The 57,061-nt window shown below is 35.4% G+C and carries 66 protein-coding genes, 3 pseudogenes and 1 other annotated feature (2 of these 70 only partly in view); of the genes and pseudogenes, 20 read left to right on the top strand and 49 right to left on the bottom strand.

Going from position 1 to position 57,061, the window contains the following annotated elements; translation table 11 throughout:
• The 9 genes from leuD to MRBLBA3_RS05500 all read right to left on the bottom strand — a co-directional run.
• Positions 1-214, bottom strand: partial view of a 3-isopropylmalate dehydratase small subunit gene (gene leuD, locus MRBLBA3_RS05540; protein ID WP_000433208.1) — the beginning only. The gene continues 368 nt to the left of window position 1, outside the view; only the first 214 of its 582 coding nucleotides appear in the window; the start codon lies at positions 212-214; the stop codon falls past the left edge of the window.
• A complete protein-coding gene (leuC, locus tag MRBLBA3_RS05535) occupies positions 192-1,586 on the bottom strand; it encodes a 3-isopropylmalate dehydratase large subunit (protein WP_363380109.1) in 1,395 nt (464 codons plus the stop codon). The genes leuD and leuC overlap by 23 nt, the downstream gene beginning before the upstream one ends.
• Positions 1,586-2,650: a 3-isopropylmalate dehydrogenase gene (gene leuB / locus MRBLBA3_RS05530; protein ID WP_328022738.1), complete on the bottom strand. Its 1,065-nt coding sequence runs from the start codon at positions 2,648-2,650 to the stop codon at positions 1,586-1,588. The genes leuC and leuB overlap by 1 nt, the downstream gene beginning before the upstream one ends.
• A 79-nt stretch (positions 2,651-2,729) precedes the next feature.
• A complete protein-coding gene (gene leuA, locus MRBLBA3_RS05525; RefSeq protein ID WP_000809607.1) occupies positions 2,730-4,250 on the bottom strand; it encodes a 2-isopropylmalate synthase in 1,521 nt (506 codons plus the stop codon).
• A gap of 1 nt (position 4,251) precedes the next feature.
• The gene (gene ilvC, locus MRBLBA3_RS05520; protein ID WP_363380104.1) at positions 4,252-5,262 is read right to left on the bottom strand and encodes a ketol-acid reductoisomerase; all 1,011 of its coding nucleotides are present in this window, start codon (positions 5,260-5,262) and stop codon (positions 4,252-4,254) included.
• Between the two features lie 26 nt (positions 5,263-5,288).
• Positions 5,289-5,801, bottom strand: coding sequence for an acetolactate synthase small subunit (gene ilvN / locus MRBLBA3_RS05515; protein WP_000822951.1), 513 nt, complete (start codon positions 5,799-5,801; stop codon positions 5,289-5,291).
• Positions 5,798-7,498 carry an acetolactate synthase large subunit gene (gene ilvB, locus MRBLBA3_RS05510; protein ID WP_363380101.1) on the bottom strand — a complete coding sequence of 567 codons (1,701 nt, stop codon included), beginning with the start codon at positions 7,496-7,498 and terminating at the stop codon, positions 5,798-5,800. Before ilvB ends, ilvN begins: the two co-directional genes overlap by 4 nt.
• Positions 7,499-7,570: 72 nt before the next feature.
• Positions 7,571-7,797 (bottom strand) — a binding site (T-box leader).
• 16 nt (positions 7,798-7,813) lie between these two features.
• Positions 7,814-8,710, bottom strand: coding sequence for a branched-chain-amino-acid transaminase (gene ilvE / locus MRBLBA3_RS05505; protein ID WP_363380098.1), 897 nt, complete (start codon positions 8,708-8,710; stop codon positions 7,814-7,816).
• Between the two features lie 141 nt (positions 8,711-8,851).
• Complete coding sequence (locus MRBLBA3_RS05500; protein WP_044739212.1) at positions 8,852-9,067, bottom strand: hypothetical protein; 216 nt, start codon at positions 9,065-9,067, stop codon at positions 8,852-8,854.
• A 59-nt stretch (positions 9,068-9,126) separates the two neighbouring features.
• Between MRBLBA3_RS05500 and MRBLBA3_RS05495 the strand changes: the two genes are divergently transcribed.
• Both MRBLBA3_RS05495 and MRBLBA3_RS05490 read left to right on the top strand, forming a co-directional pair.
• The gene (locus tag MRBLBA3_RS05495) at positions 9,127-9,366 is read left to right on the top strand and encodes a DUF3911 family protein (protein WP_000752501.1); all 240 of its coding nucleotides are present in this window, start codon (positions 9,127-9,129) and stop codon (positions 9,364-9,366) included.
• A gap of 86 nt (positions 9,367-9,452) precedes the next feature.
• On the top strand, positions 9,453-9,692 hold the full coding sequence (locus MRBLBA3_RS05490) for a YkuS family protein (protein WP_000101008.1): 240 nt from the start codon (positions 9,453-9,455) through the stop codon (positions 9,690-9,692).
• A 423-nt stretch (positions 9,693-10,115) separates the two neighbouring features.
• On the opposite strand, the gene MRBLBA3_RS05485 is transcribed toward MRBLBA3_RS05490, so the two are convergent.
• Together MRBLBA3_RS05485 and ytfJ are read right to left on the bottom strand one after the other, a co-directional pair.
• Positions 10,116-10,205, bottom strand: coding sequence for a hypothetical protein (locus tag MRBLBA3_RS05485; protein WP_000608227.1), 90 nt, complete (start codon positions 10,203-10,205; stop codon positions 10,116-10,118).
• A gap of 108 nt (positions 10,206-10,313) precedes the next feature.
• Positions 10,314-10,781, bottom strand: coding sequence for a GerW family sporulation protein (gene ytfJ / locus MRBLBA3_RS05480; protein ID WP_002096773.1), 468 nt, complete (start codon positions 10,779-10,781; stop codon positions 10,314-10,316).
• A gap of 283 nt (positions 10,782-11,064) precedes the next feature.
• Between ytfJ and MRBLBA3_RS05475 the strand changes: the two genes are divergently transcribed.
• On the top strand, positions 11,065-11,430 hold the full coding sequence (locus MRBLBA3_RS05475) for a hypothetical protein (RefSeq protein ID WP_000136552.1): 366 nt from the start codon (positions 11,065-11,067) through the stop codon (positions 11,428-11,430).
• Between the two features lie 34 nt (positions 11,431-11,464).
• Here the strand turns inward: MRBLBA3_RS05475 and MRBLBA3_RS05470 are convergent, their stop codons facing one another.
• The gene (locus tag MRBLBA3_RS05470) at positions 11,465-12,808 is read right to left on the bottom strand and encodes a TrkH family potassium uptake protein (RefSeq protein WP_000451425.1); all 1,344 of its coding nucleotides are present in this window, start codon (positions 12,806-12,808) and stop codon (positions 11,465-11,467) included.
• 1,219 nt (positions 12,809-14,027) lie between these two features.
• Between MRBLBA3_RS05470 and MRBLBA3_RS05465 the strand changes: the two genes are divergently transcribed.
• Entirely contained in the window at positions 14,028-15,263 is a 1,236-nt protein-coding gene (locus MRBLBA3_RS05465; protein WP_363380092.1) for a dicarboxylate/amino acid:cation symporter, read from the top strand.
• 22 nt (positions 15,264-15,285) lie between these two features.
• On the opposite strand, the gene MRBLBA3_RS05460 is transcribed toward MRBLBA3_RS05465, so the two are convergent.
• Positions 15,286-15,441 (bottom strand): hypothetical protein, encoded by a 156-nt coding sequence (locus MRBLBA3_RS05460; RefSeq protein WP_000184933.1) that lies wholly within the window; start codon positions 15,439-15,441, stop codon positions 15,286-15,288.
• Between the two features lie 136 nt (positions 15,442-15,577).
• Positions 15,578-15,997, bottom strand: a complete 420-nt coding sequence (locus MRBLBA3_RS05455) for a MarR family winged helix-turn-helix transcriptional regulator (protein ID WP_000081442.1) — start codon at positions 15,995-15,997, stop codon at positions 15,578-15,580.
• 162 nt (positions 15,998-16,159) lie between these two features.
• On the opposite strand from MRBLBA3_RS05455, the pseudogene MRBLBA3_RS05450 reads away from it, so the two are divergent.
• Together MRBLBA3_RS05450 and MRBLBA3_RS05445 are read left to right on the top strand one after the other, a co-directional pair.
• Positions 16,160-16,591 (top strand): annotated as a pseudogene (locus MRBLBA3_RS05450) (regulatory YrvL family protein).
• A gap of 33 nt (positions 16,592-16,624) precedes the next feature.
• Positions 16,625-17,212 (top strand): thioredoxin family protein, encoded by a 588-nt coding sequence (locus tag MRBLBA3_RS05445; protein WP_363380170.1) that lies wholly within the window; start codon positions 16,625-16,627, stop codon positions 17,210-17,212.
• A 41-nt stretch (positions 17,213-17,253) separates the two neighbouring features.
• Here the strand turns inward: MRBLBA3_RS05445 and MRBLBA3_RS05440 are convergent, their stop codons facing one another.
• Complete coding sequence (locus tag MRBLBA3_RS05440) at positions 17,254-17,718, bottom strand: SRPBCC family protein (RefSeq protein WP_000006432.1); 465 nt, start codon at positions 17,716-17,718, stop codon at positions 17,254-17,256.
• A 194-nt stretch (positions 17,719-17,912) separates the two neighbouring features.
• Positions 17,913-18,704 carry a bacitracin resistance undecaprenyl-diphosphatase gene (uppP, locus tag MRBLBA3_RS05435; protein WP_000796259.1) on the bottom strand — a complete coding sequence of 264 codons (792 nt, stop codon included), beginning with the start codon at positions 18,702-18,704 and terminating at the stop codon, positions 17,913-17,915.
• A gap of 182 nt (positions 18,705-18,886) precedes the next feature.
• Here uppP and MRBLBA3_RS05430 point away from each other — a divergent pair, with 182 nt between their 5' ends.
• The 3 genes from MRBLBA3_RS05430 (at position 18,887) to MRBLBA3_RS05420 (ending at position 20,663) form a co-directional block, all read left to right on the top strand.
• A complete protein-coding gene (locus MRBLBA3_RS05430; protein WP_000665541.1) occupies positions 18,887-20,245 on the top strand; it encodes an MATE family efflux transporter in 1,359 nt (452 codons plus the stop codon).
• Between the two features lie 76 nt (positions 20,246-20,321).
• Positions 20,322-20,495: a hypothetical protein gene (locus MRBLBA3_RS05425; RefSeq protein WP_000343684.1), complete on the top strand. Its 174-nt coding sequence runs from the start codon at positions 20,322-20,324 to the stop codon at positions 20,493-20,495.
• An 18-nt stretch (positions 20,496-20,513) separates the two neighbouring features.
• The gene (locus tag MRBLBA3_RS05420; protein WP_000743736.1) at positions 20,514-20,663 is read left to right on the top strand and encodes a hypothetical protein; all 150 of its coding nucleotides are present in this window, start codon (positions 20,514-20,516) and stop codon (positions 20,661-20,663) included.
• A gap of 25 nt (positions 20,664-20,688) precedes the next feature.
• Here the strand turns inward: MRBLBA3_RS05420 and MRBLBA3_RS05415 are convergent.
• Positions 20,689-21,159: pseudogene (locus tag MRBLBA3_RS05415) on the bottom strand (biotin transporter BioY).
• Between the two features lie 123 nt (positions 21,160-21,282).
• Between MRBLBA3_RS05415 and MRBLBA3_RS05410 the strand changes: the two are divergent.
• Positions 21,283-22,191 (top strand): aminoglycoside phosphotransferase family protein, encoded by a 909-nt coding sequence (locus MRBLBA3_RS05410; RefSeq protein ID WP_001110363.1) that lies wholly within the window; start codon positions 21,283-21,285, stop codon positions 22,189-22,191.
• Here MRBLBA3_RS05410 and MRBLBA3_RS05405 read toward each other — a convergent pair.
• The 5 genes from MRBLBA3_RS05405 to amaA all read right to left on the bottom strand — a co-directional run bounded on the left by MRBLBA3_RS05405 (position 22,188) and on the right by amaA (position 25,255).
• On the bottom strand, positions 22,188-22,349 hold the full coding sequence (locus MRBLBA3_RS05405; protein ID WP_000651091.1) for a hypothetical protein: 162 nt from the start codon (positions 22,347-22,349) through the stop codon (positions 22,188-22,190). The genes MRBLBA3_RS05410 and MRBLBA3_RS05405 overlap by 4 nt on opposite strands.
• Before the next feature lie 96 nt (positions 22,350-22,445).
• Complete coding sequence (locus tag MRBLBA3_RS05400; protein WP_363380084.1) at positions 22,446-23,219, bottom strand: hypothetical protein; 774 nt, start codon at positions 23,217-23,219, stop codon at positions 22,446-22,448.
• 24 nt (positions 23,220-23,243) lie between these two features.
• Positions 23,244-23,690 carry a flavodoxin gene (locus MRBLBA3_RS05395; protein WP_000041145.1) on the bottom strand — a complete coding sequence of 149 codons (447 nt, stop codon included), beginning with the start codon at positions 23,688-23,690 and terminating at the stop codon, positions 23,244-23,246.
• Positions 23,683-23,859, bottom strand: coding sequence for a hypothetical protein (locus MRBLBA3_RS05390; protein ID WP_002100180.1), 177 nt, complete (start codon positions 23,857-23,859; stop codon positions 23,683-23,685). The genes MRBLBA3_RS05395 and MRBLBA3_RS05390 overlap by 8 nt, the downstream gene beginning before the upstream one ends.
• Positions 23,860-24,085: 226 nt before the next feature.
• A complete protein-coding gene (gene amaA / locus MRBLBA3_RS05385) occupies positions 24,086-25,255 on the bottom strand; it encodes an N-acyl-aliphatic-L-amino acid amidohydrolase (protein ID WP_097811491.1) in 1,170 nt (389 codons plus the stop codon).
• Positions 25,256-25,592: 337 nt separating this feature from the next.
• Between amaA and MRBLBA3_RS05380 the strand changes: the two genes are divergently transcribed.
• From MRBLBA3_RS05380 to dltD, 5 genes are all read left to right on the top strand, one after another.
• Entirely contained in the window at positions 25,593-25,739 is a 147-nt protein-coding gene (locus MRBLBA3_RS05380; RefSeq protein WP_000440293.1) for a teichoic acid D-Ala incorporation-associated protein DltX, read from the top strand.
• A gap of 12 nt (positions 25,740-25,751) precedes the next feature.
• Positions 25,752-27,266 (top strand): D-alanine--poly(phosphoribitol) ligase subunit DltA, encoded by a 1,515-nt coding sequence (gene dltA / locus MRBLBA3_RS05375; RefSeq protein WP_000770511.1) that lies wholly within the window; start codon positions 25,752-25,754, stop codon positions 27,264-27,266.
• Positions 27,263-28,429, top strand: a complete 1,167-nt coding sequence (gene dltB / locus MRBLBA3_RS05370; protein WP_000127920.1) for a D-alanyl-lipoteichoic acid biosynthesis protein DltB — start codon at positions 27,263-27,265, stop codon at positions 28,427-28,429. The genes dltA and dltB overlap by 4 nt, the downstream gene beginning before the upstream one ends.
• Before the next feature lie 67 nt (positions 28,430-28,496).
• Positions 28,497-28,736 (top strand): D-alanine--poly(phosphoribitol) ligase subunit DltC, encoded by a 240-nt coding sequence (gene dltC / locus MRBLBA3_RS05365; RefSeq protein WP_000807310.1) that lies wholly within the window; start codon positions 28,497-28,499, stop codon positions 28,734-28,736.
• Entirely contained in the window at positions 28,733-29,908 is a 1,176-nt protein-coding gene (gene dltD, locus MRBLBA3_RS05360; RefSeq protein ID WP_001030276.1) for a D-alanyl-lipoteichoic acid biosynthesis protein DltD, read from the top strand. Before dltC ends, dltD begins: the two co-directional genes overlap by 4 nt.
• Positions 29,909-29,925: 17 nt before the next feature.
• On the opposite strand, the gene MRBLBA3_RS05355 is transcribed toward dltD, so the two are convergent.
• The gene (locus MRBLBA3_RS05355; RefSeq protein ID WP_363380078.1) at positions 29,926-31,062 is read right to left on the bottom strand and encodes an NAD(P)H-dependent flavin oxidoreductase; all 1,137 of its coding nucleotides are present in this window, start codon (positions 31,060-31,062) and stop codon (positions 29,926-29,928) included.
• 70 nt (positions 31,063-31,132) lie between these two features.
• On the opposite strand from MRBLBA3_RS05355, the gene MRBLBA3_RS05350 reads away from it, so the two are divergent.
• Positions 31,133-32,053 (top strand): S66 peptidase family protein, encoded by a 921-nt coding sequence (locus MRBLBA3_RS05350; RefSeq protein WP_363380076.1) that lies wholly within the window; start codon positions 31,133-31,135, stop codon positions 32,051-32,053.
• 27 nt (positions 32,054-32,080) lie between these two features.
• On the opposite strand, the gene MRBLBA3_RS05345 is transcribed toward MRBLBA3_RS05350, so the two are convergent.
• The 3 genes from MRBLBA3_RS05345 to MRBLBA3_RS05335 all read right to left on the bottom strand — a co-directional run bounded on the left by MRBLBA3_RS05345 (position 32,081) and on the right by MRBLBA3_RS05335 (position 33,608).
• A complete protein-coding gene (locus MRBLBA3_RS05345; protein WP_000723762.1) occupies positions 32,081-32,479 on the bottom strand; it encodes an SseB family protein in 399 nt (132 codons plus the stop codon).
• A gap of 87 nt (positions 32,480-32,566) precedes the next feature.
• Entirely contained in the window at positions 32,567-33,121 is a 555-nt protein-coding gene (locus tag MRBLBA3_RS05340; protein WP_097811492.1) for a cysteine hydrolase family protein, read from the bottom strand.
• Between the two features lie 13 nt (positions 33,122-33,134).
• A complete protein-coding gene (locus tag MRBLBA3_RS05335; protein WP_141528890.1) occupies positions 33,135-33,608 on the bottom strand; it encodes a carboxymuconolactone decarboxylase family protein in 474 nt (157 codons plus the stop codon).
• 63 nt (positions 33,609-33,671) lie between these two features.
• On the opposite strand from MRBLBA3_RS05335, the gene MRBLBA3_RS05330 reads away from it, so the two are divergent.
• Positions 33,672-34,124, top strand: coding sequence for an Lrp/AsnC family transcriptional regulator (locus MRBLBA3_RS05330; protein WP_001175508.1), 453 nt, complete (start codon positions 33,672-33,674; stop codon positions 34,122-34,124).
• A gap of 100 nt (positions 34,125-34,224) precedes the next feature.
• Positions 34,225-34,407 carry a DUF3913 family protein gene (locus tag MRBLBA3_RS05325; RefSeq protein WP_000707108.1) on the top strand — a complete coding sequence of 61 codons (183 nt, stop codon included), beginning with the start codon at positions 34,225-34,227 and terminating at the stop codon, positions 34,405-34,407.
• 29 nt (positions 34,408-34,436) lie between these two features.
• Here MRBLBA3_RS05325 and MRBLBA3_RS05320 read toward each other — a convergent pair whose 3' ends face one another.
• From MRBLBA3_RS05320 to MRBLBA3_RS05230, 19 genes and pseudogenes are all read right to left on the bottom strand, one after another.
• Positions 34,437-35,450 (bottom strand): CPBP family intramembrane glutamic endopeptidase, encoded by a 1,014-nt coding sequence (locus MRBLBA3_RS05320; RefSeq protein ID WP_363380070.1) that lies wholly within the window; start codon positions 35,448-35,450, stop codon positions 34,437-34,439.
• A 346-nt stretch (positions 35,451-35,796) separates the two neighbouring features.
• Positions 35,797-36,573 (bottom strand): ABC transporter permease, encoded by a 777-nt coding sequence (locus MRBLBA3_RS05315; RefSeq protein WP_097811493.1) that lies wholly within the window; start codon positions 36,571-36,573, stop codon positions 35,797-35,799.
• Positions 36,573-37,475 (bottom strand): ABC transporter ATP-binding protein, encoded by a 903-nt coding sequence (locus MRBLBA3_RS05310; protein WP_000528806.1) that lies wholly within the window; start codon positions 37,473-37,475, stop codon positions 36,573-36,575. Before MRBLBA3_RS05310 ends, MRBLBA3_RS05315 begins: the two co-directional genes overlap by 1 nt.
• A 14-nt stretch (positions 37,476-37,489) precedes the next feature.
• Positions 37,490-38,278 (bottom strand): ABC transporter permease, encoded by a 789-nt coding sequence (locus MRBLBA3_RS05305; protein ID WP_097811494.1) that lies wholly within the window; start codon positions 38,276-38,278, stop codon positions 37,490-37,492.
• Positions 38,275-38,973, bottom strand: coding sequence for an ABC transporter ATP-binding protein (locus tag MRBLBA3_RS05300; RefSeq protein ID WP_044741046.1), 699 nt, complete (start codon positions 38,971-38,973; stop codon positions 38,275-38,277). Before MRBLBA3_RS05300 ends, MRBLBA3_RS05305 begins: the two co-directional genes overlap by 4 nt.
• On the bottom strand, positions 38,970-39,350 hold the full coding sequence (locus tag MRBLBA3_RS05295) for a GntR family transcriptional regulator (RefSeq protein ID WP_000687511.1): 381 nt from the start codon (positions 39,348-39,350) through the stop codon (positions 38,970-38,972). Before MRBLBA3_RS05295 ends, MRBLBA3_RS05300 begins: the two co-directional genes overlap by 4 nt.
• 193 nt (positions 39,351-39,543) lie before the next feature.
• Positions 39,544-40,917, bottom strand: coding sequence for a putrescine aminotransferase (locus tag MRBLBA3_RS05290; protein WP_000449698.1), 1,374 nt, complete (start codon positions 40,915-40,917; stop codon positions 39,544-39,546).
• Positions 40,918-42,411: an aldehyde dehydrogenase family protein gene (locus MRBLBA3_RS05285; protein ID WP_000886172.1), complete on the bottom strand. Its 1,494-nt coding sequence runs from the start codon at positions 42,409-42,411 to the stop codon at positions 40,918-40,920.
• A gap of 391 nt (positions 42,412-42,802) precedes the next feature.
• On the bottom strand, positions 42,803-44,932 hold the full coding sequence (locus tag MRBLBA3_RS05280; RefSeq protein WP_000491355.1) for a sigma 54-interacting transcriptional regulator: 2,130 nt from the start codon (positions 44,930-44,932) through the stop codon (positions 42,803-42,805).
• A gap of 144 nt (positions 44,933-45,076) precedes the next feature.
• Positions 45,077-45,325, bottom strand: coding sequence for a hypothetical protein (locus tag MRBLBA3_RS05275; protein WP_000291043.1), 249 nt, complete (start codon positions 45,323-45,325; stop codon positions 45,077-45,079).
• A 27-nt stretch (positions 45,326-45,352) separates the two neighbouring features.
• Entirely contained in the window at positions 45,353-45,643 is a 291-nt protein-coding gene (locus tag MRBLBA3_RS05270) for an SAV0927 family protein (protein WP_000762559.1), read from the bottom strand.
• A gap of 18 nt (positions 45,644-45,661) precedes the next feature.
• Entirely contained in the window at positions 45,662-46,942 is a 1,281-nt protein-coding gene (locus MRBLBA3_RS05265; protein ID WP_363380060.1) for a Glu/Leu/Phe/Val family dehydrogenase, read from the bottom strand.
• A gap of 181 nt (positions 46,943-47,123) precedes the next feature.
• Complete coding sequence (locus tag MRBLBA3_RS05260; protein WP_363380057.1) at positions 47,124-48,473, bottom strand: APC family permease; 1,350 nt, start codon at positions 48,471-48,473, stop codon at positions 47,124-47,126.
• Positions 48,474-48,900: 427 nt separating this feature from the next.
• Positions 48,901-49,869, bottom strand: coding sequence for a class 1b ribonucleoside-diphosphate reductase subunit beta (nrdF, locus tag MRBLBA3_RS05255; protein WP_001203023.1), 969 nt, complete (start codon positions 49,867-49,869; stop codon positions 48,901-48,903).
• A 93-nt stretch (positions 49,870-49,962) separates the two neighbouring features.
• Positions 49,963-50,913, bottom strand: coding sequence for a ribonucleotide reductase (locus MRBLBA3_RS05250; RefSeq protein WP_306295567.1), 951 nt, complete (start codon positions 50,911-50,913; stop codon positions 49,963-49,965).
• A 383-nt stretch (positions 50,914-51,296) separates the two neighbouring features.
• Positions 51,297-52,424, bottom strand: a pseudogene (locus MRBLBA3_RS05245) (ribonucleotide reductase N-terminal alpha domain-containing protein); the annotation flags it as partial.
• Positions 52,411-52,770: a class Ib ribonucleoside-diphosphate reductase assembly flavoprotein NrdI gene (gene nrdI, locus MRBLBA3_RS05240; protein ID WP_000959445.1), complete on the bottom strand. Its 360-nt coding sequence runs from the start codon at positions 52,768-52,770 to the stop codon at positions 52,411-52,413. The gene nrdI and the pseudogene MRBLBA3_RS05245, both read right to left, overlap by 14 nt.
• 480 nt (positions 52,771-53,250) lie before the next feature.
• Positions 53,251-53,565, bottom strand: coding sequence for a hypothetical protein (locus tag MRBLBA3_RS05235; protein WP_000502206.1), 315 nt, complete (start codon positions 53,563-53,565; stop codon positions 53,251-53,253).
• Positions 53,566-53,590: 25 nt separating this feature from the next.
• On the bottom strand, positions 53,591-53,785 hold the full coding sequence (locus MRBLBA3_RS05230) for a hypothetical protein (protein WP_000360788.1): 195 nt from the start codon (positions 53,783-53,785) through the stop codon (positions 53,591-53,593).
• A 261-nt stretch (positions 53,786-54,046) separates the two neighbouring features.
• On the opposite strand from MRBLBA3_RS05230, the gene MRBLBA3_RS05225 reads away from it, so the two are divergent.
• Positions 54,047-54,625 (top strand): GNAT family N-acetyltransferase, encoded by a 579-nt coding sequence (locus tag MRBLBA3_RS05225; protein WP_000619520.1) that lies wholly within the window; start codon positions 54,047-54,049, stop codon positions 54,623-54,625.
• 59 nt (positions 54,626-54,684) lie between these two features.
• Here the strand turns inward: MRBLBA3_RS05225 and MRBLBA3_RS05220 are convergent, their stop codons facing one another.
• Positions 54,685-55,287, bottom strand: a complete 603-nt coding sequence (locus MRBLBA3_RS05220) for a histidine phosphatase family protein (RefSeq protein WP_001222805.1) — start codon at positions 55,285-55,287, stop codon at positions 54,685-54,687.
• Positions 55,288-55,378: 91 nt separating this feature from the next.
• Entirely contained in the window at positions 55,379-55,537 is a 159-nt protein-coding gene (locus MRBLBA3_RS05215) for a hypothetical protein (protein ID WP_000971079.1), read from the bottom strand.
• A gap of 258 nt (positions 55,538-55,795) precedes the next feature.
• On the opposite strand from MRBLBA3_RS05215, the gene MRBLBA3_RS05210 reads away from it, so the two are divergent.
• Positions 55,796-55,981, top strand: a complete 186-nt coding sequence (locus tag MRBLBA3_RS05210) for a YkvS family protein (RefSeq protein WP_001165083.1) — start codon at positions 55,796-55,798, stop codon at positions 55,979-55,981.
• Between the two features lie 54 nt (positions 55,982-56,035).
• On the opposite strand, the gene queF is transcribed toward MRBLBA3_RS05210, so the two are convergent.
• Positions 56,036-56,533, bottom strand: coding sequence for a preQ(1) synthase (queF, locus tag MRBLBA3_RS05205; RefSeq protein ID WP_000918893.1), 498 nt, complete (start codon positions 56,531-56,533; stop codon positions 56,036-56,038).
• An 18-nt stretch (positions 56,534-56,551) separates the two neighbouring features.
• A protein-coding gene (queE, locus tag MRBLBA3_RS05200; RefSeq protein ID WP_098318845.1) for a 7-carboxy-7-deazaguanine synthase QueE crosses the window boundary here: on the bottom strand, positions 56,552-57,061 show its 3' portion. Its footprint extends 207 nt past the window's final position; only the last 510 of its 717 coding nucleotides appear in the window; its start codon lies off the right edge, out of view; the stop codon is at positions 56,552-56,554.

Here is a 57,061-nt window from a genome sequence, read left to right as displayed (position 1 = left end):
TTAATATACTTGCTCCTTTTCGTTCTTGTGCATTAAGGGGAAAATTAGGATTTTCATGGCGCTCATTATTGTAACGCCACTCATCAAATAAATACTTTCCAAATCCCGTCCTTTCAATTCTCTTTAAGTATTGCTTCGGAATAATTTGATCTGTATCAATGTTATCATTCATAAGTACTGCGGCAGTACCTTTATGAATACGAAATGGCTCCATCGTAACTCTCCTTTCTAATATCAACAAAATGCCCATATAACGCAGCCGCCGCTGCCATTGCCGGGCTAACTAAATGCGTTCGTGCTCCTTTTCCTTGTCTTCCTTCAAAGTTACGATTTGAAGTAGATGCACAATGTTCTCCTTCCGGCACTTGATCCGGATTCATTCCAAGACACATTGAACATCCAGGCTCTCTCCATTCAAATCCCGCTTCTTCAAATATGCGGTGTAATCCTTTTTGCATTGCTGCTTCTCTTACCTTTTTAGACCCAGGAACAACGAGGGCTCGCACACCATCTTTTACCTTTTTCCCTTTTACAACAGATGCGGCAATTTCTAAATCAGATAGCCTGGAATTTGTACAAGATCCAATGAAAACATGCTGAACTGGAATTTCAAAAGTGCTTTGTCCAGGACTCAATCCCATATACGAAAATGCTCTTTCATCATTTTCATCATGCTTTTCTGGTAATTTTTCATCAATGCGAACACCCATACTAGGATTTGTTCCCCAAGTAACATACGGTGCTAAATCCGTAACATCTATCGAAATATGTAAATCATAAATTGCATCTGAATCTGTATAAAGCTCCGACCATATTTCCGTAAAACTTCCATAATCTTTCGGTGCATATTTACGACCTTTTACATAAGAAAATGTTTTTTCATCTGGTGCAATGATACCAGCTTTCGCTCCTCCTTCAATTGCCATATTGCAAAGTGTCATTCTCTCTTCCATCTCCATAGCTTGAATCGTCTCACCGTAAAATTCCATTACATATCCGGTTCCAACTGCTACGCCGTACTTTGAAAGGAGATGTAAAATAATATCTTTTGCATACACACCTTTCTGTAACTTTCCTTTTAATTCAATACCCATCGCTTTCGGTTTTCGTTGCCATAACGTTTGCGTTGCCAATACGTGTTCCACTTCACTCGTACCAATACCAAATGCTAGTGCTCCGAAAGCACCGTGGGTTGCTGTATGACTATCACCGCAAACAATTGTTTTTCCAGGCTGTGTGAGTCCAAGTTCTGGTCCGATAACATGAACAATCCCTTGCTCTTCATCACCAATATCAGCTAATGACACTTGAAATTGTTTGCAGTTCTCACGAAGTGTATCCAATTGCTGCTTCGCAATACGATCCGTAATATTCCAAACATCTTTCGTTGGAATATTATGATCCATCGTTGCAAATGTTAATTCTGGTCTCCGAACAGTTCTATTTGTAAGCCGCAAGCCTTCAAAGGCTTGCGGTGACGTTACTTCATGAACGAGATGAAGATCGATATATAATAAATCCAATCCATTTTCGTTTGTCGCAACTACATGTCTCTCCCAAAGCTTATCTAGTAATCTTTTTCCCATTATCGTCCTCTCCCTACTAGTGCTTGCTCTTCCATCTCTTGAATAACTGCCTTCGTAAATGAAGTTGTCGTCTCATTTCCCCCAATATCTGCTGTATATTTTCCAGATTGAAGAACTGCAGATATTGCGGATTCAATTGCAGACCCTTCTCTCGTTAATCCAAATGATTGCCCAAGCATCATTGCAACAGAACGCATCATTGCGATTGGGTTCGCCTTATTTCTCCCCGCAATATCCGGTGCTGATCCGTGAATAGGCTCATATAATGAAGGACCATTTTCCGCATGGCTTGCTGATGGAAGCATTCCTAACGATCCTGCTAATACAGAAGCCTCGTCACTTAAAATATCACCAAATAAATTTTCTGTTACGATAACGTCAAATCGACCTGGATTACGAATTAATTCCATAGCGGCTGCATCGACTAAAATATGCTCTAATTCAACATTTGGATAGCGAAGGGCTACTTCTTCCGTAACAGTTCTCCATAGTTTACTAGACTCTAAAACATTCGCCTTATCAATAGATGTAACTTTTTTCTTCCGTTTGCTCGCTAATTGAAAAGCATACGAAACGATACGTTCAATTTCATGACGATGATACGTAAGTGTATCGGTTGCTACTTCATCCGTTCGTTCTTTCGGATAAGAAAAATAAATACCGCCTGTTAATTCACGAACAACAACGAAATCAATTTCATCAGCGTTTTTTAATGGCGATAAATGTGCAGTTGCGCTTTCTACCGTTACAGGTCGAACATTCGCAAATACACCAAGTCCTTTTCTTAAAGCTAATAATCCTTTCTCTGGCCTTTCTTTCGCACCATCCCACCGTGGACCACCAACCGCTCCAAGTAAAACCGCATCACTTGCTAAACAAGCGGCAAGTGTTCGTTGTGGTAATGGTTGCCCGGTTAAGTCGATAGCACTCCCGCCAAAGTACTCATCTTGTAAATGAAAATGATGTCCATATAGCCTCTCTACCATATGCAATACTTCCTTCGCACTTTCCATAATTTCCGGACCAACACCATCACCAGCTAAGCAAACGATACGTTTTTCCAATTTCAACACTCCTTTTTCAACTGAATTTTCAGAACTTTAATTTGATAGGTGAGGAAAGCTTCTCTCACCTATCAAACACTTATTTCACAAGCGCTATAAGAGATTTTAATTTCCCTGCTGCATGGACATAAGCTCTCGCCGACGCTTCCAATACGTCTTGCGCAACGCCAAAACCTGATACTTGATGCGTGCCTTCTTTTAATTCAACATGAACATGAGCCAGTGCGTCTTGACCTTGTGTAATAGATTGTATGCGATAATCCGCTAAGTCACATTCTAATCCTAAAATTCTTTGAATTGCATTATAGATTGCTTCTATACTTCCAGAACCAGTTGCTGCATCTTCATACATATTTCCTTCCTCATCTTTTAGTACAACTGTTGCACACTGTGTACTATTGGATACGAAATGTACTTGTAATTGCGTAATACTATATTGTTGTGCCGAAAATGCTGCTTCGCCCAGCATAAGCGCGCGTAAATCTTCTTCTGTAATTTCCTTTTTACGATCAGCCAATTTTTTAAATGCTTCAAACACCGCATCTCGTTCTTCTTTTGTAAATTCATAGCCTAGTTCTTTCATTTTTTCCGTAAATGCGTGACGACCAGAATGTTTTCCAAGTACAAATAGATTTTGAGATTCACCTATAAGCGCCGGTTCAATAATTTCATATGTCGTCACTTCTTTTAAAACACCGTCTTGATGAATACCTGATTCATGAGCAAATGCATTTGCTCCAACAATCGCTTTATTTTTTGGTACAACCATACCTGTTAAATGACTTACTAATGTACTTGTCGCTTTAATTTCTTTTAACGTCATAGAAGACTCTGCTTCATAGAAATCTTTTCTAATATGAAGAGCAACTGCGACCTCTTCTAGAGCTGCATTCCCCGCTCTTTCTCCAATCCCATTAATCGTTCCTTCTACTTGTAACGCTCCGCCTTCAACTGCAGCTAACGAATTCGCTACCGCCATCCCAAGATCATCGTGACAGTGACAAGAGAAAATTGCTTTTTCATACGAAGGAACGGATTCTTGTAAGTATTTAAAAAGAGAATAATATTCTTCTGGATTCGTATATCCAACTGTATCAGGAATATTGATTACATTCGCTCCTGCACGAATCGCTACTTCTACTGCTTCAGCTAAAAATGCTCTCGATGTTCTTGTCGCATCTTCTGCTGAAAATTGCACTGTCGGAAATAATGATTTCCCGAGCGTAACCGAGCGATGTATGCTATCTAATACATCTTCTTTTGACATACAAAGCTTATATTTCATATGAATGTCACTTGTAGCTAAAAATACGTGTAAACGAGGAGAGACAGCGCCTTTCACAGCTTCATAGGCTCTTCGAATATCACTTTCTTTCGCTCTAGCTAAACTCATAACCGTAGCATTTTGAATGGTATTTGCGATACGTTTTACCGATTGAAAATCACCTTCAGAAGCTGCTGCGAATCCCGCTTCCATTACATTAATACCAAGTCTCTCTAGTTGCCTTGCAATCTGTAATTTCTCTTGTTCATTTAAATTAACTCCTGGTGATTGTTCGCCATCACGAAGCGTCGTATCCATGAACAAAATCTGCTTCATATTATTTAATCCCTACCTTTACTCGTGGCTGTACGAAAGGCATCATTTCACGTAATTTACGTCCAACTACTTCGATTTCATGTTCATTTTCTTTCTCATTTGTCGCCTGGAAATTTGGTCTTCCTGCTTTATGCTCTGCAATCCAACCTCTTGCAAATGTACCATCTTGAATTTCTGCTAACACTTCTCCCATCGCTTTCTTCGTATCTTCAGTAACAACGCGTGGTCCTGATACGAAGTCTCCCCACTGCGCTGTATCTGAAACTGAATATCTCATATTTTCAAGTCCACCTTCGTACATAAGATCAACAATGAGTTTCAATTCATGTAAACATTCAAAATATGCAAGTTCAGGTTGATATCCTGCATCAACTAACGTTTCAAATCCAGCTTTTACTAGTGCAGTTACTCCGCCGCAAAGCACAGCTTGCTCTCCAAATAAATCTGTTTCTGTTTCTTCCTTAAACGTCGTTTCTAATACACCAGCTCTCGTCGCTCCAATTCCATCTGCATAAGAAAGTGCCTTTTCAGTCGCAACTCCTGTTGCATCTTGATAGACTGCAAATAATGCAGGAACAGCCCCGCCCTCAGCAAATGTACGGCGCACTAGATGCCCCGGACCTTTCGGCGCTACTAGAAATACATCTACATTAGCTGGCGGTTTTACTTGATCAAAGTGAACATTAAAGCCATGTGCGAATACAAGAGAATTGCCGCCTTGTAAGTTTGATGCAATTTCAGCTTCATATACTTCTGGCTGTAGTTCATCCGGTAGTAGAATCATTACTACATCAGCTTTTTTTGCAGCTTCCGCTACCGTATATACAGAAAATCCATCTTCTTTCGCCTTTTCCCATGACTTTCCTTTTCTCAGTCCAACTACTACATCAAATCCGTTATCACGTAAGTTTTGCGCATGCGCATGGCCTTGCGATCCATATCCGATAATTGCTACTTTCTTTTCCTTTAATACATTTACCGTCACGTCTTTTTCATAATAAACTTTTGCCATTTTCATTTCCCCCTATATTTAAATAATTATTGAATTAACATCACTTGTTTATCTTGTTTTTTCATACTACGCGTAAATGCTGTTACACCTGTTCTAGCAATTTCTTTCAAACCGTATGGACGAAGTAATTCAATTAACGCTTCTACTTTCTCCTGGGTACCTGTTACTTGCACCACTATGGAATCCTTCCCAACATCTATTACAGCGGCTCGGAACGGTTCAATTAAACTATATAATTCTGCTCTTGTTACACTTGAGGTTGCCACTTTAATAAGCGCAAGTTCTCTAGCAATCATTGCTTCTTCTGTAATATCAGATACTTTTAGGACATCGATTTGCTTATGCAGTTGTTTAATTAACTGTTCAACCTGCTGTTCACTTTCAACATGTACAACAATCGTCATCCTTGAAATATCCGAAGATTCCGTATGCCCTACTGAAATACTTTCAATATTAAAATGTCTACGTGTCATAACGCCTGTAATTCGATTTAACACACCGCTTTGATTTCGAACTGTCGCTGTAACAATTCTCTTCACCTTTTCTCCACTCCCTCCATTTGGTGAACCCCTTTTCCTGGAGCAACCATCGGCATAACCTTTTCAGATTGAAGTACGCGGCAATCAATTACGACTGGCTCTTGTAACTCAATCACATGTTGTAATTGCTTCTTTGCAAGAAGTGGATCATCAATACGAACACCTTTTATGCCATACGCATTCGCAAGAGCAACAAAATCTGGTTGACATGGCAATAAAGAATGTGAATATCTTTGATTATAAAATTCATCTTGCCATTGTCTTACCATTCCTAAAGCTTCATTATTTAAAATAAACACTTTAACTGGTAAAGAATGCTCTTTTAATACACTTAGTTCTTGCAGGGTCATTTGAAATCCCGCATCACCGACAATGGCAATAACTAATTCCTCTGGCTTTGCAATTTGTGCACCAATTGCTGCTGGAAATCCGAAGCCCATTGTTCCTAAGCCTCCAGAAGTTACCCATTTATCTGGATTTTTCAGCGGATAATATTGAGCTGCCCACATTTGATGTTGCCCAACATCTGTCGTTACAATCGCTTCCCCTTTCGTAATTTCGTATAGCATATCAATTGCATATTGAGGCTTAATACATTCCGAATGCTCTTTGTAAGAAAGTGGGTATTTTTCTTTTCTACTATTCAATAATGAGAGCCAATCATTGTGATTTACTTCCCCTTCCTTAAAGTTGAGTAGAGCTTCTAATGCTTGCTTCGCACTCGCAACAATTGGAATTTCAGTCGGCACATTTTTTCCGATTTCCGCTGGATCAATATCTATATGTGCGACAATCGCTTCTTTAGCAAAATAAGCTAAATTTCCAGTAAGACGATCGTCAAATCTTGCTCCTATATTTATAAGTAGATCACATTCATATAACGCCATATTAGCCGTATAAGAGCCGTGCATTCCCCCCATCCCAAGAAATAATTTATCATCTGGTGGAAAACCACCAAGACCAAGTAATGTATGCACAACAGGGATTTCATATTTACGAGCAAAGCTTGTTAATTCTTTCGATGCCTTTGCATGTAATACACCTGCTCCAGCTAAAATCAACGGTTTTTTTGAAGTCGCAATCGCTTGTAATAATTTGTTTATTTGTAGTAGATTCGGTTCGTAATTAGGCTGGTATCCTGGTAAATCCATTTGTACATCACTACATCGCTCACCTTTCTCTACTACCATATCTTTCGGAAGGTCAATTACGACTGGTCCTGGTCTTCCTGTTCTAGCGATATGAAATGCTTCTTTAATAATTCGGGGTAAATCCGATGCTTTTCGTACTTGATAATTATGTTTTGTCACCGGCATCGTAAGCCCCATAATATCAGCTTCTTGGAAAGCATCACTCCCGATTAACGTCGTTGCTACTTGCCCTGTAAATACAACAAGTGGCAATGAATCAATCATCGCGTCAGCTAGACCAGTAATAACATTTGTAGCACCAGGCCCGCTTGTTGCAATGACAACTCCTGGATTTCCTGTAATTCTTGCATATCCTTCAGCCGCATGAATTGCACCTTGTTCATGCCGCGTTAAAATATGCGGAATCTCACAATCATAAAGCGCATCATATAGAGGTAAAACAGCACCACCCGGATAACCGAAAATCACTTCTACCCTTTCCTTTTCTAGCGCTTCTAACAATAGCTGTGCACCAGTTGCCAGTTTCTCTTCTGTTTTTGAAGACATTTTTCTTATAAGCCCCCTTTTTATACCCTTTATAAAATAAAAAAATCCTACGTCCACACTCCAGCTATGTGCTGAAGGGACGAAAGATTTCGCGGTACCACCCTTCTTTGCAAGAATACTCTTGCCTCAGTGACTCGGGATGAGTCTAGCTAATAACGGAGCTACCGTCTAAGCCTAGACAAATGCTTCAGCTTAGCACTCAAGGGCGATGTTCGTCGACGTGAACCATCGGTTTTCAGCAACCACCGACTCTCTGTGAGGCTTCACAATCAACTACTCCTCCCTATCAACGTTTTATCATGTCATAAAGGATTATTATCCAACTTTATTTTCTTCGTAAATTTTCTCACCATCTTCTACAACTAATTTACGAAATTCTTCTAATAGACGATTCGTATGTGGACCTGTTTTTCCTAAACCAATCGTTCTACCATCTACTGTCGTAACAGCAATGACTTCAGCAGCTGTTCCTGTTAAAAACACTTCATCAGCTACATATACATCGTGCCTTGTAAATAATTCTTCTCTTACGTCATATCCAAGCTTTTCACCGATTTCTAAAATCGCATTTCTTGTAATACCTTCTAACGCCCCAGCAGAACTTGGCGGTGTAATTAATTTATTTCCTTTTACAATAAATACGTTATCTCCAGAGCCTTCAGCTACATACCCTTGATCATTTAGCATAAGTGCTTCTTGTACTCCAGCTAATTTCGCTTCAATGCGAACTAAAATATTATTTAAGTAATTTAAAGATTTTACTTGAGGCGACAAAACATCTGGGCGATTACGACGCGTTGCAACTGTTATAATTGGAATCCCTTTTTCATAATATTCTTGCGGAAATAAAGATAGTTGTTCTGCAATTACTACTACATTTGGTTTCGTACAAGAATCGGGATCTAATCCAAGATTCCCTGGTCCTCTTGACACGACTAGGCGGATATATCCATTAGATAGTTCATTATGTCGAATCGTTTCAACAACGATCTTCGTTACTTCTTCTAACGTATATGGAATTTCTAACATGATGGATTTCGCTGATTCATATAACCGGACAAGATGTTCTCTCAAACGGAAAACATTACCGCTATACACCCTAATCCCCTCGAACACTCCATCGCCATATAAATAGCCATGATCATATACTGAAACTTTTGCTTCGTCTTTTGGAACAAATTCTCCATTTAAGAAAATCCATTGCTCGTTCACTGGAAAGCGCCCCCTATGTTCTATGAGTTTTTTATTGTTTCCTAGTTTACTCTCCTTTCTAAATAAATCAAGTAAATTTTTAGAAAATTTTTAATTTTTAATCGTACGTACATCTTTATTTATATTGATTTAACAACATTGTTAACGTTTACAAAAAGTCAAAAAATTTTTTTCGCCAATTTCCACCAAAAAAAATATTTGTTTAAAAGAAGGATTTTTGTCAATTGATACGAATCTATTGTATTCAATAAACGGACGTCCGTTTTTATAAATTCGGGAATATACAACGACTTTTGCTGAAAAAGGGGGAAAATAATAAAAATAACGCTGTCTAAAAATAACATTCATATTTTTCATTTCGTAATCATAATCCTATTTTTAAAAAACAATTTGTCAAAATGAAGGAGGAAATCAATATGGCGTGTGTACAAATTAAAGGAACGAGACAAGAGGTAGTAGAAATGCTTCAACTATTTGACCTAATGGATACGAAAGGTTTTTGTAAATTCGATAATTACGTTGAAGTAGAACCACATAGCAAGAAACATAACAACTATACAGCTTCAATCGACATTCATTCAAATACTTCTTCCGCCCAAGATACTTTAAACGATCAATTCGTAAGTCAAATGCTTACTGGTGTATATAACGACTAAACAAATATTCTCTTCCTACCATCTTTTCATAAATATATGCTTTGAACTTGAGCATACTAGCAACTAGATGGTAGGAGGTGAAAATTATGGCTAGAATTGGTGTTGAGAACTCTTTAACTGATGTTCAACAAGCTCTTCAGCAACAAGGGCATGAAGTCGTTTCACTTAACTCTGAAAGTGATGCACAAGGTTGTGATTGTTGTGTTGTAACTGGGCAAGATTCTAATATAATGGGCATTGCAGATACATCGATAAAAGGATCTGTAATTACAGCACATGGTTTAACAACAGATGAAATTTGTCAGCAAGTTGAAAACCGCGCTTAATCATTTTTATCACATGATTTGTGAGCTAACATTTAACGGGAATGGTCTCACTGATTATAGTTTCAATTTATCTATAGAAAGAGGGCTCCTTTTCAAAAGGAGCCCTCTTTTTTATATTCACCTAACGGGAAAGTAACATATACTGGATGAAAGCCCTACCTCTCTCTCATCATTACGGTTCCACTGACCGCTCCTTGATTCACTAGTATACATATAAAGCTTACATATACAATTTATAGGGTTTGTTCACAAAAGTTGTTGGTAAGACTACCCGATCTTTCGCAAACTTTTCGTATTATATTCATAAGATTTATTTACTTTACACTAGCTTTAACCGAGACACGAATTAAAATTTTAACACCAATACAATAACTTGTCAACATTTTTCACAAATTAAAAACAGACATTAACGGTTTGTCTGTTTTAGAATGGAGCTTTTTCTTTTATTACATATACAACAAAACCGCTTACTAACATAAATAAGCCAACTACTAAGTTTTTGATATTAATCATAAATTCCTCTCCCTTATTCCACACATCATATATATTTACAGTTCAATTATTCCGATCATCCTAAAGCGCACTTTTTCTAATATATCATAATTCCTAAAAAATGCAAGTTCACTTTTGGCGACCATTTACAAATTTATCCACAGTGCTTGGCACAGTATTTAAAGCTTTTTCAATCAAATGTGTACTACTATTGAGATGCAATACTTGCACACCGTTAGAACCAACTACTAAAAAAGCAACTGGGCTAATAGAAACCCCAGCCCCGCTTCCGCCTCCGAATGGATGACTTTGCTTGTTCTCTTTATGCTGCCCTTGTCCATTATTATGTTTTTCGGAAATAAAATCACCTTTAAAGTCACTTCCTCCGGCACCAAAACCGAAAGCCACTTGAGATACTGTTAATACTACATTTCCATCAGCTGTTGAAACTGGACTTCCAACAATCGTATTTACATCTACCATCTCTTTTAAATTGGTCATTGCTGTTTTCATTAAATTTTCAATTGGATGTTCCATTATGTATTGCACCCTTTCCTCATTATTCTTTTTTATACTTTCCAAAATAGAGGAAGTCATACTTAGTTTTCCTATTTTGAAAAAACATTTTTGCTCTCCAATCGGATATTACTCCCTGTACAGGTTCGGATAAAGTGAAACTTTAATTAGTGGGGGTTTTGTTCATCCCCCACTGATTATTAGCCTTCACCAATCGGGCGTTTACGGGCAGCACGACTCCCACCTAACTTCTTCGCTCCAGCCGAATTTTGAGGTGGGAGTCTTACCGCTCGCAAATAGCGGGATAAAAACAGTAAAGAGAAACATACTATTATTGAACCTTGTTATGAAAGGAGTCCTTACTTTGACTGAGAAATTTGATGAATATAAAAAAAGAGATCGAATAGATAGTGATTATAGTGACTATAAAGAAGAATATGCAGCTGAAGTTGCGCCACAGCGTATTGACTATGATGATAAAGATAATGATGATGTAAGATCATCTGCAGCTGGATCGACTGCTGGTTTTATCGCTCTTGCTTTAGCAATTTTATCGCTATTCACATTCCCAACACTGTTTGGTCTTGTGTCTGTTTTACTCGGTATTTACGCATATAATCGTGGGGCTACTGTAACTGGCGGTATCGCTGCCATTGTAGGTGGTATCGCTGCACTCATTGCGATTTTATTCCGAGTGGCGCTTATTGGGTTATTGTTCTCTCTTTTTTAAAAAGAAAAAGGTATCTCGCTTTATGCGGGATACCTTATCCTGTAAATACATCTTCTGATGGATATTTAATTTTTTGTTTCGCTGGTCGTGCCAAAGAAAAAACAAGTGTTAACGGTCCGATTAATCCACAAAACATAACAAACATAATAATACATTTTCCAAATGCCGATAGCTTCGCAGTAATCCCCATTGTTAACCCTACTGTGCCAAACGCTGAAATTGTCTCAAATAATAACTGAATAAAACTGAAGTCTTCTGTAAGCATTAATACAAATACCGCTGTAAAAATAAGTATTTGACTAGCAACGACAATTGCTAACGCTCTCGTTACTGTCGACATTTTAATCGTACGATGAAATAAAACAAAATCCTCTTTCTTTCTAAAGAAAGAAAGAACTGATGTAATTAAAATAACGAATGTCGTTAACTTAATTCCACCACCTGTCGATACACTCCCTGCACCAATAAACATTAATATCATCGTAAATAATATCGATGACTCTTCCATTCCGCCATAATCTATCGTGTTAAAACCGGCTGTACGAGGTGTAATTCCTTGGAAGAACGAAGCCCATAACTTTTCATTTAAAGATAGTTGTCCCAAAGTCTTCACATTATTATATTCCAATACAAAAATCACAATCATCGCAATAATGTTAAGTGCTATCGTTCCAACAATCATGATCTTGGAGTGAAGCGATAATTTTCGGAAGCTGCGGCTATACCATATATCAATTAATACCGTAAACCCTAGCCCTCCTATTACAATTAAAGAACAAATTCCAATATTAATAATAGGATCTCCTACATATCTTGTTAAATTATCTGGCCAAAGCGCAAAACCGGCATTATTATATGACGCAATAACGTGAAAAATACTATAGTATAAACCTTTTCCAAATCCAAACTCTGGAATAAAGCGAATCGATAAAAAGATAACTCCAATTAGCTCAATACAAATAGAAAAAATAAAAACTCGTTTCACTAATTTCACAAGACCACCAATATTTGTTTGATTAAATGCTTCTCCAATTAATAATCGGTGACGTAAACCAATTTTTTTACCTAATACCCAAACAATTAAAATGGCTATCGTCATAAGACCGAGACCACCTGTTTGAATTAAAAACATAATAACAATTTCACCAAACATCGTAAATGTACTTGCAGTATCTACAACGCCTAAACCCGTTACAGTCGCTGCCGACGTAGCTGTGAAGAAAGCATCTACCCAACTAATATGTACTTTCGTTGCAAACGGTAACTTTAATAACAATCCTCCGACCACAATTAAACAAAAAAAGCCTAATGCTAAAATTTGTGGTGGATTTAATCGTATAAAACGATTATACAACCCTTGTTTTTTTGCTACTTCCATATCACTAACTCCCTTTATCAAGTGAAGCTTTTACCCCTCATAAATAAAGACTCTTTAAGAGCCCACAAGTAGCGGGATAACCCTTATATTCTCATAATATAGTTGAGCATAATCCTTTTTTTCATAGATTTCAACTTTTATTTATATTCAGATTCCTATTATTTTACAAAAGAATATTTTCTATTATATCTCCACTTATACTATAACTCTTACACCAACAACTATTTTACCCCTTTTTCAAATTCCCATATCTTTCACGCCAAGTTCACACGAGGGTCACATTTACCTTTTATAGTATACGTATCGGAGCTGTTCCTCCCTAATTTATAAGACATTCCCCAGTGTCTTTGAATAGCTTCCATCCCTAATTAAATTGACATAAATTGTCCCCTTCCCTAGACCATCATATGATGGTCTTATTTTTTTACTCTCTCTTTCTTCTTACTTAAAACTCCCTTTCTCTTTCACTCTATGTACACATCAAAGTCACATCTATCTTTTATAGTATATGTATCGAAGCTGTTCCTCCCTAATTTATAAGACATTCCCCAGTGTCTTTGAATAGCTTCCATCCCTAATTAAATTGACATAAATTGTCCCCTTCCCTAGACCATCATATGATGGTCTTATTTTTTTACTCTCTCTTTCTTCTTACTTAAAACTCCCTTTCTCTTTCACTCTATGTACACATCAAAGTCACATCTATCTTTTATAGTATATGTATCGAAGCTGTTCCTCCCTAATTTATAAGACATTCCCCAGTGTCTTTGAATAGCTTCCATCCCTAATTAAATTGACATAAATTGTCCCCTTCCTTGACCATCTCATATGCGATGGTCTTATTTTTTTATTCTCTCTACCTTCTTACTTAAAACTCCCTTTCTCTTTCACTCTATGTTCACACCCTGGTCACATCTACCTTTTATAGTATATGTATCGAAGTTGTTCCTCCCTAATTTATAAGACGTTCCCCAGTGTCTTGAACAACTTCCATCCCTAATTAAATTGACATAAATTGTCCCCTTCCCTAGACCATCATATGCGATGGTCTATTTTGTTTTCTAAATAGATCATTTAACTTTTTTGCTTATTTTAGTAAAAGCAATCTATATTTAAATAGATATTTTTATACAAAATATTCAGAAAATATTGTCAAAATAGGTAGTTTTTCGGTACAATTAATTTAGAAAGTAATTTCACAAAAATAAGGGGGGGTTTATTGAAACAAACAAAAGCAATCTTAATTGCATTATTTCTCGGTTTAGTTGTCGGACTCACTTTAAATTTAGCTGCACCATCCATTTTTGAACCATTAAATCAATATGTGTTCAATCCACTTGGTCAATTGTTTATTCGCCTCATTAAAATGCTAGTTGTTCCTGTTGTATTCATTTCTATCGTGCTTGGGGCTGCTGGGCTTGGAGACCCGAAACAACTTGGAAGAATCGGCTTAAAATCAATTTCATTCTTTCTTGTAACTACAGCCGTTGCCATCTCTATTGCAGTTACATTTGCACTGATTATAAAACCAGGATCTGGCGGTAACTTTAAAACCGAAGGGCTTAAATATGAAGGTGCAAAAACCGAAACATCTTTCGTCGATACATTGCTAAATATCGTACCAGATAACCCAGCAAAAGCGATGGCTGATGGTAACATGTTACAAATCATTGTCTTTGCCGCATTAATCGGACTCGGTTTAGCTGTTTTAGGAAAACGAGTTCAAGGTATCCATTCATTACTTGAACAGGGCAACGAATTAATGATGTATCTTGTTAATCTCGTTATGAAATTAGCTCCAATCGGAACATTTGGATTGCTCGCTTCATCCGTTGGTAAAATGGGTCTTGCAGGCGTCGCTGCGATGTTCAAGTATATGATTGTCGTTATGTTGGTACTCATTATTCACGGTGTCTTCGTATACGGCGGCTTATTAAAGGTATTGGCAAAAGAAAGTATTATTCGTTTCTTTAAACATTTCGGACCAGTAATGGCGATTGGATTTAGTACATCTAGCTCTAATGCATCTCTTCCGTTTGCAATGAAAACCGCACAAGAAAAACTTGGAGTTCCAAAAGCGATAAGCTCTTTTGTACAACCACTAGGTGCAACGATTAATATGGATGGTACTGCCATTATGCAAGGTGTCGCGACTGTATTTATCGCTCAAGTGTACGGGGTTGAACTTACATTACCTCAATTAGCTATAGTCGTATTAACTGCTGTACTAGCTAGTATCGGTACTGCAGGTGTACCAGGTGTTGGACTTGTAATGCTTACGATGGTTTTAAATCAAGTAAACCTACCAGTAGAAGGTATTGCTTTAATTATCGGTATTGATCGCATCCTAGATATGTCTAGAACAGCTGTAAATATTTCCGGTGATGCAATTTGCGCAATGATTGTCGCAAAATCAGAAGAAAAATATAATACAGATCAATCGGCAGCATCTTAAATCAAAAAAGGAGTGAATTATTTCACTCCTTTTTTGATTTGCTTCCTTTTTTCGAACGATATTCTTTTCCTTTGTTATCATTACCTGTTTCAAATTCAGTACTAAACTCCTGCTGGAATTGCCCTGATTTCGGTGAACCTTGATTTCCGCTACCTTTACTACCATTACGATTCGTCATATTTCTGCCTCCTTCCTTTACTAGTAGTATGGTACATATTTTCTTTTTTATAATCTTTTACATACGAAAGAAGACCTTCCCTATATAAGGAAGGTCTTCTTTGTCATTACGTAAGCGTTTTCTTACTTTTAATTATTTAAATAAGTTTTTTAGAAATAGATATCATTATATTCATTTCTTCTTCTGAAAGTGCGGAGAATCTTTCTTGTAAATATTTCTTTTTCTCCCCTTCCATTTTCGCAACTAAATCTTTCCCTTGTTCTGTAATCTCCAAATATACAACTCGGCGATCTGACGTAGAGCGTGAACGAGTTACAAAACCTTTATTAATTAATTTTTCTGTAACAGCTGTAATATGACTATTCGATACATTTAACTCATTCGCTACACGTGATACCATTTCTTTATTCGTACGATTCAATATTCTAAGGACGATGAACTCATTCCACGGTATGTAACCACCAAATATTTTTCCAATATCATTACGCAACGTGCGGAACATAGCAAACACATTTGTCGATAGTTCTTCCATTAATTGCTCTCGATTTTGAGACAATTTTGACAGCCCCTTTTATTTCATTTAGTTAAATAAAAACCTTATTAATAATTTTACATGAAATCTTACTTTTTGTCACCTTATTTTCCCATAATTCGTAGTTTTTTAATAGATATTTCATGGTACAATGAAATTGATTTTCCAGAAAAAGGAGTTGGGGTAATGAGTGAAGAAGACAAACTTTCTAATCTCAGTCTAAAAGATAAGACTATTATTATTAGTGTTGTTATTCTTATTCTCATTATATTCTTTGCATTTATATTCTTTGTATATGTAGGAATCTTTCAAATTACAGGTATAGAATATTCATCAAGAACAGCTCTATTACTCTTTTTTTTACTTATTCTTTTATTAGATGGTATTACATATTTTATATTCATTTTCTTTAAAGTGCTCCTACATCCAATGATGACAAGTATGCCCAATTGGCTCTCAATTGCTCTTCTCTCTATAATCGAAATTACATTAGATTAGTTCGTCATTCATACCGCAGACGACTGGATAGAGAGTGTACAAATGTCCAACATAGCTGAATTATGTGTCGCACTATTCCTTTATACACTAAATAAATTATTTAGTGATAAGAAAGAGTAAGAATACAAGCTTTTCTATATAAAAATTGGTACAATAAAAACAAATCATACTAAAGAGGTGTTACTTATGAACTTACTACAATGGGCTGATAAAGGCATGTCCTTTGATACATATGTGAATGAAATGAAAGTAAATCAATACGAGCTACTACACATTTACAATAACTTTTTAATTCCAAATGAATTACTTCCAGTTTTAGAAGAACGTCAAAATGATGGCTGGCACGTTATCGTATTAACAGCTGACTGGTGCGGCGACGCTCTTTTATGTGTACCTGTTATGAAACGAATTTCTGAAGTTGCAAATATTGATATGAAATTATTAATTCGTGATGAAAACTTAGAATTAATGGATCAATATTTAACAAATGGAACAGCACGTGCCATTCCAATCTTTATTTTCATTGATAAAGACGGAAATGAACAAGCCGTTTGGGGACCACGCGCTCCAAAAGTACAAGAATTAGTAACTTCAATGCGCGCTACACTGCCTGAAAAAGAAGATCCAACTTTCGAGGAAAAACAAAAAGAAATGTACGCTAATTTCCGTGCTACATTAGCTGATGATACTTCTCTTTGGGAGCATGTTATGGAAAGCATGATTGAAAAAGTAGTAAAATAAAAAAACATGCCGAATTCGGCATGTTTTTTTATTAAACAAAATTATAATCCTTTTTTCTGAGAATATACAGCATCTACGCACTCTGCTAAACGTTCCATTTCACCCATGTATATTCCACGTGTCATCCACCCAGTCAATTTGTACATAATCTTATATAAAAAATTCTTCGGTTCAAATTCTACGATTAAAGTAAGCGATGTACCTTCTTCATCCTCTTCTAACATATAAGTTGCAGCTGTATAACCTTGCTTCATCTCACATCCAACTGAAACGATATACGGTTCATCATACTCTAAAATTTCCGCCTCAAATTCATATATTTTCTTCCCCATCTTTTGCACAGATATATATTTGTCACCTTCACGAGGGTTTTCAACATCTACATTTGAAGGATACCTATTTTCTACCATAAAGGTACTCCATTCTAGTATTTTCTCGTCATTGTGTACATAATCAAATACAACATCAATTGGTGCTGGAATTACTATTTCTATTGCAAAACTCACTAAATTGCCCCTCTCAAATACCCTATTGTTTTTCTTAAAATTATTATAATGAAATCATTATGACATATTTCACATGGTGAAATACAAGTAATTGAAGGTAAAAGTTTCATTTTTCTCTCGCTATAAAAAAATCCCCTATAGAATAGACTTTTTTTCAAATGTCTATTCTATAGGGGATTGCTGACAATTTATTCTTACATAATGAAGAAATAGAATACCGCAGCTAAAACGAAACGGTAATAAGCGAACGGTGTTAGTTTTACACGAGCTAATAATTTTAAGAATGAAACGATTGCAAGCAACGCAACAACAAATGCTGTAATAAATCCAGTTGCAAATAACGTTATATCAGCCGAGCTTAATATATCCCAGCTTTTAATTAAATCTAAGCCACTTGCAGCTACCATCATTGGCACCGCTAAAATGAACGTATATTCAGCTGCCGCTGTATGCGAAACGCGAGCTAACAAACCACCACTTATTGTCGATCCAGAACGAGAAAATCCTGGCCAAAGTGCTAAACATTGGAACATTCCAATTGTAAATGCTTGCTTATATGTGATTTCATCTAACGTTCTTGCTGTACTTGGTTTTGAAAACTTCTCAGCAACAATCATTAAAATACCACCAGCTACTAAGCTAATAACAACCGGTCCTGGACCGAATAAAACTTCTTTAATTGTACTATGGAATAATACGCCAAGAATTCCGGCAGGGATCATCCCGATAATAATATGTAATAAATTTAACGATGGCCCATCTGTTACTTTCCCTATTCCAACTAATGACCATAAACGCTTCCAAAATATAACAACAACTGCTAAAATCGATCCCAACTGAATAACAACTTCGAAAACTTTTGCTCTATCGTCTTCAAATCCAATTAAGTGTCCTGTTAAAATCATATGTCCTGTTGATGATACTGGTAAAAACTCTGTTAAACCTTCAACAGCACCCATGATTAATCCAATTAACCAATCAGCCACAAGTAGTGCCTCCTTAATAACGAATATGTAATTTTTTCACACCTTATCATAATACCTTATCCCTTTTCAAAGTGCATCCTTTTTTTATTGATTTCATCTGTGGTATACGCTTATTTCTTTTCTATTTTTTGATTAAATTGTATGATAATAAGAGTTTGTTTTTTACGTTGAAAGGGGATTTTATGAAAGAAACTACTTCATTCTCACAAAAGTTAAAGCAATTTTTATTACTCTTTTTCCCGATTTTTGTAACGCAAATGTCATTATTTGCGATGAGCTTTTTTGATACGACAATGTCAGGACATGCAAGTCCTATTGATTTAGCGGGGGTTGCTATCGGAACAAGTATATGGCTTCCCGTTAGTACCGGCTTAACCGGAATTTTAATGGCTACTACTCCTATTGTTGCACAGCTCGTTGGATCAAAGAAAAAGGAGGACGTTCCCCACATTGTCATACAAGCAGTATATTTAGCAATTTGTGCTAGTTTCGTTGTTATCCTTATCGGACTCTTCGCTGTTTCACCTATTTTAAATGGCATGCAATTAGAAGAACCTGTGGAACGTATTGCAGCACAATTTTTAAGTATTATCGCGATTGGAATTATCCCTTTATTTATTTACACCGTCTTACGTGGATTTATTGATGCATTAGGAAAAACTCGAACAACGATGATTATTACATTACTATCATTACCAATTAACGTAGTATTAAATTACTTATTAATTTTTGGTCACTTTGGTTTTCCAAAACTCGGTGGTGTTGGTGCGGCAATCGCTTCTGCGGCAACATATTGGTGTATTTTAATTATTACAGTCATTATTATTCGTACGAAAGAGCCTTTCGCTTCTTTCAATATCTTTAAACAGTTATACCGCCCTTCCTTTACGAGCTGGAAGGAATTCCTGAAACTTGGCGTCCCTATCGGATTTGCTATCTTTTTTGAGACGAGTATTTTCGCTGCAGTAACACTTATGATGAGTAATTTTAGTACGACAACAATAGCAGCACATCAAGCAGCTATGAACTTTGCTTCCTTGTTATATATGACTCCTTTAAGTTTAGCCATGGCAATGACGATAGCCGTTGGATTTGAAGTTGGAGCAAAACGATACAATAATGCGAAACAATATGGATTTATCGGAATTGGATTAGCTCTTGCTTTCGCTCTTTTATATTCAATCCTTCTTTATTTCTTTGATGATGAAATTGCTTCTATTTATACGACAAATGCAAATGTCCACCATTTAGCAAAAGAATTTCTTATCTTCGCGATTTTATTTCAAATTTCAGATGCAATTGCAACTCCAGTACAAGGAGCACTTCGTGGTTATAAAGATGTAAATGTTGCCTTAATTATGACATTGATCGCCTATTGGGTCATCGGTCTACCTCTTGGCTACATATTAGCAACTTATACTGATTGGGCCGCAAAAGGGTATTGGATCGGCCTTATTATCGGTCTAGCATTTGGAGCAATCTTCCTGCTTATCCGTCTCTTTCAAGTTCAGAGAAAATATACAACGCAAAACAGCCGCTAATGATATAGCGGCTGTTTTCTTCGTGCATATTTTTTCTTGTAACGTGTAACATAATGAAAAAGAAAGGTGGATACATATGGACGAAAAACAAAAGAAACAATCATTCGATGAAGAATTCGCCCCTGAAATTTCACCTGGATATCGGCAAGATGTACATAAGCCACCTAAATATAAAAACACTTCTTTTTTAATGGGCATTACCATTTTTGCCGCTGTGTTACTCGTACTCATCATTTTCGTTTATTTTTAATGGAAGGCGGTCTATTATATGAAGAAACAAGATTCTAATCGTTCAAAAAGAACTGTTAAAACAGAAAAAGGATATGCAGGGGATTCTGTTCATACACTTAAACAAATTGAGCAAGGAAACTTATACATTGCTCAAAAAGAACTTGGGCAACAAAATGAAAATCTTTAAAGTCCCTCTTCCACTAGAGGGTTTTTTATTGTACATACTGCTTGTGCTCCAACACCATAAATATATTATTAACCTTTACAATTTTCATATCATAATTTCATTTCACTTCTCTTACCATTTTCAGTACCAGCAACGTACGCTACAGCATGATAGCGAAAACTCTCATCCGTCATTTCACGTACCTCCTCGTTTGTAAATTTATACTCTAAATTCCGAAAACGATTTGGATAATAATTTTTCATTAATTGTTCATGCCCTCTATTTATAAATAGCTCTTCGCTTTTTATCTTCACATCTTCTTTATTATCAAACTCAAACACTGATAGTTACGCTGTCACAAAGTGTTCTCCTATCATTTTCACTTCTTTATCAGTTAAAATTTCTATACCCTTGTTCTTTATTTCCTGATTTAACTCGTACTGATCTATCGGTTTAAAGGTAGCAAAAACTGTCTCTTTATATAACCAAAAGCGATACATATAGAAATGATTAACATTCTTTTCTTCGTAATACACACCAACCTTCCTTCAAATTATAATTATAGATCACCAAAAAGAAAGAAGATTCTGATATTATAAAGTAGAATAATTTAACTTTTAATTAGAAATGAGGAGTGACTATGAATTATTACAAGCAATATATAAAACAAGCCCTGCCTGGCCTTTCTATACATTCATATAAGCAAAATGAAGAAGGCTGGGATAATATAGCGGTTATTATAAATGACGATCTACTCTTTCGTTTCCCGCGAAGACCTGAATATGCAAACCGAATTCCGTTAGAAAAAGAACTATGCACCATTCTTTCTCATTCATTACAAAGAATCGAAATTCCTAAGTATCACCTATTGTATAAGAATGATTGTGATACTGTTCCATTTTGTAGCTATTATCCTCTCATTCATGGTAAACCGTTAAAAACTGAAATAGTTGCCAAGTTAGAGAAAAAAGAACTTGAAGTAATTATTACACAGTTAGCCACTTTCCTTGCGACTTTACATAGTATTCCTTTAAAGCGTGTTGAAACGCTGGGTTTCCCTATCGAAAAAACACTTACCTACTGGAAAGAGCTACAAACAAAATTAAATCAATATCTTACTAACAGTTTTACCTCATTACAGAAATCAGCGTTAAATTGTTTATTCGAAAACTTCTTTGCCGATATAGCTCAATCTACCTTTCAAAATACAATCATTCACGCTGACTTTACACATCATCACATTTTATTTGACAACCAAAACAAAACCATTTCAGGAGTTATCGATTTCGGTGATGCTCAAATTGGCGATCCTGCTTTTGATTTTGCTGGACTATATTATGATTTCGGACGTGAATTTACTACATCTGTATACGAACAATACAGTACACTTAGTTCTCATCCTGATCCATTACTCATTCACCGCGTCACTAGTTTTTATCAATACAGCCCTTTACTACATAACCTTATTTATAACATTGAGACAAATAACGAAATAGAATTAAATGCGAGTGTAAAACAACTGAAAGCGATATTACAGGGCCGAGATTAAATTCTCTCCCTATATTCTTTCTCCTCATACATCATTAACTTTTTATCCATTTCAACAATGACTTTATACAGTTGAAACGCTTGTAAAATTTGCAGTTGAATCCCAAAAGGAGCATTCTGTTCTTTTAACCATTGAAATACTTTCGTTTCATCTTTCATTGATTATTCCTCCCTTTATTAATCTGCTACAAATATACGGTAAATGATGAAAAGCTTTTCATGTCAATAACAAACAAGGATGCAAAATTGCATCCTTTAATGTACGATATTTTTCTTCTGCTTCGCTTCTTTCTTTACTTCTTCCCTTTGGCATTCACTACGAAACGCACAACTCATACACTCAGAACGAAAATGACGCTCTGTATAATGCTCAGGTTGTTGCAACATTTCTTTCATTCTAGATAAATCAGCCATGCCAGTTATAATATCTTCCTGTTTCGGAATGTACTCATACTTAGTTCCTTCTATTAAATTAATAACTTCAATTTTTCCTGGAAGAATACCGAAAGCTTTATAACTGAATACTGTCATTAACTTTTGACAAAGAGCAAGCATTTCCTCATCCGCATCGACAACATACTTTTTAATTACAAACGACTCAGTACTCCACTCACCAACTTCTAATGTCAATGACATGTGGACACCTAACTCTTCCATATATGTTTGAAATTTTTCATATAAAAATAACGGCGGTGTCTGACTATCATCTCTTTCAACAAACTGTAATAAGTGATCCGTTAACTTCGCTAACACAATATAATACTCCGTCTGTGAAGCAAACATATTAATCCTTACCTTTTTCCAATACTTTTCTATTAATATTAAAAGTACGATTTTCGTTTGTTGGCCCGCAGGTAGTGTGTAATATTCATTAATAATTCGATTCACAATCATTTGTGCGATTTGTTGCCATTCAAATGAAGAAGGTTCTCTTCTTTTTATATGACGGAAATAAAATTTATGCGGACAACGCATAAAATCATACAAATGATAATCTGTCATCGTTTTGATTGCGATTTTCTCATGCACTTGCTCTTCATCTCCCTTCTGCCATTAAGAAAGGTGTTTTACAAATTCAGCTCCAAACTGTAAACATTTTTCTACATCTTCATCTTCTGGCGTTAATTCTACTTTTAGTCCTTCTAACACAACTGCAGCTCCGCGCTCTTGTAGCTTTTCTATTAAAATGTCAACCGCCACGCCGTATTTCGGATAAGCCGAATCACATGACCCGAATACTGCGGCTTTTTTCCCATTTAAATCAATAGAATCCATTGCGTCATAAAAATCTAAGAAATCATCAGGAAGGTCACCATCTCCCCAAGTATAAGCACCTAAAATAATTCCATCATACTGTTCTAGTATAGAAGCTTCTGGTGAATCCATAATATCGATAACTTCAATTTCATTTTCTGTTTCACGAATCGCACCTGCAATATGATCAGCCATTTCCTCTGTATTTCCACTCATACTTGCAAAAATCATTACTAACTTACTCAACTGAATCTCTCCTTTTACCTTGTATCTCTTTTTCTGTTGGAAACGGACTCTTCTCATCTACATATTCAGAACGAATTACATTTCGTTGCCATTCCATATGCTGATCAACATCTTTATTTTTATCTTTTAATCCCCTCCGCAGAAGGTGAAATTTTTTTCTCATTAACATGTCTCATCCATCCTATTGATAATAATTATCAATTTCAACTACCCTTAGATTAATTGACAGTGATTATCAATGTCAATAACTATTTTTAAAAAAATGATGAAAATGTACAAGCTTGTCCGTTAGCTATTCATATACTATAAATGAGCATAGTTCTTTCTCAGCCCTCTCTGACGGAAAGAAATAAAAGCAACTGCGATAGAGCGCAGTTGCCTTTTTTTATACTTTTCTATGATTTTAGTAGTCTTATCGCTGTCTCTAAAAATAATTCCACTCCATAAATTAAAGCTGATTCATCTACATCAAATTTCGGATGATGATGCGGATAACAAGTATCTACCTTTTCATTCCCCGTCCCCAATTTAATGAAGCAACCCGGTGCCTTTCTTAAATATGCTGAAAAATCTTCTCCTCCCATAGAAGGTTCAAGCTTCACAACACGCTCATTCCCAAACAAATGTAGTGCACTTTCTTCTACTACTTTCGTAATATATTCATCATTAATAACCGGATCATATCCGTATCGATACGTATATGTATACTTTCCTCCATGTGCCTTTGTAATTCCTTTCACGATTTGTTCAATTTTCTCTTCTGCTTCTATTCTTAACGCTTGATTAAAAGAACGCACAGTTCCCATTAAAGTTGCTGCATTAGGAATAATATTATCAGCCATTCCCCCATGAAACTGCGTAACTGAAACAACTCTTTGCATGAAAGCACTTGTATTTCTTGATACGATATGTTGTAAATTTGTAATAATCTGCGCTCCGATAGCAATAGGATCTATCGTTTCTTCTGGCCTCGCCGCATGCCCTCCTTTCCCTTGAATTTCAACTGTAAATACGTCTGGTGCCGCCATCATCGGCCCATACGCAATTCCGATTTTCCCGCTTTCGAGTCCTGACATAACATGTAAACCTATTACATAATCAACACCATCCATCACACCTGCCTCAACCATTTCTTGTCCCCCGCCGGGATACACCTCTTCTGCGTGCTGAAAGAAGAGACGAATCTCACCTACAAAATCTTCCTTTATATTTGATAGCACCTCTGCTGTACTTAACAAAATAGCTGTGTGAGCATCATGCCCACATGCATGCATCATTCCTTTATTCACAGACGTATAAGATTTCCTTGTCTCCTCTTGAATTGGTAAAGCATCTATATCAGCTCGAATCGCAACTACTTTCCCTTGTCCCGTCCCTCTTTTAATTGCTAGTACACTATACTTCGTCGGTCTCATTACTTCAAAAGAAGAAAATGAGCATAATGTATCATATATAAATTGTGAAGTTTCTTTTTCATGAAATGATAATTCCGGATACTTATGGAAATGCCGTCTCCATTTCATTATATTTTCTTCCGAAATAAGACTCTTCCACACTATATTCATGATAATTTCCTCCTTTTAATAAGATCTAGAAATATAAAGTTTGCTCAGTCTCTACCGATTAATAAGAAACAAATATTATATTTTCTCGTATTCTTATAATCCACTTTTATGTATTCACACAATCCACTTTTTATTTACATGACAAACCCATTACAAATTCATGCTGAATGTAATATAATTGCTAAGTTAGGGATTTTCTTTTTTAGTATTTAGTGCTAATATCAGAAAAGAGCCTTTTGTCTTATTTTTACCTAAAATGTGGAATTTTGTTTTTTTCACAATAATGTAGGACATGATACCTACAAAGAGCTATTATTTCATTAAGAGAGGGAAAGACATGGAAAGATTAAAAGAGATATGGTCTCGACCACTCACACAATGGGTTGCAAAGACGGTTTATTACCTTGCAATTTTATTTGCATTACTTTGGTTGTATGGATTCCATGATACAAACACAAGTACATTTATTTACAATGAATTCTAGGGTGGGAACGTTATGAAGTTATTAGAACAAATTGAAAAGTGGGCTGCAGAAACGCCTGATCAAACCGCTTTTGTTTGGCGAGATGCGAAAATTACGTACAAACAATTAAAGGAAGATTCTGATGCGTTAGCACATTGGATTTCTTCTGAGTATCCAGATGATCGTTCACCAATCATGGTGTATGGACATATGCAACCTGAAATGATTATTAACTTTTTAGGATGTGTAAAAGCTGGACATGCTTACATTCCTGTAGATTTATCTATCCCAGCTGATCGTGTACAACGTATCGCTGAAAATTCTGGTGCGAAATTACTTTTATCAGGAACAGAAGTAACTGTAACTGATTTACCAGTTCGCATCGTAAGTGAAGACAACTTAAAAGATATTTTCTTTACTCATAAAGGGAACATTCCAAATCCTGAACATGCGGTAAAAGGTGATGAGAACTTCTACATTATTTACACATCAGGAAGTACAGGTAATCCGAAAGGGGTTCAGATTACTTATAACTGCCTTGTTAGCTTTACAAAATGGGCTGTAGAAGATTTCAACTTACAAACAGGGCAAGTATTCTTAAACCAAGCACCTTTCTCATTCGATTTATCTGTAATGGATATTTACCCATCATTAGTAACAGGTGGTACACTTTGGGCAATCGATAAAGATATGATTGCACGTCCAAAAGACTTGTTTGCTTCTTTAGAGCAATCGGATATACAAGTATGGACTTCGACACCATCTTTCGCAGAAATGTGTTTAATGGAAGCATCTTTCTCTGAGAGTATGCTACCAAACATGAAAACATTCTTATTCTGCGGTGAAGTATTACCAAATGAAGTGGCTAGAAAATTAATTGAGCGTTTCCCGAAAGCTACAATTATGAATACGTATGGTCCAACAGAAGCTACTGTCGCTGTAACAGGTATTCACGTTACAGAAGAAGTGCTTGATCAATACAAATCACTTCCAGTTGGCTACTGTAAATCAGACTGTCGCCTTCTTATTATGAAAGAAGATGGCACGATTGCACCTGATGGTGAAAAAGGTGAAATCGTAATTGTCGGTCCAAGCGTAAGCGTTGGATATTTAGGAAGCCCTGAATTAACAGAAAAAGCATTTACTATTATTGACGGTGAGCGCGCCTATAAAACAGGCGATGCTGGCTATGTTGAAAATGGTCTTCTATTCTATAATGGTCGTCTTGATTTCCAAATTAAGCTTCATGGTTATCGAATGGAATTAGAAGAAATTGAGCATCATCTTCGTGCGTGTTCTTACGTAGAAGGAGCAGTTATTGTTCCAATTAAAAAAGGTGAAAAATACGATTATTTATTAGCGGTTGTTGTTCCTGGTGAGCATTCATTTGAAAAAGAATTCAAATTAACATCTGCAATCAAAAAAGAACTCAATGAGCGTTTACCAAACTACATGATTCCACGTAAATTCATGTATCAATCTTCTATTCCAATGACACCAAATGGAAAGGTAGATCGCAAAAAATTATTGAGTGAGGTTACAGCATGACCGCGTATGGATCATTTTATTTTTTCGCTATAGTGGGCATTTTATTAATACCTACTATCATAGCTGGATTAAAAGGTAAAATGTTGCGTAAATATAATGCCTTTTTAACATTATTAATGCTTGTTATTATCTTCTCTGATAAACCAAAGCAAGCAATAATGTTAGCCGCATTTATTATTTGGCAATATGCCCTTATTAAAGGCTATTTATTATTAAGAAAACAAAATAATAGTACATCTAGGTTTTATATAGCTGTTATTTTATCGATTTTACCGCTTATTTTGGCAAAAGTCGCACCGTTTGTACCTGAGCTAAAGTTTGTCGTATTTTTAGGAATGTCCTATGTAACATTTAGAGCAGTACAAATGGTATTTGAAGTTCGTGATAATTTAATTAAAGAGCTTTCCTTCTTTAATTTTTGGGAATTCGTTTTATTCTTCCCGGCTATCTCAACAGGACCTATCGATCGTTACCGCAGATTCCAAAAAGATATTCAAAAGCCACCTAGTGCAGAAGAATATCAAAACTTACTATATACAGGGCTAAACCGTATTTTCCAAGGTTTCTTGTATAAATTTATTATTGCTTACTTAATAAAGCAATATTTTATGGATCCGGCATTCGCTCAACAAGATACAATCCTATCAAATATGATTTACATGTATAGCTATAGCTTATATTTATTCTTTGACTTTGCTGGTTATAGCTCATTTGTAATTGGTGTAAGTTATATGATGGGAATTAAAACTCCAGAAAACTTTAATAAACCATTTATTAGTCGTAACATTAAAGACTTCTGGAACCGCTGGCACATGAGTTTATCATTCTGGTTCCGTGACTTTATTTACATGCGTTTCGTCTTTTTTGCAACGAAGAAAAAGCTAATTAAAAACCGTTACACAATTTCGTATATCGGTGCATTTTTAAACTTTTTCATCATGGGAATATGGCATATTACTGGTGAGCATGTGTATCAATACATTATTTATGGTCTTTATCATGCTGCCTTGTTTATCTTGTTCGATATTTTCGAACGAAAAAACAAGAAGCATAAGTTTTGGCCAAATAATAAATTTACGCATGTCCTTGCGATTGTAATTACGTTCCACGTTGTATGTTTCGGTTTCCTAATCTTCTCTGGACACCTTAACAGATACTTTTAATGCACCCTTCTTATTCCATTAAGAAGTTGCACATATAATATATTCGGATATAAAGGAGATTTTAAAAATGGCAGAATTCAAAGAGCAAGTATTAGATATTTTAGAAGAAGTATGTGAAAACGATATTGTGAAAGAAAACTTAGATGTTCAATTATTTGAAGAAGGTATTCTTGATTCTTTCGCTGTAGTATCTTTATTAGTTGAATTCCAAGAGCGTTTAGATATTGAAGTGTCTATTTCTGATTTTGACCGTGATGAATGGGCTACACCAAATATGGTTATTAAGAAGTTGGAAGAAATCCGATGAACAAAGCAAAATTTGGTCCGATGCTTTTAGCATTGGCCCTTTTTGCTGTATTCTTACTTATTCCGACGCGCTTCCTACTTCCACTTTTAAGTGATGAGAAAGTAGAACAAGCTGCGACTTCTTTAAAAGAAGAAAAGATTCAAAGTATGATTTTACAGCAAAAGATGTTAGCAGATCCGAAATATCTTCCGATGTACGGTTCATCGGAATTCGCACGTATGGATGCTTTCCATCCATCAAATTATTTCAAAGTAAAGCCTGAAGGGTTCACACCATTCCTTCTTGGACGCGGTGGAACACAAGACCTTGTACACGTATTAAACTTTGCATCTACAATGGATCAATTGAAAGACAAGAAAATGGTATTCGTTCTTTCTCCGCAATGGTTTGTGCCACAAGGTATTGATGAAACACACTTTGCACCTAACTTTTCAAAACAACAAGGCTATCACTTGCTTTTCAATGATGACTTAAAGCCTGAGATGAAAAAACAAATTGCAAAACGTTTACTAAACTTTGAGATTGTTAAGAAAGAAACTTTACTTAAAGTTTCGCTTGAAGGTATCGTTTATGATGATACAAAGCATAAAGTAAAAGCACTTGCTGCTAAACCTTTCGCTTATATTTATCGTAACATTTTAGATCGTAAAGATTTATTTACAGCAATGTTTGATATTAAACCGCATAAAGAAAAACTTGACCCTTCATTAAAACAAATGAACTGGGAAGAGGCTCGTAAACATGCAGATCAAACGGGCGCAGTAGAATCTGGATCGAACGAATATGGTATCGAAGATGATTACTTCAATAGCAAAATTAAGAAGAAATTAAAGCAACGTGAAGGTTACTTAAAAAATGATGCTTATGACCAATCACCAGAGTATGAAGATTTACAAATTGTACTTGATTTATTAAAACAATCTGGTGCAAAACCACTCTTCATTTCTGTTCCTGTAAAAGGTCCTTGGTATGATTACGCTGGCTTCCCGAAAGAAAAACGCGAATTATACTACAATAAAGTTCATGAACAAATTAAGAAAGCTGGCTACCCAATTGCTGACTTCTCAAATCATGAATATGATAAGTACTTCTTAAAAGATCATATGCACTTAGGTTGGAAAGGCTGGGTTTACATCGACGAGGCCATCCAACAATTTTATAAAGCAAACTAATGAAAAGACCGCTTGAATTATTCAAGTGGTCTTTTTCTATATACATTTTGTAATTGTTCGATTACGTTCTCCGCTTCATTCATGACACGTTTCACTACGTGCTGAGCTGGCTCTATTCGTGCTAATGCTGATGCTTGTCCCGCCCAAAGCGACATGTATTCTCCTTTATTTTGTTTTGCTGCTTCTTGGCGTATTTTAGAAGTTAATACATTTTGCACTGGATACATCGGAAGCCCTTCTTCTTTCCCTTCATGTTTCTCTATAAATTCATTACGAATACCCCGTGCATATTTCCCGGAAAACGCACGAGTTACAGTTGTACTCGTATCTGTACTTTGTAATACGGCCTCTTTATATGCATCATGTGTAATACTTTCTTCACTCGTTAAAAAGGCTGATCCCATTTGAACAGCTTCTGCCCCCAGTGTAAATGCCGCAACAAGCCCTTGCCCATTCATTACACCACCTGCTGCAACGATCGGGATATGAGGTACTGCTGCTACTAATTGCGGAATTAACGCAAACGTACCAATCATAGCATCACGCTCTTTCCCAATAAACGTTCCTCTATGCCCTCCTGCCTCACTACCTTGCCCGACGATAATATCAACCCCTAACTCGGCAAGTACTTTCGCTTCTGCTACATGGGTAGCTGTTCCGATAACTTTTATCCCTCTCCTTTTTAATTCATCTATTTCTTCTTTTTCTAACGTTTGAAATGCAAAACTAACGACCGGTACTTTTTCCTCTAATAATACTTGTAATTGCGCTTTATAGCTTTTCGGCAGCTTTGGTGACTGCTCTCCCTCTATACCTAGTTCTCTATTCACCGCTCCCAGTAATACGTTCGCCTCTTTTACCTTTTCTTCTTCTATCTTTACCTCTTTTGTTACAAGTAAATTAACACCAAATGGTTTATCTGTTAACTCCCTTATCTTATAAATAGCTTCACGAATTTGTTCTGGGCTCATATAGCCAGCTCCAAGCGTACCTACCCCTCCGCCATTACTTACAGATGCAACGAGCTCTGGCGTTGTAATGGCACCTGCCATCCCCGCTTGTATAATAGGATTTTTCACTTGTAATATTTCTGTAACTCGGCTTGTAAACATCATTTTCCCTCCTACTTTCCTTATACCTTCTTTATATGACATACTTTCCCCTTCTTTTACAAGGATTGAACCATCGCTACGCGAATATATTGAAAGAGAAGGAGGGAATACAATGATTTATCCAAATGCATTAAAACAAGGTGACACTGTAATGGTTATCGCTCCATCAGGCCCACCAACACCCGAAAATGTTTTAAAAGGCGTGAACGTATTAAAAGAGATGGGATTATCCGTAATAATTGGAAAGAGTGTTTATGAAAAATATGGATATTTAGCTGGAGGTGATCAAGTTCGTCTTGATGATATACATGAAGCATTTTCAAATACTGAAGTCAAAGCGATTTTTTGTGCACGGGGTGGTTACGGAAGCGCTCGCCTTCTCCCTTACATTCAATATGAAATTATTCAACAGAATCCAAAAATTTTTTGGGGATATAGCGATATTACAGCTTTGCATACCGCCTTTTCACGTTATGCGGAGCTGGTTACTTTTCATGGTCCAATGATTGAAGAATTAGGAAAAGGTATAGATTCTCTCTCTCTATCTTCTTTCAATCAACTCTTCCATCCGTATTCATCTATCTTATATGCATCAGAATGTATCGTACCTACCTCTCCATATACAGTTTCAGGTACATTAGTTGGAGGGAATTTAACTGTGTTAACAAGTATAATTGGCTCGCCCTATGAGATAAATACAGCAAATAAACTTTTATTGCTTGAAGATATTGGTGAAGAACCATATCGCATTGACCGGATGTTAAATCAACTACTTTTATCTGGACAGTTTAATGAATGCATTGGCGTTATTTTTACAAGTTGTCACGACTGCACCCCTTCTAAACCATCCCAATCATTGCAAACAATATTATATGAATATTTCACGCCATATAATATACCTGTGCTATTCGGTTTACCAATTGGACATATAAGCCCAAATATCGGTATTCCCCTCGGAGCTACAGCAACAATAAATACAAATAACAAAACTGTTTCTATTTCTACTGGTATAGCCACTCCATGTTCAAATTAAAAAGGAAAAGCTACTAAGCTTTTCCTTCTACTTATAATAATTAAAGATTCGCCCAGATGAGATATCTGCGATTTCTTCTGGAATAAATGTTTTACTCATATCTGTTCCAACATTTAATACAGCTGTCGCATCTTTCTCGATGCTACCAAATAATTCTTTTCCACGTATCGTAATAAGGGGTGTCCCTTCTGGCAACACATCTTTTACAAATTCCAATTGCGTAAAGAATGGAACGATCCATCTATCCTCTCCTTGGAAATGACGTAAACGAAGTGTGCCTTCTGTTGCTCCGTCCTCTGCTTCTAATGAACCAGCAACATAAAAATCAGTTGTTAAGAGCAATTCATAAAATTCCTTTTGCTTTTGTTTATCATCCCCTGCTAAAACGAGTACCTCTTCTATTTTTTTTACTGGAATTTTCTTCATATGGTGACACCCCTATTTTCAAAATGATTATACTTAGATTATACGAAATATTCTTATTTTTTTCTACATAATTCCGCAATTATTTTCTTAAAATAATTTTAAAGCCTCTTCAGTCGTAACGATTTTAGCAAATTCATCATGTAAGTTTACAAGTGTCATATTGTGAATGTCCTCTGCACTATACTCTATCCCGTCCAGAACTTTACGATTGAATGTAGCCGTCGCATCGCTCACTACATACGTTGTAAATCCTAAATTACCTGCCATCCGTGTTGTAGTCTCCACACAATGATTTGTTGTTAATCCTACAATCACTACAGTATTACATTTTTTCTCTCTTAATTGTTCTTCTAAATTTGTCCCAATGAACGCGCTATTAACGGATTTCCGGATTATTATTTCATCTGGCATTGGTTGCACTTCTTCTTTAAAGTTTACCGTTTCCACATATTGATAAAACATCGACTGAACATTTTCTTTATTTACATGTTGAATATGAAAAACTGGCAGTTTCCTTTTTCTCCATTCCTCTAACAAACTTTTCATATTTTCTTCCGCAAAAAGGTTATTCCTCGTGCCCCAGTACGGCAAGTTGAATGCTTCTTGTACATCAATGATTATAAGTGCTACTTGATTAAGCATACTACCCTCCTATTTAATTGGGCTGTAATTGAAACAGAAAACCAAGTTGCTGCGACGCAGTAATAAAACAAATATACGCGCAAAGCTCTACAATTTCTTTTTCCGTCCAATATTGTTTTAAGACATAAAACATATTATCTTCTATCGCCTTTCGGTCATGAACAAATGTATGCGCAAAAGTAACTGCTACACTCATTTCTTCTACCTTTTGCATATCATCAGGTCTTCCCTTTGCCATACAGTACGGACATTCATTCCCATACGCTAATGTCCGTCTCACTTGCTCCTTCAACTCTGCTGAAAGAGTTCCTTTATTGTACATTGTATCCTCTAACGCACTCCACGAATGTAATATATCCGGATTATGCCCTAATAACTTTTGAAACTTTGTATCTCCTACATTTGACAATGAAATCCTCTCCATCATTTCCCCTCCTATTTCCTTCTGTTTTATTGTAAAATAAATAAAGTTCACTTTACATTTCATATGAATCTTAATTTATATTTTTCCTTTACAAAAAATATCATTTTAATGGAGGTTTGTTTACAAATGCAACTAGACCGTGTTGATCGAAAAATTTTAAATGAATTATATAATGATAGTCGCCTTTCCATGCGCGAATTAGCAAAGCGAGTAAACTTATCCGCTCCGTCTACTACAGAACGTGTTCGTAAACTTGAAAGTGAAGGAGTTATTCAAAAATACACAATCGATATCGATTATAAAAAAGCAGGACTTGTTTTAGATTGCATTTTAGAAATCACTTTAAAAAATGGTGATACAACACGTATGCAACAGTTTATTCAATCTTATCCATCTGCAAGTTTTTGTTACCGAGTAACAGGAAGCTTATGCTACATTGTAAAAATTTCTGTTCCTTCACTCGTAGAACTTGAAGAATTTATTAATGATGTTTCTTCATATGCAACGACAGTTTCTCATATCGTATTATCAGAAGTAGCTCTTACTCCGGATATTGAACATATCTTCCCAGAAAATTAATTTATTTTTATTCATAAATTATTGAAAAACCCCTTACAATAAGAATAAAAATAATATATTATGTATTAAAATACATAAAGTTCGAGAAAGGGGCTTCACATTGAAAATCTGGTTTTATGAAAAAACGGCACAATTAGATGACTTGCTTGGTATTTGGGACAATGTTCCGACCATCCCTCGAATTGGTGAAAAAGTTGAACTTCTAAAAACAGTTCGGATCGTTACAGATATTAAATATGTAAAGAACGGTAATAATTTTCGTGTAGAGATTATTACAAATTAAAAAGTAGCTCTTTAGGAGCTACTTTTTAATTATCTATTATACGCTTTCTTTATAACAATTTTATCTTCTTCTACAGAAACTGTTACATAATCATTTTCTTCTAATCGAAGCTTATTTACAGCTTCATCAGGCAGTTCTACAGCCATCAATCTATCTGTTACTATCACTTGGCTATATATTTCATTTTCTTCTGATGTATTCACTACTTTTTCTTCATTTATGAAACGAATCGGTGGCACACCTACTTCTTTTACCGTACGCCATTGTTTCCAAATGTAAGGGATTAACCAAAGTAATCCAACAATCACAAGTCCAATGCCAATCCATAAATTACTTTGTACCTGCAATTCCGCAATTGAGATTGTGTCACTTTCATCTCCACTTGCCAATTGCATACTCGTTGCAATCAAATTATTTAAAGCATGCACAGCAATATTCGTCCATATACTTCTTGTCTTTATGTATAGAAGGCACATAATAACACCGAACATGAAAGCACCGATAACATCAAAATGTCCTAGTCCAAAAATAAGAGAGGATATAATAACCGCTCGTTTAATCCCCCATTTGTATGCCATTCGTTGTAAGAAAAACCCTCTAAAAATAACCTCTTCCATTATTGGGGCTAATACACATGCTGAAATGAAAGTAAATATAGTCATATATATGTTACTCGTATTAATTACATTTCCATCTTCTAACATAGTAACTAAGAAATTAGGTACAGTATGTGCTAAAATATAAAATTGAATTTGGGATATACCGACTGAAAAAATCATTCCCATTATCGTTGCTAATACAATTAATCCCCAATGTAAACGTCCCGGTTTATCAAAAAAACTTTTAAAAACAACATTATTTTTACTTGTTTTTAAATATAGCCACAATAGTGGAAATACGAAAAATATTGATATTTGTGACATGAACTCTATCGTATTGTCAGAAGCACCTGATAAACTTAATGGAATCATCGTTAGGAACATCCCTATAATCATCCATCCAAAAAAACTACGTAACCTTATACGTGAAAATGCATATTGCATATTAAACACCTCCAAAGATAGTAAAAATAAAGTGAAACTTTAATCAGCCCTCACCAATCGGGCTTTTACGGGCAGTTGATCCCCCACCTAACTTCTTTTCTTTCGCTGAATTTTGAGGTGAGGGTCTTACTGCCCACAAATAGCGGGATAAATGGTCGGATAACTAAATTATAATATGAATATAGTTGAAAATCTTCCTATTTTTCTCAAATGTTTTCAAACAACATATCTCTTAAAATATATAATACATTTTATTTAAAATACCGTATTACTGTTCTTCCAGTTGAAATCTAGGAGAACGTTATGTAATAAAAATCCCCGTTTTTACAAGCGGGGATTTCTTTTATTATAATACGTCACGTTTTTGGAATAATACACTTGATGCTACAAGTAATACAGCAAAGTATGCAACTACAAGTAATAATGAGGTTGTAAACGTAAATTCTGTAAATGGTGGTTCTGCTCCGCCACTTACTAATTTATTGCTATCGTAAACACTTAAATTCAAATGGAAAAACACTACAAATTTTGCTACACCTTTTGCAAACATCATCAGTACCATATTAATTGGTCCTTGTAAAAAGAAGAGGAACATCGTAATAATCAATGGTAATACAGACTTTCTAAATACGTTTGCTAAGAAAAATGCAAGCGTCGCAAAGAAGAACGGCGAAAGTACTTGATATAAAGTAGATTTCATTACGATTCCTAACGTTAATTCTGTTTTACTACCATCCTTTACAATTCCGCCAATAATCATTGCAATTAACGTGCTAGCAAATATGATAAATACTATAGTAAGTAACACTGTAATATATTTAGAGAATAAAACGGTAATTCTTTTTCTTGGACGGATTAATAACTGCTTAATTGTACCTTTTTGGAACTCATCAGTAATCATACGTGAAGCAATCGTAATTCCAAAAATTGTTGCAAATAAAGTAATTAAACCAATCTCTGAACTTGCAAAATCTAAATATGATCCTTTAAATTCACTTCCGTCTCCCCACTTCAGCATCGCTAAAACTCCCAAAATCTCCAATACTGCAATGACACCAATTAAAATATACATACCTTTTTTCGCATGCAACTTTAAAAATTCATTTTGAATTAATTTAAACATTACGCTTTCACTCCCCCTGTAATTGCTAAGAACTCATCCTCTAACGTTTTATTTTGAACGGTAACTCCGTATACAAGCACATCATCATTCACAAGTTTCTTTACAAGTTGTGGAATTTCTTCTTTCGTTACAGATACTGCAATTACATTTCCTTGCGCCTTACCTTTAATGATTTCATTTGCTTTCTGTACCTGATCTACTTCAAACGCTACAACTACTTTCTCATCATGTTTCGCTTGTTCATGTAAGTTGTACTCTTGTACAAACTCACCTTGCTTAATAATAACGACGCGATCACACATTAGTTCAATTTCACTTAATAAGTGACTTGATACGATTACGGCAATATTCTCTTCTTTCGCTAAACGTTGTAAATAATCACGAATTTGACGAATACCAGCTGGATCTAATCCATTTGTCGGCTCATCTAAAATTAAGATTTTCGGCTGATGAAGTAATGCCTGTGCAATTCCTAAACGTTGTTTCATACCAAGTGAATATGTTTTCACCTTTTTATGAATCGCATGCTCTAAGTCAACAAGCTTTACAATTTCAGCAATGCGCTCTTTACTAATTGGGGTAATTGCCATGTTTGCAAAATGCTTTAAATTTTGCATTCCAGTCATATAATCATATAGTTCTGGATTTTCTACAATCGCTCCAATTTGCTCTAGCGCCTTTTCACGCTCCGTGCGAATGCTATGACCACAAATTGTAATATCGCCTTCTGTCATAGAAATAAGACCTGTCATCATACGAATTGTCGTCGTCTTACCACTACCGTTCGGTCCAAGGAACCCGTATACTTCTCCTTCTCGAACCTCAAACGATAGGCCGCGAATGATTTCTGCCTTACCAATCTTTTTTCGAACATTTTCTAATTTCACTACTACGTTTCCCAATGCTGATTCCTCCTTTAGACTTCTAACTTTTTGTCGATTATGCGACCTGTTATATAAACAAGTAAAACAAATATACCGATTGAAAAAGCAATACTATATAAATTCATAAGTTTTTCTTGATAGAGCAACACATTTGCTTCTGATGATTCATCTATATATACTAACTTTGTTATTAAAGGCGCAGTAGGTGCAAGACCGCCCAACATTCCATATATAGTACCTAATAATTTTGTTACTAGTAAAAATAAGAAAAATACAATTGGATATTTTAACTTCTTCTTTTTCAAAGAAAACATTTTAACGCTAGCTACTACAAAAAGCAATACAAGTAATATACTAGATAAATTAAATACATATACAATAGTACTAAATAAGTGCCCTAATGGATTTAATCCACTTTGGGTAAATAACACTTCATAGAGCTCTGTACCCTTTATTATTTTCATAGAAATACTATATAAAAAAATAGAACCTATTACTTCAAAAATAAGTAAACTAATTGTAGTATATAACAATATTGCTAAAACAATCTTTTTACCTGATGTCGGCGTTAATCGAAATAATGTACTTTCAGTCATTTTTCCAAATGCAGACATCGCCTGAATAAATAGCAATGCTATAAAAATTATATATACTAAGATAACTAAGGAAACTATAATTATTTGCCTTATCTCTCCTGATTCTTGCTTAATATAATTTCCCAAACTTACGAAAGCTACAGCTACAACGAATATAAATGATAACAATGAAATAATAATTTGCTTTTTATTTACATTGTACATATATATTAAGCTCGACTTCATCTACTAAACACCTCCTTAAACACCTCCGTGACAGCTTTCCCTCTCTGAAAACGTAACTCTTCTACATTTTCATACAATACAATTTCCCCATCTTTTAAAAAGATTACTTCATCAAAAATATTTTCAACTTCATTTATTAAGTGAGTCGAGATTAGTATCGTACAATCTTCTCTATAAAATTGTAGAATGAGATCTAATACGTGTTCTCTAGAAACAAGATCAATCCCGCCAAGTGGTTCATCTAGTACATATAACTTCGCTTTTCGAGAAAACGTTAAAATAATTTGAAGCTTTTCTACCATCCCTTTTGATAATGCTATAATTTTTTCTTCTAACGGTATTTTAAATTCCGCAATTGTATCTACTGCTCTTTGAATATCGAAGTCTTTATAAAAATCTCGATAGAAAAATAGGGCATCTTTTACAGTCATCCAATCATCAAAGACTGGCTTATCAGACATAAATGAAACGATTTCTTTCGTCTCTAACCCTACTTTTTTACCGTTAATTACTATGCTGCCTTCAGAAGGGTGCTGCAATCCTGCAATCATTTTTAATAACGTCGTTTTCCCGCTTCCGTTATCTCCAACAAGCCCAACGATTTTTCCTTCTGTAATCTCTATATTTAACTCACGGATCACTGCTTTTAATCCGTACCGCTTCCATACGTTTTCTATTTTTAATAACTCTGTCATTCGCTCTCCTCCCTTTTCTCATGTAATGAAGAACGAAGGATTGTAAGAATTTCTTCTTCTGAAAAACCTAAATTGTCCATTCCATCTATAAAAGAATGAAGTAATTCTCTCGCCATATCTTTTCGCAGCTCCATAATTTTCTCCCCTTCATTCGTTACATATCGTCCCATTCCTCTACGTGTTACAACAACTCCATCCCGCTCTAACTCTTGAAATGTACGTTGAATCGTATTTGGATTTACTTGTAATTCACTCGCTAATTCACGTACAGAGGGAATTTTATCGCCAGGCAATAAATGACCCGTTACAATTTCTTTCTTTATGTATTCCATTACTTGAATGTAAATTGGTGTATTTGGAGAAAACTCGATTTTCATTTCTCCCCTCCTGTCTTAGTGTGTTAGTTAAATAGTACACTAAGACAAATTACATGTAAATACTTAAAACAAAAAATGTAATAAAAAGGCAGTGTAACTTTTCGTTACACTGCCTTCCTGTAATACAATATAAGTAAATCTATTCTAATTATAGTTTCAATCGTTTGAATTCACATATAATCTTATGCGAAATTTATTTTACTTTCACTTGAGTTAGCACAGATTTAAACGTATTAATAACTGTATCTACTTCTTCATAGCTAATTGTAAGGGATGGTTCAATACGAATTGTTTTTGAGTTAATTAATGTTCCCGCAACAAGAATACCTTGATCAAACATCGCCTTTGACACTTCATAACCAATCTCGTCTTTATGGAATTCAATCCCAATCATTAAACCTTGACCACGAATTTCAAAGATTTTATCTTCGTGCCCTTCTGCTGCTTGTTTCAATCCATTTAAGAAATACTCCCCAACTTCCATCGCTCGTTCCGGTAATTTCTCTTCCAATAATACATGGATTGTTGCAATTGCAGCAGCACATGCAAGAGGATTCCCGCCAAACGTTGTTGTATGCATAAATGGATTTTCAAACCAACTTTGGAATACTTTTTCTTTCGCAACAATAGCCCCCGCTGGCATTACACCTCCACCAAACGCTTTCGCAAGACAAATAATATCCGGCACAACATCATATAAATCTGCTGCAAACATTTTTCCTGTACGGCCCATTCCAGTTTGCACTTCATCAAAAATAAGGAGCGAATCAAACTCATCACAAAGCTCTCGCACTTGTTTCAAATAATTTTCTGGAGGTAAAATAATGCCGCCCTCCCCTTGAATTGGCTCTAAAATAACTGCTGCAACATCTTCTCCCACTAATGCACATGTCTCAAATGTTTTTCTCATCATATCAATATCGCCAAATGGAACATGACGGAAACCCGGAATTAATGGTAAAAATGGCTTACGGAACATTCCTTTTGCCGTCCCAGATAAAGCACCGAGGCTCTTACCATGGAAAGCACGAGTTGTAGAAATAAAAGTTGTTCGTTCACTATACATTTTTGCTAGTTTTAATGCTGCCTCTACGCTTTCTGTTCCACTATTTGTGAAGAAGGCATATTTCAAATCACCAGGTGTAATATCCGCTAAAATCTTTGCAAGAATTGCTCGAAGTGGATCTAGTAAATCCTGACTGTGCAATGCTTGACGCTTTAATTGATCTGTTACAGCTTTTACTACTTTCGGATTACGGTGACCAACATTGTAAATTCCGAATCCACCTAAACAGTCAATGTATTTTTTACCATTAATATCCATGAAGCAAGATCCTTCATCAGACCATTCTACTGCTGCAAATTGTCCATCTTTTGTTACTGTTTTTCTATAAGCAAGAAAACCAGGATTCACATGCTCTCTAAATCCGTCTACTGTTTCTTTTTGAATCCAATTTGCCTCTTCTTCAGATACTTTTTCTTTTTCAATTAACTGTAGTACTTTCGTAATATACTCATTTACATTTGATTCTTTCTCATTCAATTTATTTTTCACGTTCGTTTCCATCTAATTCACCTCTACATTTTTTTTATTTGCAAACCAACCAATAGGTTCTACTTCTAGATTTATATTAATCTGCTTAATTTCTTGAAATTCTTCTAGACCAAACGTTCCTAGACTACGACCTATACCACTTTGCTTATATCCGCCCCAAGGCGCCTCATTGTATGTTGGATGATAGCTATTAATCCACGTAATGCCTGCGCGAAGCTTGCGAATTACGCGCATTGCTTTTGCACCATCAACCGTAAATACCCCTCCAGCTAAGCCATAATCCGTACCGTTTGCTAACTCAATTGCTTCCTGTTCAGTTTTAAACTTTTGAATTACTACAACAGGACCGAAGATTTCTTCCTGGACAATGCGCATATCAGGTTTTACATTGACAAAGACTGTTGGTTCAATAAAGAAACCATCACCTTTTCCATCCTCCATTATTCGTCTACCTCCGCAAGCAACGTTTGCACCTTCGTCTTTCCCGATTTCAATGTAACGCAATACTTTTTCCATATGTTCTTGACTTACAAGTGGCCCCATTTCTGATTCAGGATGATCACCAGGTCCAACGTTAATTTGCTGCGCTCTCTCTACAAAACTATTAACAAATCTATCATAAACTCTTTCCTCTACAAGGATTCTCGATCCTGCTGAACACACTTGTCCGCTACCTGCATAAATACCGAATAGAGCATAATCAATAGCAGTCTCAAAATCTGCATCTGCAAAAATAATATTTGGAGATTTCCCTCCGAGTTCTAACGAAATCTTTTTCATATTATCTGCTGCTGTTCTCATAATGTGCTTACCTGTTTTTGTTCCACCTGTAAAGGAAATCATATCCACTTTATGACTCGCTGCAATTTCATTCCCTACTATTGGACCGGCCCCCATTACCATATTGGCAACACCTTTTGGTAGTCCTACTTTTTCAAGGATTTCGAATAGCTTTGTTGCAGTTATTGGTGTCACTTCAGAAGGTTTAAACACAATTGTATTGCCAGCTGCTAAAGCAGGTGCAATTTTCCATACACTCATCAATAGCGGATAATTCCATGGAACAATTAATCCACAAACACCAACTGGCTCTCTTACAACCATCGCTTGCATCGGATCGGCTACATGATATGTTTGGCCATCTGGCTTTGTAATCAATCCGGCATAATAGCGAAAACAAGCTGCTGCATCTCCAATATCTCCTTCTGCCTCACGGTATGTTTTTCCATTATCCATTGTTTCAAGGTATACTAATTCTTCCATATTTTTATCAATTTCATCTGCTATTTTAAATAAATATGATGCTCTTTCAGCAGTGGATGTTTCTGACCAAATTCCGCTATCGAAAGCCGCTCTTGCCACTTCTATTGCGTATTTTGCGTCCTCAATCGTTCCTTCAGGTGCATATGCTATACCCTTGCCATTCGCAGGGTTAATAATCGTTCTTTTTTCTTGATTACTAGAGTCTCTCCATTCACCGTTTACATACATTTTTAAATCTAGCACTATATTGAATCCTCCTTTATCGATCGTTTATATATTTATAAGCAATTTCCATGCCAATATTTAAAATTCAAAAGAATCATACATAAAGTGAAACTTTAATCAGCCCTCACCAATCGGGCGTTTACGGACAGCAGGGCTTCCAGCCTAACTTCTTTGCTCCACCTGAATTTTGAGGGGGGAGTTTTACTGCCCACAAATAGCGGGATAAACTGACTATTTTCTTAAAAACAACAAACATTTTATGCATTTCCGCATACACTATTCCATTTTGCATAAAGTGAAACTTTAATCATTTCCGCTACCGCCTTCACCACTCGGGACTTGAATCCCAGAGCATATGTACATGCTGAGCGCACACAAAAAGGAGAAGTCTATGTGACCTTCTCCTTTTTTAGGAATATGAGATGATATCAGCCGCTATCTCTTTTTCACTAACAATCTTTTGATATTTACGACTCACTGAAGATTGGCTGATTCCAAGAGCTTTTGCAGCCTTAGTCGTTGTTTTATACTGCTTCATTGCAAGCAAAATCAATTGTTCTTCTACAGAATGTAGCGCTTCTTGTAATGGTAATACTCTTGTAATAACTGGTTTTGATTTATTAAAGTCATAACCGGGTGTTAAAAACTTACTAACAAACTCCGCTTCAATTACTAGATCATCTGCTGATACAACTAAACGTTCAATCATATTCTGTAATTCACGGACATTTCCTGGCCATGAATAGAACTCTAGTAAATTAAGTGCATCTGGAGTTAAATGATAATTTTTATTATATTTTTCATTTAACTGTTGTAAGAAATGAAAGGCAAGTACTGGAACATCTTCCATTCGCTCTCGTAAAGAAGGAACTCGCAGCGGAATTACATTGAGGCGATAAAATAAATCTTCACGGAATGTTCCAGATTCGACCATTTTTTCAAGGCTCTTATTTGTAGCAGCAATAATTTGTACATTTATTTTCATAGGTGTTGTACTTCCAATAGGAATTACTTCTTGTTCCTGCAGGACTCTAAGCAATTTTACTTGCAAATGTAAAGGCATTTCTCCAATTTCATCTAAAAATAAAATACCTTGATCAGCTCGCTTAAAATATCCTTCTTTTCCATTTTTATCGGCTCCTGTAAAAGCGCCTTTCGTATAACCAAATAATTCACTTTCTAACAAAGTTTCTGGAATTGCACCACAATTTAATTTTAAAAATGGCTTTGAAGATCTGTTTCCAAGTTGATGAATTGCCTGGGCAATTACTTCTTTTCCGACACCAGATTCTCCAGAAATAAGAACATTGGAAGAAAAATTCGCTATTTTTTTAGCTTGGTTAATTATTTGTTCCATTTTTGGACTACAGTAAATAAGCTTCTTAAGAAAACGATCTTTATTTTTAAAGTCATCTAACTCTTTCTTATATTGCTCTGATATCTTCTTTATTTCATGTAATTCCGTCTTCAATCTCGTTGCTTCAGTAATATCCCTTGAGGCAATAATAATACGATGAAGCTCTCCATTTTCATTAAATACAGGATTTCCAACTGCTAATATTTTTCTTCCGCTTTTTGTTTCTTGTACAACTGATACCTTTTTTTGTTTTTCCAACACTAATCGCGTAACCGATGGACTAAATAATCCTTTCTTTTCTAGGTCTAAAAGATTTTTTCCTAACAAGTCCTTCAAATTACTCCCCCAAAAATCATTGATAACAGTTTCACTATAACGAATTAATTCCCCTTTATGATTAACAACTAATATTTCATCATAAATGCTAGACAAAATTGCATGTAAATCTTTATTTAAATCCTTTATATATTCAATTTCCATCGCCATGTCCTCGACCATCGGCAAATCTTGCACAATAATAACCATTCCTTCAATACTTTGATCAAAGTTTGGAATCGGACTATAGTCAACTAATACACCCATCTCATTTGTGATTTGTAATTGATTCAAGATCGTTTTTCCCTTTGTAAATACGTTATTAATGTGTTCTCCATTAAAAATCAGTTCTGCTGGTACATTCATAACTTTTTCAGGAGTCGATTTAATCATCTTCAAACCAGACTCATTACAATTTACAATTTTCTTTTCTCGATCTACTACAAAAATCCCCATTGGAATAGACGTTAAAATAATTTTCAATATATCAACACTCTGATTTTCTTGTTTAAATAGTTCTGCAAAAACATCCTCTCTTCTTATATATCCTGTTAGCTCATCCATTTCATTTTTCACTATGGCAATCGGCGCCCCAATAATTTGAAAAAGAGCTGTTAAAGAAATATCTTTACTAAGATGACATATTGTATCTAGTGAAACAGCATTTGAAAGTAATAGCTTCGAAGTTAATCCTTTACTATTTGATAGCAGATCCTTCACATGAACGTATGCAAATAATTTCTCTCCTCTTTTTAAAAATAGAAAAGATTCTTTTATATTTTTAACATCTATATTCCATTCCTTTTCAGATTGATCGATAGGTAGAGAAACTATGGGTCTAATTTTTGTATGAGCGATGGAAAACATTCTGCTATTCCTCCTTTGAACTATTTAATTTGTATTGTATCATTAAATACAGATTTTTTTAATTAATCTGAAAATAAAACATTTCTTTCTTTATTTAATAAAAAAAGGAAGATGAGTGCCTTCATCTTCCTCATAGTTCTATCATTAATCACTACCACTAACGAAAAGATCTTCTTGAATATAAGCTAATACCATACCTGGAATTACTTTATCTCCCGCTTCTACTTCTAAAGATTGAACTTCTCCACTACATCCCATCTTAATTACTTCCAGTTTACCATTCATATCTTTAATAGAGAATAATGGCTCCCATTCATAAATTCGAGAATCTTTATCGATAGACACTTTTTCAATTATTCCATAACACGGACTCGTAATAATATCATAATACATAATCAATCATCCCCTTCTTTTCTTCTATTAATATTGTTCTTCTAACCTTTGTGACTGAAGAATCATATAGAAAAAGCTTTGAAACTCTTCTATGTCCTCTACCTCAATCCCTAGCCTTGTTGCCCAATATTGTTCCTCTCCAATATCTTCTTGGCTTAATAAAACCATTCTCCCATTTTGAATTGAGGTAACCATTGCTTTTCCAAGAAACTGTTGCGAATACGTAACAGCTATATCGTAACGATGACTATTCGACACAATACAGTAATAACCGATTTGTTGTCTCTCCACTTCTTCTAATAAAATATCCAGTTTCATTTTAGCCCTCCCTTTAGGTTAAAAATGCAACCAACCTCTTAGGCGCGATGCTTCTACAATCTTGCGAACCCCTTCCATATAAGCAGCAATTTTCATATTTACTCCAAAGCGTTTAGAAGTATCAAGTACGTTAGAAAAACTAGATGTAATTTTCTCCTTTAAACATTGATCAACATATTGCTCCGTCCAGTAATATCCTTGGTTATTTTGACACCATTCAAAATATGAAACTATCACGCCACCAGAGTTTGCTAAAATATCTGGAACAACCAAAATCCCCTTTTCTTCTAACATAGTTATCGCCTCTTTTGTTGTTGGTCCATTTGCAGCCTCAATGATAATCTTACATCCAAGCTTTCCTGCATTATGTTTTGTAATGACTCCTCCAATTGCCGCCGGAATGAGTACATCACATTCTTTTTCTAACAACTCCTGATTAGAAATTGTTTTATTAAAGAGATTCGATACTACACCGAAAGAATCTCTGTTTTCTAGTAAATAAGGAACATCTAGACCGGCTGGATTATAAATTCCTCCTATAGCATCTGATACCCCGACTACTTTCACACCAATATCATATAAATATTTCGCCAAATAACCTCCAACATTCCCGAACCCTTGAATAATAACTCGCATATTTTGTAGCGGAATTTGTTTTAACTCACTTACTAACTGAAGTGTATACAATACACCTTTAGAAGTTGCTGTTTCTCGCCCTTGTGATCCTCCTAGCATTAATGGCTTCCCGGTTATAAATCCTGGAGAGTCAAACTCCCTGATATGGTCATATTCATCTAGCATCCAAGCCATAATTTGCGCATTTGTATACATATCAGGTGCTGGAATATCTTTCGTCGGTCCCACAATTTGACTTACTGCTCTTACATACCCACGACTCAGTAACTCTAGTTCTCTAAAACTCAACTCCTGTGGATTACAAATAATCCCGCCCTTTGCGCCTCCATATGGCAGTCCTGTCACTCCACATTTCAAGCTCATCCAGCCAGCAAGTGCTTTTACTTCTTCTGCCGTAACATCTGGATGAAATCTAATACCACCTTTTGTTGGCCCTGCTGCGTCGTTATGCTGAGCGCGATACCCTTGAAATACCTTTGTTGTTCCATCATCCATGCGAACAGGAATGCTTACTTCTAAAAACCGCATCGGTTTTTTCAAAAATTCGAATACTTCGTCTGGATAACTTAAAAAATGAAGCGCCTCTTTTAATATAGCTTGAAATTCCTCTAAAGGATTTTCAACTTCAACTGTATTTGTATGTTTTTCTGATTGAATCGGCACGATAACACCCCTCTTTATATTTTTACTAATTGTACAAAGCAATAATCGTGCCAAGTGAAAATACTATGTTAATCCTATCTTGTTATCCTCCTACTTATGAATCTTTGAATGACTTATGCAATACTGCATGATTATCAAATATAAAAAAAGACATCGGAACTTATCCGATGCCTTTTTCTTTTTATATTTCCTGTGCTTCTTCAAAATGCATTTGCGGAGGAGCTGAACGGAACATATTTGTAACATATAGAAGGTACCCAATTCCAATAGCAGCCCAGCAAATCCCTAGAATAAGTGAATGAATATTGAGGTTAAACCATAGTACTGCCACAGTACCAGCACCTAAAATAGGCATCACTAAGAAATTTAAACAGTCTTTTATCGTTTTATATCTTTTTTTCTTAATTACATAGTAGGAAATTACAGATAAATTAACAAATGTAAATGCAATAAGCGCTCCAAAATTAATAAGTGATGCTGCCGTTTCTAAATCAATGAATATAGCGGAGAGTGAAATAATCCCTACAATAATAATGTTATATACTGGAGTTCGCCATCGAGGATGAATGTATCCGAATATTTTCTTCGGAATTACATTATCTCGCCCCATTACGTATAATAATCGAGATACACTTGTATGAGAAGCTAAACCGGACGCAAGTGTCCCCATAAGGGTTCCTACTAAAAAGAAAGCTTGAAATAATTTCCCACCAACATATAGTGCAATTTCTGGAGATGCTGATTCTTGATTTTTAAATACAGATGTATCTGGAAACATAGATTGTGTAAAATACGTAGTAGTAATGAATAAAACTCCACCAATTAAAGCAGTAAGAAAAATAGCTCGAGGAATTGTCTTCTTCGCGTTTGGTGTCTCTTCAGAAAATGTAGTTACTGCATCAAAACCTAAAAATGAAAAACAAAGAATTGTCGCACCTGCAACTAACGGTGATATTTGTATATCCGATTGAAAAAACGGCTGAATGGAAAAAACTTCTCCTATTCCCTCTCCCGCTAATAAGCCTTTTATAACTAGAAAAACAAACACGGCCATTACTAGCACTTGAAATATTACTAAAAAAGTATTGAAGTTAGCAGTAACATTCACGCTAATAATATTTATAAGTGTAATCAGTAGAATAAAACCGATGACCCATATCCAACTAGGAACACTTGGAAAAAATGCTGACAAATAAATTCTCGTTAATAGTGCGTTCACCATCGGTAGAAACAAATAATCCAATAACGCGGACCATCCAACAAGAAATCCAAGCCTTGCACTAATTGTCTTCTGTGTATACGTATAAGCTGATCCTGCGGTAGGAAAAACCTTTACCATTTTGCCGTAGCTTGCAGCGGTAAACAACATCCCTGCTAATGCAATCAAATAAGCTCCTGGAACATGCCCACCCGTTTTTTCCGAAACAATTCCAAATGTATCAAATCCAACCATCGGTGTCATGTACCCGACCCCTAGCATAACAATTGACCACAGCCCTAATGAACGTTTTAAACCAACTACTTTTCCCACCTATCATTCCCCCTACTTTTCCTATCTAATTTCTATTTAAAAATCGACAGCAGAAAGGAAACGCTTTCAAACGACTGTATATACCACACAATCTATTACAATTTCCTTTTGTTTTTAAATATCCATGCAATTTTCGAGCCAATATTTCTGTAGTCAAAAAAAGCACTCCGAAAAAGAACATATAGGTGGAATTAGGCCTCACTTCTTATCATTTTTTATTCATTTTGACATAAGTTATTCAATCTCTCATACTGCTAAATATAAAAAAACAGAACTTTAATCCGTTTTTTATTTTCACTTCCTCATAAATTATACTTTTACGAGATAAAAGTATAATTTATGCGGAAGTGAAATAATAACATTATGTAAACCATTCATATAAAAAAAGCTGTCTTTTCTATAAAGACAGCTTTTTTTTAACACTATATTAAAAATTGAATACGAAGTCATCGTCAGCTAACTTTTCAACGTTCGTTGCTTTTACGTAACCATTTCCTTTTACAGAGAAGAAATCATGGTTTTTCGTATCTGTACGTAAACCGTTTAAAACGATTGGGTTAATTTCTTCTTCTTCAAACTTCGGCTCAAGCCCTAAGTTCATAAGTCCTTTATTCGCATTGTAACGAACGAAACGATTTACATCTTCTACAAGACCAATAGAAGTGTAAATTTCTTCTGTGTATGCCATTTCAATTTCATATAGTTCCATTAATAATTCTTGCGTTTCTTTTTGCACTTCTTGTTGATCTTCTGCAGAAAGTTCTGCGAAGAGTTGCTGTGCTAAAATACCGACGAATACGCCGTGAATTGACTCATCACGAATGATTAGGTTAATAATCTCACCACTTGCAGTCAATTTACCTTGACCAGCTAAGTAAAGTGGATAGAAGAATCCACTATAGAATAAGTAACTTTCTAAGAATACACTTGCTACCATTGCCATGTATAACTCTTTTTTCGTTACTTCAGGCTTTAATAGACGACGGTAGTAACGAGTAATAATACCAGCCTTTTTCTCAAGTAACGGATGGTTATCTACCCATTCAAAAATATCATCAATTTCTTCTTCAGTAGCTAGCGTTGTGAAAATATGACTGTAACTCTTCGCATGTACTTCTTCCATAGCACCCATGAAAGCTAATACACTTTTCGCTTGTAAATTTTCAAGATGAACAAGTACAAGCGGCATCCCTTCGCCGCCTTGTTTCGTATCTAAAAGTGTTAAACCACCTAATACGCGCTTATAAGCAACCTGCTCTTCTCTTGATAATTGTGCCCAAGTATTTTTGTCAGAAGATACCGCGATTTCTTCTTCTGTCCAAAACTGAGCGATGTTTTGCTTCCAAAACATTAAACTAAAATCGTCTTCCTTTTTGTTCCAGTTTACCGCACGCATTCAATCGCCCCTTCTCTAAATAAACATGAAAAATTGATAACTAAGCATGAGCAGGGTTCAGAAAACCCTGCTCATCATGTCACACTTTTTATATTAAACAGTACAAGCCACGCACTCTTCCACGCTTAATTTACGTGTTCTCGTATAATAAAGACTCTTCAAGCCTTTTTTATGTGCATAAATGTAGTAACGTGCTAACTCACGTGTTGAAATATCACTATTAACGTAAAGAATCGTACTAATTCCCTGGTCAATATGCTCTTGAATTTCTGCGATTAAATCAATTAATTTAAACTGATTCATGTCGTAAGAAGATTTATAGTACCAGAACGTATCTTTTGATAAATATGGCATTGGATAATATGTTGTCGCATTCGCATACGTTCTTGATTCGATTTGACTTACGATCGGCATTACGCTTGAAGTTGCATTTTGAACGTAACTGATAGATTGTGTAGGAGCGATAGCAAGACGATATGAATTATATAATCCATTCTTCTTCACTTGCTCTTTTAAACTTGTCCAATCTTCTTTTGTTGGAATATGAATTCCTTCAAATAGTTGCTGAACTTTCTCAGTTACCGGGCTGTAATCTGTCGTTTCATACTTTTCAAAGTATGTGCCGTTCGCATAATCAGACTTATCGAAGTCTTTAAATGTTTCGCCTTTTTCTTTAGCGATTTCCATACTTTTCTCAATCGAGTAGTAATTTAACATCATAAAGAATGTACGAGCGAACTCTTTCGCTTCTGCACTTTCATATGCGATTTTATTTTTTGATAAATATCCGTGTAAATTCATTGCTCCAAGTCCAACTGAATGAAGCTCATCATTTGCTTTTTTCACAGTTGGCGCATTCGGAATGATCGTCATATCAGAAACAGCTGTTAAAGCTTCCATTCCCGCATGAACTGCTTCACGAATTTCTTTATTTTCCATTACATTTACGATATTTAACGATCCTAAGTTACAGTTAATATCACGACGGATAATGTCATCTGTACCGTAATCATTTATTTCAGAAGTTTCTTGAAGCTGGAAGATTTCTGTCTCGAATGTTCAACCGAGTTCGCTACTCCTCAGTCCGTTGCTCATGCAACTGCTGTATGTCACCATACAGGACAGACTATATCATCACCTACAGCATTACCTGATTAGGTGCTCCGCTTTTCGAACGCCAATCGCTTGCGCTCTACTCCCAAATGGGATAGTCGTTAGGCTTTTACTTATCTTAATCTTTCAGAAAGTCTCTTATTACTTTATGTTGTCCGATAACTCTGCTATACAAAATAATAAGATACATTCTGAACTTTTATATTTTCATTCTAAGATAAGATTTAGCACGGTAGGTTACCTCAAACTTGAGGCTTTCCCCGTTTAACGGAGTTGTTCGACTAGCATTTCTACTAGAAGGTGCTACATATTTAACACAAGTTCGACATCTTCACAGTTCCAATATCCTTCAATGGATGCTGGTTATTTGCATTTGATTTAAACATTAAGTATGGGTAACCAGACTCAAGCTGAATCATAGCAATTTTAATCAGCATATCACGCGCACTAATATCTAGTGGCTTCTTCTTCACTTTCGGATTGCTCATTAATTCATCGTACATTTCATCAATATCTATATCATCTAAATGTTTTCCGTACTCTTTAAATACTGTATAAGGCGCGAAAACATGGAAAGGTTCGTTTTTCTCAGCAAGTTCAAAGAACTTACTTGGAACGATAATTCCGATTGATAGAGACTGGATACGGCTCTTCTCATCGGCATTTATTTTTTTTGTATCAAGGAATTCAATAATATCCCAATGGAAAATGTTTAAGTATACAGCGCCGGCACCTTTTCGTTGGCCAAGTTGATTCGCATATGAAAACGAATCTTCAAGCAATTTCATAACAGGTACTACACCACTTGCGGCGTTATCAATACCTTTAATTTGCTCACCACGTGCACGTAGCTTAGATAAGTTTAAAGCTACTCCACCACCAATTTTCGATAATTGCATTGCTGTATTAATGTTAAAGCCAATTGAATTTAAGCTATCGTCCATCTCTAACAAGAAACAAGACACCATTTCTCCTCTTCTGCTTCTTCCCGCATTTAAAAAGGTTGGTGTCGCTGGTTGGTAGTTTTGTTTTACAATCATGCTTGCGAAGTGTTTTGCCTTCGCAACATCACCGCGTCCTAAGTATAATGACACAATTGCTACACGATCTTCATAGCTTTCTAAGTATTGTTTTTGATCATTCGTTTTTAACGCATAATCTTTATAGAACTTAGATGCTGCCATATAAGATTGGAACTCGAAGTTTTCACCATAAGCGATGTTATATACTCCCTCTACTTCCTCCAAGCTATACTCGTCCAGAACGTTGTAATAGTAATCGTGTTCTTTCATATACTCCATTCGCTCTGCCACGCTATTAAAATGAACGGTATTCTCTCTAGCTTCTTCCATAAAGACTTCTAACGCCTCTTTATCTTTATGAAGCTGATAAAAACCGTCCTGCATTTGCGTGATTTCATTATTCAGTTCAATGTGTCGCAATCTCCCGCACCCTTTCTTTAAAATATTCTACATCATTATTTGTTCCAGATAACTCAAATTTTGATACAATAGGCACTTCATATTTAGTAGAAATTTTGTCAGCACTTGCACCGAACATGTCTCCCCAATTACGATTGCCGCTTGCAGATACGCCTTTTAATTTTTCATTATTGCGTTCTAAAAAGTCTAAAACACGTTCCGGTACATTGCCAAAACCTGTTGTATACGTAATAAGAATAAAGTCTTCATCTAATACTAGAGCTTCATCAATTTGAACGGCCGGCATATTTAATTTGTGGATGAAACGCTTCACGTTTCCTGTCATAGAATCATATGCAACTAACATTTCCGACCCTCCCTCTCCAATATATATTCTCTGTATGTCGTTTCTTGTTTTCTCTATATATTGTATTACGTTTCAAAATAAGACACAAGATATATGTATAAAATCTTTATTTTTTTAACTTTTACTTTTCGACATGATCATCGTTTTTTTTCAATACAAAGACTATGAAACAACATTCTAAAACTCATGTCAATAAAGTGCTTTTCAAAAAAGTTGTCAACGCATTTAACCTCATTTTAAAAAAGTTAACAATATTTTTTGTCATAAAACAGTAAATGCTGGAGGATTATATTTCTCCAGCATCACGCAAAAAAGAACAGACATTAAACGATAATCTGTTCTAAAAAACGATTACATTTATCAATTTTACTTTATTAAATATTATACATACTCTTTCGTTCCTCGTTACATACTAAAAGATAACTATTATAGAAAAAGATTATTATTATGGAACTTCAATTTTATTTATGAAAAAAATTATTACAGGTGCTCAATACGCAAAATATCTTTTATAAATATATGATGTGGATCCTCATCTTTATCGAGCATTGTACATACAGGAGCTTCTTCATCAAAGTATACGATCATTCCTTCTACGTACTGATATGTATGTTGAACTTGTACAGTTACTTTAATTTCTACAGCTTGCTCATATGCTCTTTTTATTTTCTGAAGCATTTTTGCTGAACATTTTCGTTTCTCTGGATACATAACCATTCCCATAAACCTATTCCCAGCTCTATCTTTCCACATATAATCCCAATGTGGTAATATGCCTTGTTTAAAATCTCCCATAATTCTCCTCTCCTTTATCTTCTATTTATGAACGTGGTGTTTCTGAATATGTATAAATTACCTGTCCACCGCGCTGTGCGTTCCCGATAATATGTTTAAAATCTTCTCGACTTACAACAACTTCCCTGAACGTATAAAATACATCTTTTGTCGCAACATACTCCTTTATTTCACCATTTTTCAGCTGATCCAAAATTGCATTTGCTAATTGTTTATCCATGTATTTCACCTCTCCGCAATAGTTTATTTTATCGCATCTTCTATAGGTCGACAACGGTAAAATTATCCCGTTACTATTATTTAATTCACTTCCATTATTTTTATAGCTATATCACTTTATTATATTCGCACTAAATATCATATACTAACATAGCTACTTCTCTATATCAAACTTTTTGACGCTCTGTATAACAAAGTTCCAATCCACTGTTTGTTATTTTATTTTATGCTACAATATATGCATAGAACTAGGAGGGATACTATGATTCGGAAAGCAAAAAAGACAGATGCGATAGGAGTAGCACCTTTACTGTATAACGCTCTGCACGAAATTGCTGAAAAAATCACAGGTAGCACAGTTGAAGCAAAAGTATTACTAGGACTTGAAACATGGTTCGCAAAAGAAAATAATCGATTGAGCTATGAAAACTGTTTAGTGGCTGAACAAGATGGAAAGGTAGTTGGGGTTATTGTCGTTTATCACGGTAGTGACGCTGAACAACTTGATGCACCAATCATACACCACTTAAGAGAACTACATGAAGACGAAGCCATTACGTTAGAAAAAGAAGCTGAACTTGATGAGTATTATATTGACACGTTGTCAGTTTCAAATATGTACGGTGGACGTGGCATTGGCTCTAAATTAATCGATGCAGCTGAACTTCATGCAACTGAAAAAGGTCATGAAAAAATCGCCTTACTTGTTAATTTAGAAAACAAACGCGCTTTTTCACTATATGAAAAACTTGGTTACAAAAAAGATAACATCGTTATGCTCGTTGGTGAACCGTATGCCCATCTAATAAAACCATTACGGTCATTAGTTTCTATATCTTAAAAGGACAATTCTTTTTGCTTGTTATGAAAAGAAAGAGGCTGCCAAAAGGACAGCCTCTTTTATGTTAAATTCGTATTTAATACATTTCCATCCATCGCCTCACGAAATGTATACGTTGTACATCCCCATGGCTTCCTATGGAAAATAGGCGAACCTGACCACCCCATTGCCCTCAGTTCAGTCCCAATCATCACATTAAAATAACTATGACCTACAAGAGCAATATGTCCGTGTACGAGCGCATAGCGGTGTAACATATTAGCAGCTTGCCTTGCTCTTTCTCTTACTTCCTTATAAGACTCAACATCCTTACTATAAGCAGCTATCCATAGTGTACGTCCAATAAACATCCATACATTAGGTTTACATTTCAACCATTTTGGAGCATAAAAACCTGTCGGAATTTCAGCTTCCCTAAAAAGAGGATTTTGCACAAAAGATAAAGAATCCGTTAATACGGTTGCTGATTGCACAGCGCGCCTCTGATCACTCGTTACGACCAATTTCGCTGTTGTAATCGCCTCAATTGTTTCAATCGGTATATGAGCTTCTTTTACCATAGTTCCTAAATCATATTGCTTCATCCATTCACGAAATGAAATAATTGTCATTGGCTCTATAGTACTGTCCAAACGACCATGACGAATAAAAGAAATTCGCATTCTTTCCACTCCCCATTCATCACTTACGAACTATATTATGTACTATTTCTTATTGCCATCATACCATGCATAAAAAGAAAGTTATATATCATTACATATCCCCACTACTATCATGCGTTATCGATGCATGCACACTATCCAGTCCATCAAAATATGTAGTTGTTTCATGTTGACGCATTTTCTTCAACTGTATATAAGAAAATAAAAATAATAAAATCGCTATAAAGCTCCCCACAATTTCAAACATCATTTTACCGCCCCTAATTTCTCCCACTTTAGTAGGTCATTGTATCTTTTTTTATTATACCCCCATATAAAGATGTATGCATTTTCATCATTCCTCTCCTAACAATATTTTTTCACATATTTTCTTACAAAAAGTGAATATTTTTTGAATTTTTACTTTGGAAACATTTACAAATTGGTAAATATAGTTCAAAATAAGAGGAAATAAAAAAAAGCCCAAATTATTCTTTTTTGGGGAAAACTGTAACAAGGAGAGTTGCTTATGCAGATCGCAGAAACTGGAGATATCATTGAATTTAAAGGTGGAATGCAAGGCCGTGTTCAAAAAGTAAATCAAAATTCTGTTATTGTTGATTTAACAATTATGGAGAATTTTAGAGAACTAGATATGGAACCTCTTACAGTTGTAAGTCATAAAAACTATACTGTCATTAATCAACATGCATAATATAATAGAAAGAAAGGATCTGTATATCATACAGATCCTTTCTTTCTATATATATTAACGATTATCAACTGTTTCCGGATATAGATCGTGGTTCATCATACGGTAATCTGCCATTTTCTCATACTTAGTTCCTGGGCGACCGTAGTTACAGTAAGGATCGATTGAAATCCCACCACGTGGTGTAAATTTCCCCCATACCTCAATATAACGTGGATCCATTAATTTAATTAAATCATTCATAATAACGTTCATGCAATCTTCGTGGAAGTCACCATGATTTCGGAAGCTAAATAAATATAGCTTTAAAGATTTACTCTCTACCATTCTTTGTTCTGGAATGTAGCTAATATAAATTGTTGCAAAATCAGGTTGTCCTGTTTTCGGACATAAACTTGTAAATTCAGGACAGTTGAATTTTACAAAGTAATCACGGTTTGGATGGTTATTATCAAATACCTCTAAAATTTCTGGGCTATATTCAAATAAATATTTTGTATTTTGATTTCCTAATAATGTTACATCTTTTAAATCTTCATCTAATCTTCCTGCCATTTTAAACATCCCTTCTCGTTATACGCCTCGTTTATTTCCCCATACTAACGCATGAAGCTGCGGCAATACTTTCGCGTCATTCATCTCTTTACAGTTAACAGCTTTTTCAATAAGCCACTCATACTTATCTAATAATTTTTTAATAAGCATTGCATCATCCACTGTTTTCGTATCATCATTTCCTACTTGTAAGAAAAATGGTACATCTGGATAACGTCCATGCATCTTAACTGCATATTCAAAATCTTGATCATCGAATACTACTACTTTTAAACTAATATCTTTTCCTGCTAGTTTCTGAATAACATCATCTAACTTCTGAAAATCTGTTTTCATTGTTGAACTTGGCGGTTTTGGCGAAATCGTTACCTCATCAATTTGAAGTAACCAATCTTGCCATTTACTCCCTTGTGTTTCGATCGCCGTTCGCATCCCATTCTCTTTTAATATAGAAAGAAGCGACTCAATATTTTTCAATAAAACAGGATTTCCACCCGAAATCGTAACATGAGAGAAATTTTCTCCTCC

Source organism: Bacillus sp. LBA3-1-1.1, from assembly GCF_040676495.1.
In the GTDB taxonomy this organism is placed as follows: domain Bacteria; phylum Bacillota; class Bacilli; order Bacillales; family Bacillaceae_G; genus Bacillus_A; species Bacillus_A nitratireducens.
The sequence above is the reverse complement of the archived record's forward strand: the minus strand, read 5'-3'. Positions and strand labels throughout refer to the sequence as shown.

Excerpts from the sequence above, each read along its gene's own strand:
- leuC (WP_363380109.1), bottom strand. The coding sequence starts at position 1,586 with ATGGGAAAAAGATTACTAGATAAGCTTTGGGAGAGACATGTAGTTGCG.
- leuA (WP_000809607.1), bottom strand. The coding sequence starts at position 4,250 with ATGAAGCAGATTTTGTTCATGGATACGACGCTTCGTGATGGCGAACAA.
- ilvC (WP_363380104.1), bottom strand. The coding sequence starts at position 5,262 with ATGGCAAAAGTTTATTATGAAAAAGACGTGACGGTAAATGTATTAAAG.
- ilvB (WP_363380101.1), bottom strand. The coding sequence starts at position 7,498 with ATGTCTTCAAAAACAGAAGAGAAACTGGCAACTGGTGCACAGCTATTG.
- MRBLBA3_RS05500 (WP_044739212.1), bottom strand. The coding sequence starts at position 9,067 with ATGAAAAATATGAATGTTATTTTTAGACAGCGTTATTTTTATTATTTT.
- MRBLBA3_RS05495 (WP_000752501.1), top strand. The coding sequence starts at position 9,127 with ATGGCGTGTGTACAAATTAAAGGAACGAGACAAGAGGTAGTAGAAATG.
- MRBLBA3_RS05490 (WP_000101008.1), top strand. The coding sequence starts at position 9,453 with ATGGCTAGAATTGGTGTTGAGAACTCTTTAACTGATGTTCAACAAGCT.
- MRBLBA3_RS05485 (WP_000608227.1), bottom strand. The coding sequence starts at position 10,205 with ATGATTAATATCAAAAACTTAGTAGTTGGCTTATTTATGTTAGTAAGC.
- ytfJ (WP_002096773.1), bottom strand. The coding sequence starts at position 10,781 with ATGACTTCCTCTATTTTGGAAAGTATAAAAAAGAATAATGAGGAAAGG.
- MRBLBA3_RS05470 (WP_000451425.1), bottom strand. The coding sequence starts at position 12,808 with ATGGAAGTAGCAAAAAAACAAGGGTTGTATAATCGTTTTATACGATTA.
- MRBLBA3_RS05460 (WP_000184933.1), bottom strand. The coding sequence starts at position 15,441 with ATGACGAATCGTAATGGTAGTAAAGGTAGCGGAAATCAAGGTTCACCG.
- MRBLBA3_RS05430 (WP_000665541.1), top strand. The coding sequence starts at position 18,887 with ATGAAAGAAACTACTTCATTCTCACAAAAGTTAAAGCAATTTTTATTA.
- MRBLBA3_RS05425 (WP_000343684.1), top strand. The coding sequence starts at position 20,322 with ATGGACGAAAAACAAAAGAAACAATCATTCGATGAAGAATTCGCCCCT.
- MRBLBA3_RS05420 (WP_000743736.1), top strand. The coding sequence starts at position 20,514 with ATGAAGAAACAAGATTCTAATCGTTCAAAAAGAACTGTTAAAACAGAA.
- MRBLBA3_RS05410 (WP_001110363.1), top strand. The coding sequence starts at position 21,283 with ATGAATTATTACAAGCAATATATAAAACAAGCCCTGCCTGGCCTTTCT.
- MRBLBA3_RS05405 (WP_000651091.1), bottom strand. The coding sequence starts at position 22,349 with ATGAAAGATGAAACGAAAGTATTTCAATGGTTAAAAGAACAGAATGCT.
- MRBLBA3_RS05390 (WP_002100180.1), bottom strand. The coding sequence starts at position 23,859 with ATGTTAATGAGAAAAAAATTTCACCTTCTGCGGAGGGGATTAAAAGAT.
- amaA (WP_097811491.1), bottom strand. The coding sequence starts at position 25,255 with ATGAATATAGTGTGGAAGAGTCTTATTTCGGAAGAAAATATAATGAAA.
- MRBLBA3_RS05380 (WP_000440293.1), top strand. The coding sequence starts at position 25,593 with ATGGAAAGATTAAAAGAGATATGGTCTCGACCACTCACACAATGGGTT.
- dltA (WP_000770511.1), top strand. The coding sequence starts at position 25,752 with ATGAAGTTATTAGAACAAATTGAAAAGTGGGCTGCAGAAACGCCTGAT.
- dltB (WP_000127920.1), top strand. The coding sequence starts at position 27,263 with ATGACCGCGTATGGATCATTTTATTTTTTCGCTATAGTGGGCATTTTA.
- dltC (WP_000807310.1), top strand. The coding sequence starts at position 28,497 with ATGGCAGAATTCAAAGAGCAAGTATTAGATATTTTAGAAGAAGTATGT.
- dltD (WP_001030276.1), top strand. The coding sequence starts at position 28,733 with ATGAACAAAGCAAAATTTGGTCCGATGCTTTTAGCATTGGCCCTTTTT.
- MRBLBA3_RS05355 (WP_363380078.1), bottom strand. The coding sequence starts at position 31,062 with ATGTCATATAAAGAAGGTATAAGGAAAGTAGGAGGGAAAATGATGTTT.
- MRBLBA3_RS05350 (WP_363380076.1), top strand. The coding sequence starts at position 31,133 with ATGATTTATCCAAATGCATTAAAACAAGGTGACACTGTAATGGTTATC.
- MRBLBA3_RS05345 (WP_000723762.1), bottom strand. The coding sequence starts at position 32,479 with ATGAAGAAAATTCCAGTAAAAAAAATAGAAGAGGTACTCGTTTTAGCA.
- MRBLBA3_RS05340 (WP_097811492.1), bottom strand. The coding sequence starts at position 33,121 with ATGCTTAATCAAGTAGCACTTATAATCATTGATGTACAAGAAGCATTC.
- MRBLBA3_RS05335 (WP_141528890.1), bottom strand. The coding sequence starts at position 33,608 with ATGAAATGTAAAGTGAACTTTATTTATTTTACAATAAAACAGAAGGAA.
- MRBLBA3_RS05330 (WP_001175508.1), top strand. The coding sequence starts at position 33,672 with ATGCAACTAGACCGTGTTGATCGAAAAATTTTAAATGAATTATATAAT.
- MRBLBA3_RS05320 (WP_363380070.1), bottom strand. The coding sequence starts at position 35,450 with ATGCAATATGCATTTTCACGTATAAGGTTACGTAGTTTTTTTGGATGG.
- MRBLBA3_RS05315 (WP_097811493.1), bottom strand. The coding sequence starts at position 36,573 with ATGTTTAAATTAATTCAAAATGAATTTTTAAAGTTGCATGCGAAAAAA.
- MRBLBA3_RS05305 (WP_097811494.1), bottom strand. The coding sequence starts at position 38,278 with ATGAAGTCGAGCTTAATATATATGTACAATGTAAATAAAAAGCAAATT.
- MRBLBA3_RS05300 (WP_044741046.1), bottom strand. The coding sequence starts at position 38,973 with ATGACAGAGTTATTAAAAATAGAAAACGTATGGAAGCGGTACGGATTA.
- MRBLBA3_RS05295 (WP_000687511.1), bottom strand. The coding sequence starts at position 39,350 with ATGAAAATCGAGTTTTCTCCAAATACACCAATTTACATTCAAGTAATG.
- MRBLBA3_RS05290 (WP_000449698.1), bottom strand. The coding sequence starts at position 40,917 with ATGGAAACGAACGTGAAAAATAAATTGAATGAGAAAGAATCAAATGTA.
- MRBLBA3_RS05280 (WP_000491355.1), bottom strand. The coding sequence starts at position 44,932 with ATGTTTTCCATCGCTCATACAAAAATTAGACCCATAGTTTCTCTACCT.
- MRBLBA3_RS05275 (WP_000291043.1), bottom strand. The coding sequence starts at position 45,325 with ATGTATTATGATATTATTACGAGTCCGTGTTATGGAATAATTGAAAAA.
- MRBLBA3_RS05270 (WP_000762559.1), bottom strand. The coding sequence starts at position 45,643 with ATGAAACTGGATATTTTATTAGAAGAAGTGGAGAGACAACAAATCGGT.
- nrdF (WP_001203023.1), bottom strand. The coding sequence starts at position 49,869 with ATGCGTGCGGTAAACTGGAACAAAAAGGAAGACGATTTTAGTTTAATG.
- nrdI (WP_000959445.1), bottom strand. The coding sequence starts at position 52,770 with ATGTTAGTTGCATATGATTCTATGACAGGAAACGTGAAGCGTTTCATC.
- MRBLBA3_RS05235 (WP_000502206.1), bottom strand. The coding sequence starts at position 53,565 with ATGGGAGATTTTAAACAAGGCATATTACCACATTGGGATTATATGTGG.
- MRBLBA3_RS05230 (WP_000360788.1), bottom strand. The coding sequence starts at position 53,785 with ATGGATAAACAATTAGCAAATGCAATTTTGGATCAGCTGAAAAATGGT.
- MRBLBA3_RS05225 (WP_000619520.1), top strand. The coding sequence starts at position 54,047 with ATGATTCGGAAAGCAAAAAAGACAGATGCGATAGGAGTAGCACCTTTA.
- MRBLBA3_RS05220 (WP_001222805.1), bottom strand. The coding sequence starts at position 55,287 with ATGCGAATTTCTTTTATTCGTCATGGTCGTTTGGACAGTACTATAGAG.
- MRBLBA3_RS05215 (WP_000971079.1), bottom strand. The coding sequence starts at position 55,537 with ATGATGTTTGAAATTGTGGGGAGCTTTATAGCGATTTTATTATTTTTA.
- MRBLBA3_RS05210 (WP_001165083.1), top strand. The coding sequence starts at position 55,796 with ATGCAGATCGCAGAAACTGGAGATATCATTGAATTTAAAGGTGGAATG.
- queF (WP_000918893.1), bottom strand. The coding sequence starts at position 56,533 with ATGGCAGGAAGATTAGATGAAGATTTAAAAGATGTAACATTATTAGGA.